The organism is Aminobacter carboxidus, from assembly GCF_014863355.1.
Classification (GTDB): domain Bacteria; phylum Pseudomonadota; class Alphaproteobacteria; order Rhizobiales; family Rhizobiaceae; genus Aminobacter; species Aminobacter carboxidus.
The window spans coordinates 53728-110208 of the sequence record NZ_JACZEP010000008.1; the positions used below are offsets into that span (position 1 = coordinate 53728).

At 63.3% G+C, this 56481-nt stretch carries 51 protein-coding genes (2 of these 51 cut by a window edge); 30 read left to right on the forward strand and 21 right to left on the reverse strand.

Features of this window, described 5'->3' with window-relative positions:
• Positions 1-593, forward strand: the final stretch of a protein-coding gene (gene gltX, locus IHE39_RS22445) for a glutamate--tRNA ligase (protein ID WP_192568027.1). The gene continues 781 nt to the left of window position 1, outside the view; 593 of the gene's 1374 nt are visible here — the last part of the coding sequence; its start codon lies off the left edge, out of view; the stop codon is at positions 591-593.
• On the opposite strand, the gene IHE39_RS22450 is transcribed toward gltX, so the two are convergent.
• From IHE39_RS22450 to IHE39_RS22460, 3 genes are all read right to left on the reverse strand, one after another.
• On the reverse strand, positions 511-1581 hold the full coding sequence (locus IHE39_RS22450) for a DUF2865 domain-containing protein (protein WP_192568028.1): 1071 nt from the start codon (positions 1579-1581) through the stop codon (positions 511-513). The genes gltX and IHE39_RS22450 overlap by 83 nt on opposite strands.
• 82 nt (positions 1582-1663) lie before the next feature.
• Positions 1664-3982, reverse strand: a complete 2319-nt coding sequence (locus tag IHE39_RS22455) for an NADP-dependent malic enzyme (protein ID WP_192568029.1) — start codon at positions 3980-3982, stop codon at positions 1664-1666.
• Between the two features lie 167 nt (positions 3983-4149).
• Entirely contained in the window at positions 4150-4929 is a 780-nt protein-coding gene (locus tag IHE39_RS22460; RefSeq protein ID WP_184767557.1) for an SDR family oxidoreductase, read from the reverse strand.
• Between the two features lie 117 nt (positions 4930-5046).
• Here IHE39_RS22460 and IHE39_RS22465 point away from each other — a divergent pair, with 117 nt between their 5' ends.
• The 3 genes from IHE39_RS22465 (at position 5047) to IHE39_RS22475 (ending at position 7405) form a co-directional block, all read left to right on the forward strand.
• Positions 5047-5868, forward strand: a complete 822-nt coding sequence (locus IHE39_RS22465) for a UDP-2,3-diacylglucosamine diphosphatase (RefSeq protein ID WP_184767558.1) — start codon at positions 5047-5049, stop codon at positions 5866-5868.
• A gap of 14 nt (positions 5869-5882) precedes the next feature.
• Entirely contained in the window at positions 5883-6044 is a 162-nt protein-coding gene (locus tag IHE39_RS22470) for a hypothetical protein (protein ID WP_184767559.1), read from the forward strand.
• Between the two features lie 140 nt (positions 6045-6184).
• Positions 6185-7405 (forward strand): MFS transporter, encoded by a 1221-nt coding sequence (locus IHE39_RS22475; protein ID WP_184767560.1) that lies wholly within the window; start codon positions 6185-6187, stop codon positions 7403-7405.
• Here IHE39_RS22475 and dgcA read toward each other — a convergent pair.
• Positions 7367-8350: an N-acetyl-D-Glu racemase DgcA gene (gene dgcA / locus IHE39_RS22480; RefSeq protein WP_184767561.1), complete on the reverse strand. Its 984-nt coding sequence runs from the start codon at positions 8348-8350 to the stop codon at positions 7367-7369. The two genes, IHE39_RS22475 and dgcA, sit on opposite strands and share 39 nt — an antisense overlap.
• Before the next feature lie 77 nt (positions 8351-8427).
• On the opposite strand from dgcA, the gene IHE39_RS22485 reads away from it, so the two are divergent.
• Genes IHE39_RS22485 through IHE39_RS22500 form a run of 4 tightly spaced genes read left to right on the forward strand, consistent with a single transcriptional unit; the run spans position 8428 to position 12506 of the window.
• Positions 8428-9615, forward strand: coding sequence for an ABC transporter permease (locus IHE39_RS22485; protein WP_184767562.1), 1188 nt, complete (start codon positions 8428-8430; stop codon positions 9613-9615).
• A gap of 1 nt (position 9616) precedes the next feature.
• Positions 9617-10438 carry an ABC transporter ATP-binding protein gene (locus IHE39_RS22490; protein ID WP_192568030.1) on the forward strand — a complete coding sequence of 274 codons (822 nt, stop codon included), beginning with the start codon at positions 9617-9619 and terminating at the stop codon, positions 10436-10438.
• 14 nt (positions 10439-10452) lie between these two features.
• Positions 10453-11826, forward strand: a complete 1374-nt coding sequence (locus tag IHE39_RS22495) for an MlaD family protein (RefSeq protein WP_184767564.1) — start codon at positions 10453-10455, stop codon at positions 11824-11826.
• Positions 11827-11846: 20 nt separating this feature from the next.
• Entirely contained in the window at positions 11847-12506 is a 660-nt protein-coding gene (locus tag IHE39_RS22500) for an ABC-type transport auxiliary lipoprotein family protein (protein ID WP_192568031.1), read from the forward strand.
• A gap of 320 nt (positions 12507-12826) precedes the next feature.
• Here the strand turns inward: IHE39_RS22500 and IHE39_RS22505 are convergent, their stop codons facing one another.
• Positions 12827-19366, reverse strand: a complete 6540-nt coding sequence (locus IHE39_RS22505) for a kinesin (RefSeq protein WP_192568032.1) — start codon at positions 19364-19366, stop codon at positions 12827-12829.
• A gap of 285 nt (positions 19367-19651) precedes the next feature.
• Between IHE39_RS22505 and IHE39_RS22510 the strand changes: the two genes are divergently transcribed.
• The 3 genes from IHE39_RS22510 to IHE39_RS22520 all read left to right on the forward strand — a co-directional run bounded on the left by IHE39_RS22510 (position 19652) and on the right by IHE39_RS22520 (position 21604).
• The gene (locus IHE39_RS22510) at positions 19652-20020 is read left to right on the forward strand and encodes an Hpt domain-containing protein (protein ID WP_192568033.1); all 369 of its coding nucleotides are present in this window, start codon (positions 19652-19654) and stop codon (positions 20018-20020) included.
• A 150-nt stretch (positions 20021-20170) separates the two neighbouring features.
• Positions 20171-20491 (forward strand): 2Fe-2S iron-sulfur cluster-binding protein, encoded by a 321-nt coding sequence (locus IHE39_RS22515; RefSeq protein ID WP_192568034.1) that lies wholly within the window; start codon positions 20171-20173, stop codon positions 20489-20491.
• A gap of 84 nt (positions 20492-20575) precedes the next feature.
• Positions 20576-21604: an NAD(P)/FAD-dependent oxidoreductase gene (locus IHE39_RS22520; protein ID WP_192568035.1), complete on the forward strand. Its 1029-nt coding sequence runs from the start codon at positions 20576-20578 to the stop codon at positions 21602-21604.
• Between the two features lie 20 nt (positions 21605-21624).
• On the opposite strand, the gene IHE39_RS22525 is transcribed toward IHE39_RS22520, so the two are convergent.
• The gene (locus IHE39_RS22525) at positions 21625-22239 is read right to left on the reverse strand and encodes a DUF922 domain-containing Zn-dependent protease (RefSeq protein WP_192568036.1); all 615 of its coding nucleotides are present in this window, start codon (positions 22237-22239) and stop codon (positions 21625-21627) included.
• A gap of 152 nt (positions 22240-22391) precedes the next feature.
• Here IHE39_RS22525 and folP point away from each other — a divergent pair, with 152 nt between their 5' ends.
• From folP to folK, 3 genes are read left to right on the forward strand one after another with little or no spacing between them, the layout of a single operon-like run.
• A complete protein-coding gene (folP, locus tag IHE39_RS22530) occupies positions 22392-23240 on the forward strand; it encodes a dihydropteroate synthase (protein ID WP_192568037.1) in 849 nt (282 codons plus the stop codon).
• Between the two features lie 5 nt (positions 23241-23245).
• On the forward strand, positions 23246-23605 hold the full coding sequence (gene folB, locus IHE39_RS22535; protein WP_184767572.1) for a dihydroneopterin aldolase: 360 nt from the start codon (positions 23246-23248) through the stop codon (positions 23603-23605).
• The gene (folK, locus tag IHE39_RS22540) at positions 23589-24113 is read left to right on the forward strand and encodes a 2-amino-4-hydroxy-6-hydroxymethyldihydropteridine diphosphokinase (RefSeq protein ID WP_434781333.1); all 525 of its coding nucleotides are present in this window, start codon (positions 23589-23591) and stop codon (positions 24111-24113) included. Before folB ends, folK begins: the two co-directional genes overlap by 17 nt.
• Positions 24114-24122: 9 nt before the next feature.
• On the opposite strand, the gene IHE39_RS22545 is transcribed toward folK, so the two are convergent.
• Both IHE39_RS22545 and IHE39_RS22550 read right to left on the reverse strand, forming a co-directional pair.
• Positions 24123-24776: a hypothetical protein gene (locus IHE39_RS22545; RefSeq protein ID WP_184767573.1), complete on the reverse strand. Its 654-nt coding sequence runs from the start codon at positions 24774-24776 to the stop codon at positions 24123-24125.
• Positions 24773-25072, reverse strand: coding sequence for a DUF3572 domain-containing protein (locus IHE39_RS22550; RefSeq protein ID WP_184767574.1), 300 nt, complete (start codon positions 25070-25072; stop codon positions 24773-24775). The genes IHE39_RS22545 and IHE39_RS22550 overlap by 4 nt, the downstream gene beginning before the upstream one ends.
• 213 nt (positions 25073-25285) lie before the next feature.
• Here IHE39_RS22550 and IHE39_RS22555 point away from each other — a divergent pair, with 213 nt between their 5' ends.
• Both IHE39_RS22555 and IHE39_RS22560 read left to right on the forward strand, forming a co-directional pair.
• Positions 25286-25657, forward strand: coding sequence for a response regulator (locus IHE39_RS22555; RefSeq protein ID WP_108607955.1), 372 nt, complete (start codon positions 25286-25288; stop codon positions 25655-25657).
• A gap of 30 nt (positions 25658-25687) precedes the next feature.
• Positions 25688-27061, forward strand: coding sequence for a PleD family two-component system response regulator (locus IHE39_RS22560; protein WP_192568038.1), 1374 nt, complete (start codon positions 25688-25690; stop codon positions 27059-27061).
• Positions 27062-27493: 432 nt separating this feature from the next.
• Here the strand turns inward: IHE39_RS22560 and rpmG are convergent, their stop codons facing one another.
• The 10 genes from rpmG to IHE39_RS22610 all read right to left on the reverse strand — a co-directional run bounded on the left by rpmG (position 27494) and on the right by IHE39_RS22610 (position 39618).
• Positions 27494-27661 (reverse strand): 50S ribosomal protein L33, encoded by a 168-nt coding sequence (gene rpmG, locus IHE39_RS22565; protein WP_019173400.1) that lies wholly within the window; start codon positions 27659-27661, stop codon positions 27494-27496.
• 117 nt (positions 27662-27778) lie between these two features.
• Positions 27779-28960 carry an MFS transporter gene (locus IHE39_RS22570; protein ID WP_184767576.1) on the reverse strand — a complete coding sequence of 394 codons (1182 nt, stop codon included), beginning with the start codon at positions 28958-28960 and terminating at the stop codon, positions 27779-27781.
• A gap of 7 nt (positions 28961-28967) precedes the next feature.
• Positions 28968-29708, reverse strand: coding sequence for an NUDIX hydrolase (locus IHE39_RS22575; RefSeq protein WP_192568039.1), 741 nt, complete (start codon positions 29706-29708; stop codon positions 28968-28970).
• Positions 29709-29781: 73 nt separating this feature from the next.
• Positions 29782-30219 (reverse strand): DUF983 domain-containing protein, encoded by a 438-nt coding sequence (locus tag IHE39_RS22580; RefSeq protein ID WP_192568040.1) that lies wholly within the window; start codon positions 30217-30219, stop codon positions 29782-29784.
• 2 nt (positions 30220-30221) lie between these two features.
• Positions 30222-32537 (reverse strand): ribonuclease R, encoded by a 2316-nt coding sequence (rnr, locus tag IHE39_RS22585; protein WP_192568041.1) that lies wholly within the window; start codon positions 32535-32537, stop codon positions 30222-30224.
• A gap of 6 nt (positions 32538-32543) precedes the next feature.
• On the reverse strand, positions 32544-35150 hold the full coding sequence (gene topA, locus IHE39_RS22590; RefSeq protein ID WP_184767580.1) for a type I DNA topoisomerase: 2607 nt from the start codon (positions 35148-35150) through the stop codon (positions 32544-32546).
• A 449-nt stretch (positions 35151-35599) separates the two neighbouring features.
• Positions 35600-36733 (reverse strand): DNA-processing protein DprA, encoded by a 1134-nt coding sequence (gene dprA / locus IHE39_RS22595; protein WP_192568042.1) that lies wholly within the window; start codon positions 36731-36733, stop codon positions 35600-35602.
• Positions 36730-37341 (reverse strand): glycerol-3-phosphate 1-O-acyltransferase PlsY, encoded by a 612-nt coding sequence (gene plsY, locus IHE39_RS22600; protein ID WP_192568043.1) that lies wholly within the window; start codon positions 37339-37341, stop codon positions 36730-36732. The genes dprA and plsY overlap by 4 nt, the downstream gene beginning before the upstream one ends.
• 28 nt (positions 37342-37369) lie before the next feature.
• Positions 37370-38656 carry a dihydroorotase gene (locus IHE39_RS22605; protein WP_184767583.1) on the reverse strand — a complete coding sequence of 429 codons (1287 nt, stop codon included), beginning with the start codon at positions 38654-38656 and terminating at the stop codon, positions 37370-37372.
• Complete coding sequence (locus IHE39_RS22610) at positions 38653-39618, reverse strand: aspartate carbamoyltransferase catalytic subunit (RefSeq protein ID WP_192568044.1); 966 nt, start codon at positions 39616-39618, stop codon at positions 38653-38655. The genes IHE39_RS22605 and IHE39_RS22610 overlap by 4 nt, the downstream gene beginning before the upstream one ends.
• A 184-nt stretch (positions 39619-39802) precedes the next feature.
• On the opposite strand from IHE39_RS22610, the gene IHE39_RS22615 reads away from it, so the two are divergent.
• Complete coding sequence (locus IHE39_RS22615; protein ID WP_192568045.1) at positions 39803-41431, forward strand: acyl-CoA dehydrogenase family protein; 1629 nt, start codon at positions 39803-39805, stop codon at positions 41429-41431.
• A gap of 193 nt (positions 41432-41624) precedes the next feature.
• Complete coding sequence (locus IHE39_RS22620) at positions 41625-41960, forward strand: DUF6105 family protein (protein ID WP_192568046.1); 336 nt, start codon at positions 41625-41627, stop codon at positions 41958-41960.
• Here the strand turns inward: IHE39_RS22620 and ruvX are convergent.
• A complete protein-coding gene (gene ruvX / locus IHE39_RS22625) occupies positions 41899-42384 on the reverse strand; it encodes a Holliday junction resolvase RuvX (protein ID WP_184767587.1) in 486 nt (161 codons plus the stop codon). The two genes, IHE39_RS22620 and ruvX, sit on opposite strands and share 62 nt — an antisense overlap.
• A gap of 146 nt (positions 42385-42530) precedes the next feature.
• Between ruvX and IHE39_RS22630 the strand changes: the two genes are divergently transcribed.
• The 5 genes from IHE39_RS22630 (at position 42531) to IHE39_RS22650 (ending at position 46516) form a co-directional block, all read left to right on the forward strand.
• Positions 42531-43238 (forward strand): metal-dependent hydrolase, encoded by a 708-nt coding sequence (locus IHE39_RS22630; RefSeq protein WP_192568047.1) that lies wholly within the window; start codon positions 42531-42533, stop codon positions 43236-43238.
• A 33-nt stretch (positions 43239-43271) separates the two neighbouring features.
• Entirely contained in the window at positions 43272-43688 is a 417-nt protein-coding gene (locus IHE39_RS22635) for a hypothetical protein (RefSeq protein ID WP_192568048.1), read from the forward strand.
• An 83-nt stretch (positions 43689-43771) separates the two neighbouring features.
• Positions 43772-44059 carry an Asp-tRNA(Asn)/Glu-tRNA(Gln) amidotransferase subunit GatC gene (gatC, locus tag IHE39_RS22640; RefSeq protein ID WP_055977116.1) on the forward strand — a complete coding sequence of 96 codons (288 nt, stop codon included), beginning with the start codon at positions 43772-43774 and terminating at the stop codon, positions 44057-44059.
• Positions 44060-44128: 69 nt separating this feature from the next.
• Positions 44129-45694, forward strand: a complete 1566-nt coding sequence (locus IHE39_RS22645; RefSeq protein WP_192568049.1) for an amidase — start codon at positions 44129-44131, stop codon at positions 45692-45694.
• Between the two features lie 24 nt (positions 45695-45718).
• Complete coding sequence (locus tag IHE39_RS22650; protein ID WP_192568050.1) at positions 45719-46516, forward strand: YdcF family protein; 798 nt, start codon at positions 45719-45721, stop codon at positions 46514-46516.
• Here the strand turns inward: IHE39_RS22650 and IHE39_RS22655 are convergent.
• Positions 46465-47202 carry a DUF599 domain-containing protein gene (locus IHE39_RS22655; RefSeq protein ID WP_192568084.1) on the reverse strand — a complete coding sequence of 246 codons (738 nt, stop codon included), beginning with the start codon at positions 47200-47202 and terminating at the stop codon, positions 46465-46467. The two genes, IHE39_RS22650 and IHE39_RS22655, sit on opposite strands and share 52 nt — an antisense overlap.
• A gap of 638 nt (positions 47203-47840) precedes the next feature.
• On the opposite strand from IHE39_RS22655, the gene IHE39_RS22660 reads away from it, so the two are divergent.
• The 4 genes from IHE39_RS22660 to IHE39_RS22675 all read left to right on the forward strand — a co-directional run bounded on the left by IHE39_RS22660 (position 47841) and on the right by IHE39_RS22675 (position 51260).
• Positions 47841-49244 carry an L-serine ammonia-lyase gene (locus IHE39_RS22660; protein WP_184767593.1) on the forward strand — a complete coding sequence of 468 codons (1404 nt, stop codon included), beginning with the start codon at positions 47841-47843 and terminating at the stop codon, positions 49242-49244.
• 88 nt (positions 49245-49332) lie between these two features.
• Positions 49333-49770 (forward strand): DUF1489 family protein, encoded by a 438-nt coding sequence (locus tag IHE39_RS22665; protein ID WP_192568051.1) that lies wholly within the window; start codon positions 49333-49335, stop codon positions 49768-49770.
• Positions 49771-49836: 66 nt separating this feature from the next.
• Positions 49837-50568 carry a vWA domain-containing protein gene (locus tag IHE39_RS22670; RefSeq protein WP_184767595.1) on the forward strand — a complete coding sequence of 244 codons (732 nt, stop codon included), beginning with the start codon at positions 49837-49839 and terminating at the stop codon, positions 50566-50568.
• Positions 50565-51260: a DnaJ domain-containing protein gene (locus IHE39_RS22675; RefSeq protein WP_192568052.1), complete on the forward strand. Its 696-nt coding sequence runs from the start codon at positions 50565-50567 to the stop codon at positions 51258-51260. Before IHE39_RS22670 ends, IHE39_RS22675 begins: the two co-directional genes overlap by 4 nt.
• A gap of 42 nt (positions 51261-51302) precedes the next feature.
• On the opposite strand, the gene IHE39_RS22680 is transcribed toward IHE39_RS22675, so the two are convergent.
• Positions 51303-52742, reverse strand: coding sequence for a D-alanyl-D-alanine carboxypeptidase (locus IHE39_RS22680; RefSeq protein WP_210327662.1), 1440 nt, complete (start codon positions 52740-52742; stop codon positions 51303-51305).
• 329 nt (positions 52743-53071) lie between these two features.
• On the opposite strand from IHE39_RS22680, the gene IHE39_RS22685 reads away from it, so the two are divergent.
• The 3 genes from IHE39_RS22685 to clpA form a co-directional block, all read left to right on the forward strand.
• Positions 53072-53401: a phasin family protein gene (locus IHE39_RS22685; RefSeq protein ID WP_109576093.1), complete on the forward strand. Its 330-nt coding sequence runs from the start codon at positions 53072-53074 to the stop codon at positions 53399-53401.
• 273 nt (positions 53402-53674) lie between these two features.
• Positions 53675-54004, forward strand: coding sequence for an ATP-dependent Clp protease adapter ClpS (gene clpS, locus IHE39_RS22690; protein WP_184767885.1), 330 nt, complete (start codon positions 53675-53677; stop codon positions 54002-54004).
• An 8-nt stretch (positions 54005-54012) separates the two neighbouring features.
• Positions 54013-56481 carry the 5' portion of an ATP-dependent Clp protease ATP-binding subunit ClpA gene (gene clpA, locus IHE39_RS22695; protein ID WP_184767599.1) on the forward strand. The gene runs 3 nt beyond the window's last position, so the window shows 2469 of its 2472 coding nt (coding positions 1-2469); its start codon is at positions 54013-54015; its stop codon lies off the right edge, out of view.

Below are 56481 nucleotides of genomic sequence, written 5' to 3' on the forward strand. Positions count from 1 at the left end.
AGAGCCTGCGCGATGGCGGCATCGAACCGATGTCGGTTGCCTCGCTCGCCGTGCTTGTCGGCACGTCGGAGAATGTCACGGCGGTGCCGAGCCTTGGCGACCTTGCCGAAAAGTTCGATCCGGCCGCGACCTCGAAGTCGGCCGCGAAGTTCGATCCCGACGAGCTTTTGGTGCTCAATCGCGCGCTGCTGCACCACATGTCGTTCGACGAAGTGCGCGACCGCCTGATGGTGCTCGGCGTCAGTGGCGAGCATGCCGAGGCATTCTGGATGGCTGTGCGTGGCAATCTCGACAGGCTGTCGGATGCCGTGTCGTGGTGGCGTATCCTGCGCGAAGGGCCACAGCCGGCCGCCGAGATCGCCGATGAGGATCGCGAGTTCGTCGGCCAGGCGCTTGACCTGCTGCCCGAAGAGCCATGGGACGGCAATGTCTGGAAGGATTGGACAGCCAAGGTGAAGAAGGCGACCGGCCGCAAGGGCAAGGCGCTGTTCATGCCGCTGCGGCTCGCGCTCACCGGGCTGGAGTCTGGCCCGGAGCTCGCAGATCTATTGCCGCTTGTGGGTCGGGAAGGAACGTTGGCCCGACGGCCCTGACCTTGCGGTTGGGGTCAGGCGCCGGACGAGGTGCTACAGGCACGGACCGTTCTTCCGCCGGCTTGGCCTGCGGGGCGCTCGGCACCGGGCGCCCTTCGCCGGCGATAACGGAAAAATTCCTGTTCAGGCTGACATTGCAGCCGCAGGCCGGCACGCGCGGCAAGTCGACGCGCTTATAGCGGTAGGCGGTCGCGAGATTGCGGTAGGGCTGGCCGGAGCGGGCGGAAACCATGCTCTCCTGCGGCTGGCCGGCATTGAGGTGATAAAACAGCTCGATCTCGGTCCCCGGACAACTCGCCGCGCAGTTCTTCTCGTCACGCTGGAAATCCGACAGGTCGGCGGCGTTCGACATCGGAAAGAAGTAGCCGTCGCAGGTGCGTACGCACAAGGTGCGGTATTCGCCGGCACCTTGTTGCTGGCCGCGGCCGACGACGATGTGTTGCGGGTAGCTCTCGTTGAAGCTCAGGGTGGTCGTCTCCCCGCCACGAATGATGGTCGCGCCGCGCTGGTCCTGTGACGGATCGCTGCCCATGGCTTCTTCCGTTTCATCGATTAGATCGTTGCAGCCCGCGAATTGCATTGCGTCGAGAATGCGGATGCGCTCGCGCCTGGCGTTCCTGTTCGGCCGCGCGGACTGGCCGGCGAGCTCGCCGAGATTGTCCTCCATCGCAGCGATCTTGGCATTCAATGCGGCGCACTGGGCGATGATGTCGGGCGAGATCGCCCTGTTACAGCCGAGATCCGAAGCCCTGATGCGGGCAAGGTCGATCTGGTCCTGCTGGGTGTCGGCCGCGGCGGAAAATTCGTCCGGCTGGGCAAAGCTACCGGACCCCTGCGCGGGCAAGCTTGCCAGTTCGGCCTCGAGTTCCAGGCACTCGGCCGAAGCGGCGAAAGACGATCCGGTCGCCAGTATCGACAAGGCAACGGCAAGCAGCCAGGTAATGCCTGGCTGGCTTCTCGAGATTATGCGTCTGCCGCGCCCGAACATGCCGATTCCGCAAGGATAGACTCAACCCTAGCGCCAGCGAGGTTAACCGTTTGTTGGGAAACGGCTAACCCTGCGCTTATGCTCAGCCTATCGCGTGTGCGCGCTGGGACGCCTCGACGACCGCGAGCGCCGTCATGTTGACGATGCCGCGCGAGGTGACCGACGGTGTCAGGATGTGGGCCGGCTGGGCGGTGCCGAGCAGGATCGGACCGACATGCAGCGCGTCCATCATCGTCTTGACGGTGGTCAGCGCGATGTTGGCGGCGTCAAGATTGGGGAAGACCAAAAGGTTGGCTTCGCCCTTCAACGTCGAGTGCGGATAGACGCGCTGGCGCAGCACTTCCGAAAGTGCGGAATCGCCATGCATTTCGCCATCGCTGGCGAGTTCCGGCGCAATGCGCTTGAGGATCGCGGCAGCCTCACGCATTTTCTGCGCGCTTTGCGAGTCGCGGGAGCCGAAGTTCGAATGCGACAGCAAGGCCGCCTTGGGTTCGATGCCGAAGCGGCGGATCTCGTCGGCCGCCAGCATCGTCATCTCGGCGATCTCTTCGGCGGTCGGATCGACGGTCACGTAGGTGTCGGTGAAGAACAGCACGCCGCGCTGCGAGATCAGCATCGACAGGGCGGACAAATCACGGTCCTTGACCCCGTCACGGGCGCCGACGATCAGCGTGACGTTGCGCAAATGGCGTTCGAAACGGCCCTCCAGCCCGCAGATCATCGCATCGGCGTCGCCGCGCTTGAGGGCGATGGCCGCGATGACAGTGTTGTTGGTGCGCACCATGGTGCGCGCCGCCTCGGGCGTGATGCCCTGGCGGCCGCCAAGGTCGATCAGGTGGTCGACATAGTGGCGGTAACGCGGATCATCCTCGGGATTGATGACCTCGAAATCGATGCCCGGGCGGATGCGCAGGCCATAACGCTTGAGCCTGACTTCAATGACATGCGGACGGCCGATCAGGATCGGCTTGGCGAGGCCTTCCTCGAGCACCACCTGGGCGGCGCGCAGCACACGCTCGTCTTCGCCGTCGGCGTAGATGACGCGCTTGGACGCCGCCTGCTTGGCGTTGGAGAAGATCGGCTTCATCACCAGGCCGGAGCGGAAGACGAAGCGGCTGAGCTTTTCGACATAGGCTGTGAAGTCGGCGATCGGGCGGGTCGCGACGCCGGTCTCGCAGGCGGCCTTGGCAACGGCCGGCGCGATCCTCAGGATCAGCCGGGGGTCGAAGGGCGAGGGGATCAGGAAGTCGGGGCCGAAGGTCGGCGTCTCGCCGGAATAGGCGCGTGCCGCGACATCGGATGGCTCCTCGCGGGCGAGGGCGGCGATGGCACGGACGGCGGCCATTTTCATCTCTTCGTTGATGGCGCGCGCGCCGCAGTCGAGGGCGCCGCGGAAGATGTAGGGGAAGCACAGGACGTTGTTGACCTGGTTCGGGAAGTCCGAGCGTCCGGTGCAGATCATCGCGTCGGGACGGGCAGCGCGCGCGAGCTCGGGCATGATTTCAGGGTTTGGGTTGGCCAGCGCCAGGATCAGCGGCTTGTCCGCCATCTCGGACAGCAGCTCCGGCTTCAACACGCCGGCTGCCGACAGGCCGAGGAAGACGTCGGCGCCGCCGATGACATCGGCCAGAACGCGCGCGTTGGTGTCCTTGACGTAAGGGTCCTTCCAGCGGTCCATTTCCTCGACACGGCCCTTGTGGGCGACGCCGAAGCGGTCGGTGACCCAGATGTTTTCAAACTTCGCGCCGAGCGATACCAAGAGGTTGAGGCAGGCGAGGGCGGCGGCGCCGGCACCTGAGGTGACGATCTTGACGTCATCGATCTTCTTGCCGGCAAGTTCCAGGCCGTTGAGAACCGCTGCCGCGACGATGATCGCGGTGCCGTGCTGGTCGTCATGGAAGACCGGGATGCGCATCTTGGCCTTGAGCTGTTCCTCGACCTCGAAGCACTCGGGCGCCTTGATGTCTTCGAGGTTGATGCCGCCGAAAGTCGGCTCAAGTGCCGCGATGGTGCTGACCATCTGCTCGATCTCGGGCGCGTCGATCTCGATGTCGAAGACGTCGATGCCGGCGAACTTCTTGAACAGGACGGCCTTGCCTTCCATCACCGGCTTGGATGCCAGCGGGCCGATATTGCCGAGGCCGAGCACGGCGGTGCCGTTGGAAATCACCGCGACCAGATTGGCGCGTCCGGTGTAGTCGGCGGCGGTTTCGGGGTCGTCCTTGATGGCCAGGCAGGGGGCTGCGACGCCTGGCGAATAAGCCAGCGCCAGGTCGCGCTGGTTGCCGAGCGGCTTGGTTGCCTGGATTTCGAGCTTACCGGGAACCGGGTGCTTGTGGAAAAAGAGCGCGGCCTGGTCGAGGTCGGAGAGCGCTTCCTTCTTCTTGTCGTTCCCGGCCATCTATCGCTCCTTGCAGAATCCGCATCAAAGGCCGTTATTAGCACGCCAACGGCATTTTTGGAGGTGTCAACGGCCAGATAGCGGTTGAATCAGTTTCAAGCACTGGAACGGCAATCATTCCAGATGCTTGACGCCGATTGCTGATATTGCGGACCAAGCGGGTCCGGTCAGAAGGAGCTGACGTAGAGCCCGCCGTCGACGGGAATGTTCTGGCCGGTCAGGTAGCCAGCGTGAACCGAACACAGGAAAGCGCAGATCTGGCCGAATTCTTCCGGCGTGCCGAGCCGGCCAGCAGGGATTTCAGCACTCAGGCGGGCACGCCGTGCCGCACCCTGTTCGGGATCCTCGACGCTGCCAGGTTCATGCGGGCCACGCAGGCGATCGGTGTCGAGCTTGCCGGGCAGCATGTTGTTGATGGTGACGTTGCGATTGGCGACGGTTCGCGCCACGCCGGCGAGGAATGCGGTGAGCCCGGCGCGGGCGCCCGACGACAGGTCGAGCCCTGCTATCGGCGTATAGACCGACAGCGAGGTGATGTTGACGACGCGGCCGAAGCCACGCTCGGCCATGCCGTCGAGCACCGCTTTGATCAGCTCGATCGGCGTGACCATGTTGTTGGTGACGCCTTCGAGGATCTTGGCGCGGTCGAGTTCGCGGAAATCGCGATAGGGGGGACCGCCATTGTTGTTGACGAGGATGTCGGGAGACGGGCAGGCGGCGAGCAGCGCCTTCTGGACCTCGGGATTGGAAACGTCGCCGGCGATCTCCGTGACCTTGACACCGAATCGCTGGCGGATTTCGTCCGCCGTGCGGCTGAGGGCTGCGGCGTCGCGACCGTTGAGGAACAGCTCGCAGCCTGCCTCGGCCAGTGCGATGGCGCAGCCCTTGCCGAGGCCGCGGCTCGACGCACAGACAATTGCCTTCTTCCCGCTGATGCCGAGATCCATGATGCGTCTCCTGTAGGTGATGGTTCACCCTAGGACCGTCGGCAGGTGACTGCAACCGTCATACGGCTGTTGCATGAATCTGGGCATAGCCAGCGCGACAGCAACGGGTGAAATGCCATGTCCGGCACCAGCACACGCAGTTTCCGAACGCTATTCATCTCCGATGTCCATCTGGGCTCGAAGGGTGCGAAGGCCGACTACCTGATCGACTTCCTGCGCCATCATGAGGCTGAGAGCATCTATCTGGTCGGCGACATCGTCGACGGCTGGCGCCTGCGCCGGTCCTGGCACTGGCCGCAGACGCACAACGACGTCGTCCAGAAGCTGCTGCGCCAGGCGCGCAAGGGCACTGCCATTACCTACATCGCCGGCAACCACGACGAGTTCGCCCGGATGTTCCAGGGTGTGCATTTCGGTGGCATCGTCGTTGCCGACCGTGCCATCCACGAAGCGGCAGATGGCAAGCGCTTCCTGGTCATCCATGGCGATCAGTTCGACGCGGTGGTGCAGAATGCGCGCTGGCTCGCTTATCTTGGCGACTTCGCCTATGACGCGGCCATGGCGACGAACCGGCTGGTGGCGCGCTTCCGCCGCACCTTCGGCATGCCCTATTGGTCGTTTTCGTCCTGGGCCAAGGTCAAGGTCAAGAAGGCCGTCAACTTCATCGGCGCCTTCCAGGACGTGCTGACCGAGGAAGCGCGGCGCTCGGAAGTGGACGGCGTCATCTGCGGCCACATCCATCATCCGGTGATCGAGAATTTCGACGGCATCCAATACATCAACACCGGCGACTGGGTCGAAAACTGCACGGCTGTAGCCGAAGATTTCGATGGCAGCTTCGTCATCCTGCGCTGGCCGCATGTGCTGGCCGGCAAGCTGATCAACGAACCGTTCGTGCCGATGGTGGTCGACCAGCGTGTCGACAAGGCAGCCGCCTGAACGGAACGGTATCGATGGGCAGCTTCAAATATGCCTCGCGTCCCTGGCGGGACGGACCTGGCCATGCAGCGATTGCCGTGCCGCGCGTTGCCGAGACGCTGCACAGGCGGGCGCGGCGGCTCGGCGCGCAGCACCTTCCCATGGAAACGCAAGCGACGCCGCGCCTTGGCCGATAGGCCTCGAGGGATTGGCCCAAGCTTTGGCTGCCTTTTACGCTGTCCCGCTGGCTTTCGTGGCGCAGCCACCCATGGTAATGGATCAGGCAAATCGGTGAGGCTTGTATGGTTCGGGTCGCGCCCGGACACCCTTACCCACCATGACATTGCCTCCACTCACGCCAGAACAGCAGGTCAAGCCGCGACGCTTTGAGTTGCGAATCTCCCTGCTTTTCGCGGCCCTTTTCGTGCCGATGGGCGTGCATCTGCCGTATTTTCCGCTGTGGCTGGAAGCCAAGGGGTTCGACCCCGAGCAGATCTCCATCGTTTTGTCGGCGCCGATGTTCCTGCGCGTCATCACCACGCCTTTGATCGCCGCCATGGCCGATCGGGCAAGGGATCGCGCCAACGTCTTCATTTTCCTGGCCGCGTCGTCCTTGCTGTTGTCGCTCGGCTATTTCCTCGATCCGACCTACCTCATCGTCCTGGCCGTCTCGCTGGCGCTGGCGGTGGTGTGGACGCCACATTCGCCGATCGCCGATTCCCTCGCGCTATCGGGTGTCCGCCGCTTCGGCTCCGACTATGCGGCGATGCGCATCTGGGGGTCGATCGCCTTTCTCGCCGGCAGCCTTGGGGCGGGGTTCATCCTGTCGCTGACCGGTGCGGACGCAGTGCCGGCGATCATTTCGATCGGCCTGCTCGGCTGCTTCCTGATGTCGTTCATCTCGCCGCGCCTTGGTCGACCGCGCAAGGCTTCGCCACTCGCGGCGACTGACATGCAGGCCGCCCCGAAGCTGTTCAATCGCTACTTCCTGCTGATGGCCGGTGGCACCGGCGTGATCATCGGCAGCCACGGCTTCCTTTATGGCTTCGTATCGATCTACTGGAAATCGCTGGGCATCAACGAAACGGTGGTCGGGCTGTTGTGGAGCTGGGGCGTGGCGGCCGAAATCGTCATGTTCATGTTCTTCACCCGGCTGTTCGGCTCGAGGTCGACAGCACTGGTGCTCGTGCTGGCCGGTGCGGGCGCTATCGTTCGGTGGATCGCATATCCGTTGATCTGGCCGCTTGGCCTGGGGGTAGCAGGCTTCTTTGCAGTTCAAAGCCTTCACGCGGTGTCGACAGCACTGGTGCTGATCGGCGTGCAGAAGCTCATCGCCGAGTCGGTTCCGGAAGAGCACACCGGTGCTGCACAGGGCGTCGCCTACTTCGCCAACGGCATGTCGATGGCGATCGTGACTTTGCTGTCGGGTCCGCTCTACCAACGGTTTGGCGTCGACGGCTTCTATTTCATGGCAGCGGTGGCTGCTTGCGCCATTGTGCTTGTGGTGCTGGCGTCCCGCTCAGCCCCAAAGCTCGGGCAGGGGCGGCGACACCATTGAACCCTCGTAGACAAGCCCCGGCGAGCGGTCACGCGCCAGCAGCAGCGGGCCGTCGAGGTCGACGAATTCGGCCCCCTGGGCAAGCAGTACCGCCGGCGCCATGGCGAGCGAGGTGCCGACCATGCAGCCGACCATCAGCTGGAATCCAAGCGCGCGAGCCTGGTCGCGCAGTTCGAGTGCCGCCGTCAGGCCTCCCGACTTGTCGAGCTTGATGTTGACGGCGTCGTAGCGGCCCTTGAGCGCGGCGAGATCGGCGGCGACGTGGACGCTCTCGTCGGCGCAGATCGGCACCGGATGCGGGATGCGGCCGAGGATCTGGTCGGCGCCGGCGGGCAGCGGCTGTTCGATCAGCGCGATGCCGAGCTGGGCGGCGGCGGCAAGGTTCTCGGCGATGTTGGCATCGGTCCAGCCTTCGTTGGCGTCGAGGATGATGCGGCTGTCGGGGGCGGCTTCAGTCACGGCGCGGATGCGGGCGATGTCGTTGTCGCCGCCGATCTTGACCTTGAGCAGCGGCCGCGCCGCATTGGCGCGTGCCTGGGCTGCCATCGCCTCGGGTTCGCCGAGTGACAGGGTGTAGGCAGTCTCAAGCGCTAGTGGCGCCGATATGCCGAGCCTGTCCTTGACCGGCACGCCGCTCAACTTCGCTTCCAGGTCCCACAGCGCACAATCGACGGCATTGCGCGCCGCACCCGCCGACATCAGCGTCAGCAGATCGATGCGCGAAGCCCCATCCTCGATGGCGCGGCGCGCGTGTTTGATCGCCTCGGCCACACCAGCCATGGTCTCGCCATAGCGCTTGTAGGGCACGCACTCGCCACGTCCGATGACGCCTGATTCGGCGATTTCACAGGTGATGACCTCGGCCTCGGTCTTGGAACCGCGGGAGATGGTGAACGTTCCGGCGATGGGAAAACGCTCGTCAACGACCGAAAGGACACGCCTCATGAAAATCTGCTCCATTCAACTGCTTGGCATGGCTGCGAAAATCGACATGCCGCAGCCGACACGTTAAGTAGTGTGCCATGTTGACCATCGGCAAACGGGAAGCAAGCGGCGGGGCAGCCGACGGCCGAGATCACCGACCACAGGTTGCTGTGGCGGAGCGCGAAGGCGTGCTCGCCTGTGTGTTCACCGGTATCTGGACCACCCGTACCGTTGCCTTCGTCGATGCCGAAATGCGCAAGATCGAAGCCCGCGACGGCTTCAAGACGCTGGCGCTCGACCTCAGCGGCATCGAGAAGATGGACACCGCCGGCGCCTGGGTCATCGACAGGCTCGTAAACGCCAATGAGAAGAAGGGCGTCGAGGTGAGGATGGAAGGCCGCAGCGAGGTGGCCAAGATCCTGCTCGGCGCAGTCGGCGAGGCCGTCCGGCGCGAAGGCGAATCTGCTCCCGCTGGACCGCCCAACATCATCATGCGCATGCTTGAGGCTGTCGGTCGCCGCGTCTATGAGATGCGCGACGATTTCCTGGCCTCGATGAACATCCTCGGCGCGACAATTCGCGGCGCCCAGATGAAGCTTGGCCGCGGTCATGCGGTCAACCCTGCCGCGATCTTCAACCAGATCGACCGCATGGGCGTCGGCGCCATTCCCGTCGTCGTGCTGATGTCGGCGATCGTCGGCGCCATCGTTGCCCAGCAGGGCGCCTATCAGCTTGCCTATTTCGGCGCCGACATCTTCGTTGTCGACCTGGTCGGTGTGCTGGTGCTGCGCGAACTCGGCGTGCTGATGACCGCGATCATGATCGCCGGCCGCTCCGGCAGCGCCATCACCGCCGAAATCGGCTCGATGAAGATGCGCGAAGAGGTCGACGCGCTGACGGTGATCGGGCTCAATCCCATCGGCGTGCTGGTCTTTCCCAGGCTCGTGGCCCTGGTGATTGCGCTGCCGTGCCTCACCATCATTGCCAACTTCGCCGCCCTTGGCGGTGGAATTCTTGCAGCCTGGCTTTATTCCGACATTCCGCCGGCTGCCTTCATCGATCGCCTGCGCCTGGCGATCGACCTCAGCACCATCTCCGCGGGCCTGATCAAGGCGCCGTTCATGGCGCTGATCATCGGCACTATCGCCTCCGTCGAGGGCATGAAGGTCGGCGGCAGCGCTGAATCGCTTGGTCTCCATGTCACCGCGTCGGTGGTCAAGGCGATCTTCGTCGTCATCATCCTTGATGGCCTGTTTGCCATGTTCTACGCAGCGATCAACTTCTGACATGGCAAGCCGGACAAAGACCATTCAATTGGAAAGCCGCGGCGCGGAAACGCGCGGCGAGGTGGTGCTTTCGGTGCGCGACCTGACGGTGGCCTTTGGCGACAAGGTCATTCTCGAAGATCTCGACCTGGACATCAGGCGCGGCGAGATTCTCGGCTTCGTCGGCGCTTCGGGCGCCGGCAAGTCGGTGCTGTTGCGCACGGTCCTTGGCCTGATCCGCAAGCAATCCGGCACGATCGAGCTGTTCGGCGTCGATCTCGAGCAGGCCAGCGAGGAAGAGCGGCTCAGGATCGACATGCGGCTCGGCATGCTGTTTCAGCATGGTGCGTTGTTTTCGGCGCTGACGGTCATGGAGAACGTGCAGGTGCCCATGCGTGAGTATCTCGACCTGCCGAAGCAGCTGATGGACGAACTTGCCATGCTCAAGATCGAGTTGGTCGGCCTGCCGCCGGACGCGGCGCGCAAATTTCCCTCCGAGCTTTCCGGCGGCATGATCAAGCGCGCGGCACTGGCGCGAGCGCTGGCGCTCGACCCCGATATCGTCTTCCTCGACGAGCCGACATCGGGTCTCGACCCGATCGGTGCCGCCGAGTTCGACGAACTGGTCGGCAAGATGCGCGATACGATGGGACTGACCGTCTACATGGTCACCCACGATCTCGACAGCCTGTTTTCGGTCTGTGACCGGGTCGCGGTGCTGGGTAACAAGAAGGTGCTCGTCGAAGGCACGATCGAAGACATGCTGAAGAGTGAAGAGCCGTGGGTAAGGTCGTATTTCCGCGGAAAACGTGCGCGGCAGCTTGATCTTGCCGCAAGGGCATAGAATGGAATGATGTGATGGAGACCAGGGCCAACTACGTCATTGTCGGCATCTTCACGCTGTTCGCCATTCTGGCCGCCTTTGCGTTCGTCTACTGGACAGCGGCAATCGGTGAACGTGGCGAGACGGCGACGTTGCGTGTGCGCATTCCCGGCTCTGCCTCGGGCCTGGCCAGGGGTAGTTTTGTTTTGTTCAACGGCGTCAAGGTCGGCGATGTCAGGCGGGTCTATCTCGACGTTACCAATCCTCAGGTGGCGATTGCAGACGCCGAGATCGACAAGCTGACGCCGATCACGCAGTCGACACAGGCGGACATCGGCCTGGCCGGCCTCACAGGCCAGGCCAACATCGAGCTCAAGGGTGCCAGCATCAAGGAACCCAATTTGCTCGATCAGGCCGAGGCGGAGGGCAAGATCGCCGAGATCGTCGCCAATCCATCCGCGGTGACCAACCTGCTCCAGACCGCGCAGGACATCTTCAAGCGCGCCGACGCCGTACTGAACAATCTTGAAGGCTTCACCAACGACGTCCGTGGACCGCTCACCGAGACCGTCGGCAACGCCCAGAAATTCTCCGAGTCGCTGGCGCGCAATGCCGATGGCGTCGACAAGTTCCTGGCAAGCGTCAGCACGCTTTCCGAGCAACTGTCGGCGGTTTCGGGCAAGCTTGACGGTACGATCGAGGCGGCGGAAGGCCTGCTCAAGTCGGTCGACCGCGACAAGGTCAAGAACATCGTCGCCAGCGTGGACACCTTCACCAAGAACCTCAGCGCCCAGAGCGACCAGCTCGACGGCATCGTCAAGGGCGTCAACACCGCCGTCGCTTCGATCAATGATTTCGCCCAGAAGACCCAGCAGACGCTTTCCAAGGTCGACGGCGTGCTCGAAGGCGTCGATGCCGAAGGCGTACGCGAATCGCTCGACAACATCCGCAAGGCCAGCGAAAACGCCAACAAGGCAGCAGCCGACGTCGCCAAGGTCACTGACAAGTTTGGCAACCGCGCCGACGACATCGACCAGATGATCTCGGACGCCAAGCAACTGACGTCACGCCTCAATCAGGCGTCGGTGCGCGTCGATGGCGTCATGGCCAAGGTCGACAAGCTGCTCGGTTCGGGCGAGGCGGAGGGCGTCATGTCCGATGCCAGCGCGACGTTGAAATCATTCAAGCAGGTAGCCGATACGCTGAATTCGCGGCTCACGACCATCATGGACGGACTGTCGCGCTTTTCCGGACAGGGGCTGCGCGATGTCGACGCGCTGGTGCAGGACTCCCGGCGCTCGATCGGCCGCATCGAGCAGGCGATTTCCGACCTGGAGCGCAATCCGCAACGCATCATCACCGGTGGCGAGGGAAGCGTACGCGAATTCGATGGACGGGTGCGTCGTTGACATCGCCGGCACGCCACACCATGACAGTAGATGAGGGTGGTTCGCGCACGGCGCGAGAGAGTCTTGTCCGGGGACAACACGTGAAGGCTGCTAGATCTACTTTGCTGCTGACCGCAGTGGCGCTTGCGCTGTCCGGCTGCACCTCCTTGTTCGTCAGCACGCCGCCGCCGCTCGACACCTACGAACTGAGCGCGCCAGCGGTCGACGGCCGCAACGGCCCAAGCCGCCGCCAGATACTCATTGCCGAACCTTCGGCGCTCAAGTCGCTCGACGGCCAGAGCATCGTCATCAAGCCGTCACCCGGTTCGATCCAGTTCCTCAAGGGCGCGCAGTGGTCGGACAGGCTGCCGCGCATCGTCCAGGCACGGCTTGCCGAGACCTTCCAGCGCGCCGGTGGCTACATCGGCGTCGGCAAGCCGGGCGAGGGCCTTGCGATCGACTACCAGGTCATCGTCGAGCTGCGCAGTTTCGAGATCAAGGTCGGCGCTAGCGAGCGCGCCGAGGTCGAGTTGTTCGTCAGGCTCCTCAACGACCGCAATGGCCAGGTGCGCGCCTCGCGCGTCTTCACGACCAGCGCGCCGGTTTCCGGCAGCGGCAACGATGCCTATGCGGCGGCCCTCGATGGGGCGTTCGGCCAGGCAGCGACCGAAATCGTCAAATGGACCGAGACGCTGATCTGACAGGTCAGTAGGGAATGGGGCAGTAGGGCAGTATGCCCTGAACTCCGAACGCCGCTCGCCCTGCAAGGGCCATTGGCTGCCTGGCTCGGCTCGCACTTTTGCCTGCCCGCTGGCGGGATCGTGGTACTGGCCACGAGACTTAGACACCTTCCAAGATTGCCCGGTTGCGCTCTCGTACTTTCGCCGTCCATTGGCGTCGAAGCGGGGCCCTTGTGCGCGACCCCAAGAGCATCGCAATCCGTGGACGCAGACAGCAAAAAAGGCAGCAGGTGGCTACCTGCTGCCTTATCTACTTGTTGCCCTACGGGCCGCGGTCAGCCTTACTTCAGGCGGCCTGCCGCGTGCGCCAGCATGGTGTAGACCTTGCCGGTATCAGAGGTCAGGTAGGTTTTGGTCATGATGCTGTCGCGGTCATTGCGCGAGACGTCCTTCAGAAGCTTCTCGAAATCGTCGCAATAGCGGTCGACGGCCGAGCGGAACTCGCCATCCGACTGATACTTGCGGCGAATCTCGTCGAAGGTCTGCTGACCTTTCAGCGTGTAGAGCCGGCGGGTGAAGACATCGCGCTCGCCGCGGCGATAGCGATCCCAGAGCTCGATCGAGGCGTCATGGTCGATGGCGCGCGCGATGTCGACCGACAGCGAGTTGAGCGACTCAACGACATGCAACGGCGAACGCTGGGCCTGCACGACGCGCGGTTCGGCCTGACCCGTGCGGGCCGGCTGTTCCTCACGTGAAGCGCCGGTCAACAGGTCGCGGACCCAGCCGCCCTGCTGTTGGCCGCCACGGCTGGCCTGTTCACGCGCCGGCTGCTGCGGCGCTGCCGGGGCCGGGCGTTCTATGTCGAGCGTGCCGCGCAAGGACGTGCCGGCGAGCGGTGCCGGAGCTGGGCGCTCGGGCTGGGGTGCCGCCGGACGGCGAGGCGGCTGTGCCTGTGGAGCACGCAGCGAGGCGTCAGAGACGTCGACGCCGCGGCCCGACTTGGCAACGATCGCAGACAACTCCTTGAGTGCGTTGATCTGTTCTGAAACCGCGCGGCGGATGGCCGTTGTCGATTCCTTGGCCTCTTCTGGCATGTCGAGCACGCCCTTCTTGAGCTCGGCACGGGTGCTTTCGAGCTCGGACTTGATCGAGCCAGCTGTGCGGCGCATGTCTTCGGTGGCGTCGGCGAAGCGCTTGGTCGCGGTCTCGACGACGTCGGAGATCGCCGCGCGAATCTTGTCCGCCGAGGCCAATGTCTTGCCTTCGGCGTTTTCCAGCGTCTGGCCGACGAGGTGCTCGAACGACTGCATGACGCGTTCGAGGTCTTCGGACTTCTTGACCAGGCCAACCGCGAGGTCCTCCAGCGACGACTGGCGCTCGAGCGTGTGCTCGAGGTTGCTCTGCGCCGAGGACAGCAGGTTGGAAGCGCTCGACAGCAGGCGGCTGTGTTCGTCGAATTTGGTGGCGATGGAGGCCACTTCGCGCAGCGTCGTCGATGACAGGTCGGTCAGGCGGTTGGTGTTGGAGTCGACCAGGCGGGCAGCGCTCGAGAAGGTCTGAGCAGCCTTCTCGGTGGTGTTGGCGAAGTTGGAGGTGCTGCTGGTCAAGCGCTCGTCGACATTGGCAAGGTTTGCGGTCGCCTGGTCGATGAGGTTGCCGAGCTGCGCGCTCGACGTGGTCATGCGGCCGATCAGGTCGGCGACGCTTTCGGCGAGCGTCGAACGTGCGCCGTCGACGGCAGACAGGGTCTCCGCTGTGCGGCTGGCAAGCGCGTCGACGAGAGCGGCGTTCTCCGAACGCAGCTTTTCGGTGGCACGCGCGGTTGCTTCTTCCATCGAGCGGTGCAGCTCGGTGCCGCTTTCGGCGAAGCGGTCGACCAACGGACGCGCCGTCTCGTCGAGGATCTTGGCGATCTCGTTCGAGCGTTCGGTCAGCATTGCGTTGAGTTCACGCGTGTTGGAGCCGATGGTGCGGGCGGCTTCGTTGGTGCTCTGGCCGATATGCTGGCCGACGGCGGTGAAGGTCTCGGCGATCACATTGGCGCGGGCGACAAGCTGTGCCTCCGCCTGCGAAACCTGCTCGGAGAGCCTCTGGCCCATCGATTCCGCACCGTATGCGAGACGGTTTTCGGCGCTCGACAGATGTTCGCCGATGCGAGCGGCAACGCCCTCGGCGCCGGCAGCCAGGCGCTCATCGACATTGGCCAGCGTCTCTTCGATGGCGCGGGCGCGGGCATCGAGATCGGCCGAGGTGCGATGGGCGCGGGCAACGACGCGCTGTTCGGTTTCGTTGAAGGCGCTGGCAATCAGTGCCGCATGCTCGCCGATGCCCGAAGTGCTCTCGGTGACGCGGGCCGCAAGCTGCCTGCCGGCTTCGTCGAAGGCCTGGCCGATTTCCGAAGCGCGGCCGAGCAGTGCCTCGGAGGTCTGGTCGACGCGCGCGGCGATGCGGCCATCGGCTTCCTCGAAGGCGCGGCTGATTTCGGCAGCGCGGCCCATAAGAGTTTCCGATGTCTGGTCGACGCGGGCGGCGATCCTGCCGTCGGCTTCCTCGAAGGTCCGGCCGATTTCGGCGGCGCGGCCGGCGAGCGTGTCTGCTGTCTGGGCTGCACGTGCGGCAAGGCGTTCGTCGGCTTCCTCGAAGTTGCGGACGATCTCGCCGGCACGGCTGCCGAGCGTTGCCGAGCTGTCGGCGACGCGGGCCGCGATGCGTTCGTCGGCTGCATCAAAGATGCGGCTGAGTTCGCCGGCTCGGCTGCCGAGCGAATCCGCGCCTTCGGCGATGCGGGCGGCGAGCTTTTCGTCGGCGGTATCGAAGATGCGGCCGAGTTCGGAGGCGCGGGCGGCAAGGGCGTCGGCGGATTCGCCGATGCGCATGCCCAAGCGTTCGTCGGCGGTGTCGAAGTTGCGCAGGATGTCGCCGGCGCGGGCCGACAATGCGTCCGCGGTTTCGATGGCGCGGGCGATGAGCGAGCGGTCGGCGGCGTCGAAGGTGTTGGCGATCTCGCCTGCCTTGGCCGACAGCGTGTCGGCGGTCTCTTCGGCACGCGCCAGCAGCGCGTTCGACGTCTCGTCGGCGCGAGCGGCGAGGCGACGGTCGGCTTCTTCGAAGGCACGCGAAATGTCTTCAGCACGGGCGAGCAGGGCGCTCGACGTCTGCTCGGCGCGCTCGGCAATGACGCGGTCGGCGTCGCTGAAGGCCTTGCCTGCCTCTTCATTGAGGGCTGCAGTCACTTCCATGACCTTTTCGCGCAAGGCGCCGGCAACGAAGACGGCACTCTTCTCAAGCACGCCGCGGACATTGTCGACACCCAGCGACAGCGCGCGTTCCATCGTGCCGGTGCGCTCTTCGATCACGCCGGTCTGGCGGCGGAAGGTTTCCTCGATCTTTTCGATGTCACCAGCAATCGCGTCGGAGATGTCGACACGGCGCGCGGCGATCTGGTCGATGTGACCCGAGATGGCGAGGTCGATGTCGCGGCGGGCTTCGCTGAGCTTGCCGAGATCCTCGTCGAGCGCACGGGCCATCGTTTCGCGGCCTTCGGCGAGCTTGCCGACGTGGCCGGCAACGATATTGTCGATGCTCGCACGGCTGTCGTTCAGCATGGCGAGGTCGGCTTCGAGCGCCTTAGTCAGCGTGTCGCGGCCGGCGGCCAGCTTGTCGACCTGGCCGAGCATCATGCCGTCGATCTTGGCGAGGTCGGCTTCGAGAGCGCGGCGCAGGATGTCGCGGCCTTCGGCCAGCTTCTCGACCTGACCGGCGACGAGACCGTCAATGCCCGAGCGGCTTTCAGCCAGCTTGGCGAGGTCGTCTTCGAGTGCCATGGACAAGGTGCTGCGCTCTGCGACCAGACGCTCGGCGTGGCTCGAAACGAGGCCCTTGACGCTGTCGAGGTCGGCTTCGAGCGAACGAGCCAGCATAGCGCGGTCTTCGGCGAGCTTTTCCGACTGCGATCCGATGGTGCTGCGAATGGCGTTGAGATCGGCCTCGAGGGCGCGCTTGAGGATGTCGCGGCCTTCGGCCAGCTTCTCGACCTGGCCAGCAACGAGACCGTCGATGCCCGAGCGGCTTTCGGCCAGCTTGGCGAGATCGTCTTCCAGTGCCTTGGACAAGGTGCCACGCTCGGCGACCAGGCGCTCGGCATGGCTCGACACCAGGCCCTTGACGCTGTCGAGGTCCGCCTCGAGCGAACGCGACAGCATGGCGCGGTCCTCGGCAAGCTTTTCCGATTGCGAGGTGATCGTGTTGTGGATCGCGTTGAGATCGGATTCGAGGGCGCGCTTGAGGATGTCGCGGCCTTCGGCCAGCTTCTCGACCTGTCCGGCGACGAGGCCGTCGATGCCAGAGCGGCTTTCGGCCAGCTTGGCTAGGTCGTCTTCCAATGCCTTGGACAAGGTGCTGCGCTCGGCGACCAGACGCTCGGCATGGCTCGACACCAGGCCCTTGACGTTGTCGAGGTCGCTTTCAAGCGCACGCTTGAGGATGTCACGGCCTTCGGCCAGTTTCTCGACCTGGCCGGCAACGAGGCCATCGATGCTTGCGCGGCTGTCGGCCAGCTTTGCAAGGTCGGTTTCCAGCGTCTTCGAAAGCAGGGTGCGTTCGCCGGCAAGCTTCTCGGCATGGCCTTCGATCAGGCCATGGACGTTGGCGATGTCGGTTTCCAGGCTGCGCGACAGCTCGGCGCGGTCGGACGCGATCTTGGACGAATGGCCGTCGACCAGTGCCTTGATGCCGGCGAGGTCGGTTTCGAGCGCATTGGCAAGGATGGCACGGCCTTCGGCGATTTTTTCGACCTGACCGGCGACGAGCCCATCGATGCTGGTGCGGCTATCGGCGAGCTTGCCGAGATCGGCTTCCAGCGCACGCGAAAGAATGTTGCGGCCTTCGGCAAGTTTACCGACGTGGCCGGCGACCATTTCATCAATGTTCGTACGGGCTTGAACGAGTTTTTCGGAGTCTTCAACGAGCGCCTTGGCAAGCTGTTCGCGGCCCTGGGCGAGCTGCCGGAACTGGCCACTGAGCGTATCGTCGATCGCCTGGCGCGACTGGTCGAGCTTGCGCATGTCGTCGTCGAGAGCGCGCGTGATGAGGCTGCGGCCTTCAGCGAGCTTCTGCACCTGGAAGCCAACGGCAGCCTCGATGCTGGCGCGGCCCTCGGCAAACTTGCTGAGGTCGTCGCGAAGGGCTGCGGCCATGCGGTCGCGGGCCTCGGACAGCTTGGTGGTGTGGTCTTCCACTGCCTGCTCGATACCGACGCGGGCCTCGGAGAGGCGCTGGATGTCGCCGTCGAAGGCGCGCGATACCTGGTGGCGGGCGGCTTCCATGCGGCCGGCGAAATCGCTGGCGCGCGATTCGAGCATCGTCGAGGTCGAGGTGATGATGTCGGCGAGATCGGTGCCGATCTGGGTCTTGCCCTGGTCGATCATTGCCGACAGTGAGTCGCGGCCCTGAACGAAGGTAGTGGCGATTTCGCGGGCGCGTTCGACCAGCGTCTCGTTGATCTGGCGGGCGCGGGCTTCGAGCGCCGCATTGAGCTTGGCGGTGCCGGTGTCGAGCGCTTCGGCGCGGGTCTGGAATTCCCCGATCAATGCCTGGCCGCGTTCGGCCAGCGTGCGTTCGATGCCATGCAGGCTGGCTTCGAACTCGGAGTTGATCGTCTTGGCCGCGCCGCCGAGCAGCGAAACCATGCCCGAGGTGCGGTTGTCGAGCAGGTCGGTCAGCGAGCGGGTCACCTCGTCGGTGCTCTGCGTCAGCTTGGCGATGCGCGTGTCTAGCAGGCTGGCGAAGGCTTCGCCCGAGGTCGACAGACGGTCGCTGAGCGAATCCATGCGGTTGTCGATCGCCTCGAACAGACCCATGCCGCCTTCGTTGATGCGGTCGATGAGCGTGTCGCCGGAATTGGTGATCGTCATCGACAGCTTGGTCGAGGCATTGAGGATGCTGTCGCGGATGATGTCGCTGGCCGAGCCGAGCTCGTCGCGCAGCGTCTCATGGGCGCCGGAGATCGAGGCGCGGACGCGCTCCGCATGCGAGACAACGGCCTCGCGCTCGCTGCCGAGGCCATCGACCAGTGAACGGATGCGGGCGGCGTTTTCCGAATAGGAGCGCTCGATCTGATTGACTTCGGTGTGGACGAGCGTTTCGAGCTCGACAGCGCGAGCCAACGTGCGCTCGATGCCTTCGCCCATGGCAGCCACTTCGCGGCGCACGGCCTGGCCGACCATCATGACGCGGTCCTGCGCCATGTTTTCGGGCTCGGCGAGGCGGAAGGCGACTTCGGTCATCGACTGCGCGGCAATGCGCATTTCCTGGGCGCGGCGGATCATCGCGGCAAAAGCCCAGAACAGCGCGATCGGCACGATGGTGGCGACGACGAGCATCAGCAGGCCGGGACGCGCCAAGGCGTCGTCGAACGAGCGGATGGTCCAAATGCTGGGGGTGACGATACGGTCGGCGAGGGCAACGGCGCCGGCTAGCCAGGCAACCGAAACAAGCCCGACCATCCAGTAGATGGTGCTGGACGCCCGGCGGTTGAGGCTGTGCAGCAGCGATTTGTAATCCTTGGCGCGATCGTCGTTCGCCGGCTTGAAGCCTTCGGGCTGCAGCGGGCGGGTCTCGACGGGGCGCAACTGGGTCGGCGGCTCGGCGACGCGTGCCACCGAAGCGGGCTCGGTTTTCGGAGCAGCAGGCTTTTGCTTGCGGCCTTCGCGTGCCAATTCCTCGGCTGCCTGCGAAATCTGTGCTTCGAGGTCGTCCATCGATGCGGCCATGTCGAGGCCGCCGTCATCGGCGCCGCTCAAGTCGAGGTCGAGCGCCTGCTCGAGCTCCTTGGCTACGTCGAGATCGAGGTTCTTTGTCGGAGTGGATTTCTTCGCCATGCCTTCGCTACCCTGTACTAAAGACGCGGAATCTCTGGACTTTTTGTCCTATTTTTGACCGCGTCCGAGGCTCAATATGGACCGCCCGTATCGTAGTGACACAAACGGGTAAAGAAAACATGCATTCGCCCCGATACGTAAAAGTTTAAATATAAGGTTAACACTGCAGTGATTATTGGCCCCGATCCCGCAGGGTTCCGGGCTTTGGCAGGTTAACGGGTTATCCACATGGAGACCTTAGGTTACCAACCCAAGGGCGAGTGGCGGGGCATGGGCTAAATGGTAATGCGCGAGATCGGTTCGATGGCTTTCGGCATGCCGGGTGGCGAATCTTCGGTATCGGTCCATGGCCGTCCCATCGACCTAGAACATCTTTCCCGGCAGACGATCGGCGACCGCGATGTCGAGCGTGAAGTGCTCGATATGTTTGTCCATCAGGCGCTTTCGGTTCGCGATGCGATTGCCGGGGCAGATCTCGCCGAGCGCCTCATGCTGTGCCACGCGCTGAAGGGTTCGGCGCGCGGCGTCGGTGCATTTCCCATCGCCGATTGCGTTGCGGCGATTGAAACGGACCCGGACAATGCCACCCTGATCGTGCGGCTAACCCGCCTGATCGACGAGGCACGCGACTTCATTGCCTCGATCAGCCGCTAATGCGCCTGGTCCCTTTTGGGGGCGTTCAATGGCCGCAGTAACATTTATCAGCTGCTCATTGTAAATCCGACAGTCGGCGGCGCTATCGCACGACAGTTGACACGCACGGTGGAGTGATTATCTGCCGGGAGACCTATTTCGGGAACGAGCATGACCAAGCTGACCTATATCGCCCATGATGGCACGCGTTTCGAAGTCGAGGCCGAAAACGGCTCGACGGTGATGGAGAACGCGATCCGCAACGCCGTGCCAGGCATCGAGGCGGAATGTGGCGGCGCCTGTGCCTGCGCGACCTGCCATGTCTATGTCGACGACGCCTGGACCTCGGTCGTTGGCGAGCCCGAGGCGATGGAAGAAGACATGCTCGACTTTGCCTACGAGGTCAGGCCGACGTCGCGCCTTTCGTGCCAGATCAAGGTTCGCGGCGAACTTGATGGCCTGGTCGTCTCCATTCCCGAGCGCCAGGGCTAAGACGCTCCGGCCAATGCCTCGCTTGGCATGACACCTGTTGTCATGCACATTCCCTGAGATGCGTGCGTGAGCGGCGAGGTGGCCTTGAGCGACATCACCACAACCGACGTCCTGATCATCGGTGCCGGACCGATCGGCCTTTTTGCGGTGTTCGAGCTCGGCCTGTTCGACATGCGCTGCCAGCTGATCGACATTCTCGACAGGCCCGGCGGTCAATGCGCCGAACTTTATCCGGAAAAGCCGATCTACGACATTCCCGGTTATCCGGTGATCGGCGCGCAGGAACTCGTCGATAAGCTTTTGCAGCAGATCGCGCCGTTCAAGCCCGGCTTCACCTTCAACCGGATGGTGACTGGACTGGAGCGCCTGGAGAGCGGCGGCTTCCGCGTCGCTACCGACGAGAACGAGGTGTTCGACGCCAAGGTGGTGGTGATTGCCGCCGGCGGCGGTTCGTTCCAGCCCAAGCGGCCCCCGATCCCCGGCATCGAAGAATACGAAGCGTCGAGCGTCCGTTACGCCGTGCGGCGCATCGAGGATTTTCGCGGCCATGACGTGGTGATTGTCGGTGGCGGCGATTCCGCGCTCGACTGGACGCTCAACCTCCAGCCCGTCGCCAGACGCGTCACCCTGATCCATCGCCGGCCGGAGTTCCGTGCGGCACCCGACAATGTCAACAAGATGCATGCGCTACGCGACGCCGGGGCGATCGATCTGGTGATCGGCCAGGTTTCGGGCCTTTCAGGCGAGGGCGGTGAGTTGCGTTCGATCACGGTCAAGGGATCGGAAGGCGACGTCGAGGTTTCGTGCACGCGGCTGCTGCCGTTCTTCGGCCTGACCATGAAGCTCGGGCCGGTGGCCGAATGGGGGCTCAATCTTCATGAGAACCAGATCCCGGTCGACACCGAGAAGTTCGAAAGCTCGGAGCCAGGCATTTTCGCCATCGGCGACATCAACTGGTATCCGGGCAAGCTCAAGCTGATCCTGTCGGGCTTTCATGAAGCCGCGCTGATGGCGCAGGCGGCCAAGCACATCATCAGCCCCAAGGAGCGCATCGTGTTTCAGTACACGACGTCGTCGACGAGCCTGCACAAGAAGCTTGGCGTTGCGGACTGATCTCTAGAAGAGCCTGCTGCTCAGTTCTTGAGTTTGCCGGCGTCGATGCGCTCCAGCCGGTAGCGCAGCAGCCTGACGATCCGGCTTTCGAAGTTGATGCCTTCGATGCGGTCGAATTCTTCCTGTGCCCGGTCATGGGCATTGAGGATGCGGTTGCTCGTCGCCTTGGCCTTGGATGCTGCGACGTCGCAGCTCTTCTGCTTGCCGATCGCCTTCAGCGCCTGTTCCAGCTCGCGGGCGTGGTTCTTGGCAATGACGACGTGGCTTTCCTCGTGGCGCTTGATGTCGGAGGACAGCGTGTTCCAGATCAGCTTGACGTCCTGAGCTGCCTTGCCGTTCTGGCGCCAGCGCGGCAGGATCACCTTGGCCTTGACGGTGACCTGAGCCGAGACGATGGCGCAACCACCTTTGACTTCGGCGTAGCCGATGCGGCTGGTGAACTCCATTTGCGTCGCGCCCGGATGCCTGCCGCCGGTGCTCTTGACCTCGGGGCCACGCGTCATCAGCTGCTGCTCGATCTCGTCGAGCGTTTTGCCGGTAATGGTGAAATAGCTGTAGGATTTGGACACCGTTGCCGCCTGAACGGGTAGGCAAATGCCTCCAGCGAGTAGGGCGGCCAGGAAGAGTTGCTTCATTAGTTGCCTCTTGGCCTACCTTGCGTTAGGGGCGTTGGCGGCGCAACGGAAATCGGATCGTGCCGCTGAAATGACCGTGCAGCGAGTTGAAGCCGCAAGCGTTGATATTTCGTGACGTGGTCTGTGCTCTGGAGTTCTTTTGTGGCGACGGCATGACCGGCAAACGATGGCAACTGGCGCATGGGCGCCATCTCGACCTCGGCGACAGGGCGCTTGTGATGGGCATCCTCAACGTCACGCCCGACAGCTTTTCCGACGGCGGTGCGTTCGATGCGCCCGAGCGCGCGCTGGAACAGGCACGTCGCATGGTTGCCGAAGGTGCTGTGATCGTCGATGTTGGTGGTGAATCGACGAGGCCCGGCGCCGCGCCGGTTTCTTCAGCCGAAGAGCAGGATCGCGTGCTTCCAATCATCGCAGCGCTCGCCCGTTCAGGCGATGCGTTGATTTCAGTCGACACCTACCGCGAAGACACGGCCCGGCTTGCCGTTGCCGCCGGCGCACACATCGTCAACGATGTCTGGGGCGCCCAGCGCGAGCCCGGCATAGCCAGGGTCGCCGCTGAGACCGGGGCAGGGCTGGTGCTCATGCATACCGGCCGCGAACGCGAAAAGCTGCCCGACGTCATCGACGACCAGCTTCTGTTCCTGCGACGCTCGCTGGAGATCGCCCGCCAGGCCGGTGTCCAGGACGCGCAGATCATGCTCGACCCGGGCTTTGGCTTTGCCAAGGACGCCGACGAAAACCTGGAGCTGATGGCGCGGTTTTCGGAACTCGCACAGCTCAGCTATCCGCTGCTTGCGGGCACCTCGCGCAAGCGCTTCGTCGGCCATGTCACCGGGCGCGAAGCTGCCGACCGCGACGCCGGAACGGCGGCGACGAGCGTCATATTACGCCTGCAGGGCGCGAATGTATTTCGCGTCCATGATGTCGCAATCAACGTGGACGCGCTGGCATTCGCAGATGCTATGCTGGCGCGACAGACCAACCTGCCGGGACGCTGACCCAGATGTACCTTATCCGTATGAAAAACTGCGCCTTCTTCGCCCGGCATGGTCTGTTCGACGAAGAAGAGACGCTGGGCCAGCGCTTTTATGTCGATGCCGAACTGACAGTCGACCCATCGCTCCCCCTTGAGGACGATTCGATGGACAGCACCGTCGACTACGGCGTTGCCTTCCAGGTCATCGAGTCGATCATCACCGGCCAGCGACGCTTCCTGATCGAGGCGTTGGCGCAGGAATGCGGCCGGGCGCTCGCTGCGCGTTTCCCTCAGATCAAGCGTGCCGAAATCACGGTTCGCAAGCCGAATGCGCCGGTGCCTGGCGTCCTGGACTACGTAGAGGTGACCGTTGTCTGGCCAGGTTGAGGAGCGCGGCTTTCTCAGCCTCGGCGGCAATCTGGGCGATCCGGCGAAGTCGATGGCGTCGGCGCTGCATATGCTCGACAGCTCCGGCAGCACGCGCGTCGTCGCGGTCTCGTCGCTGCATCGCACGCCGCCCTGGGGCAAGGTCGATCAGCCCGATTTCCTGAACGTCACCGCCGAGGTCGCCACCACGCTTGCGCCGCTTGAACTGCTGGAGCTTTGCCTCGAGCTGGAGCGCCGGCTCAAGCGCGTGCGCATCGAACGCTGGGGCCCGCGCCTGATCGACATCGACGTGCTTTTGCTGGGCAACAGCAATGTCAGCGATGTCGGGCTTGAGATACCGCACCCGCGCATGCTCGACCGGGCCTTTGTCATGGTGCCGTTGGCCGAAATCGCACCAGAGCTGGTGCTGGCCGGCAAGTCGGCGGCTGAATGGGCCGCTGAACTGGACAGCGCCGGCATCGAAAGGCTTGATTCCGGCCGCGACTGGTGGCGCGACCTGGGCGAATAGTCTGCAAGGCTAGAGGCCGAGGGCTGTTGCGATCTTCGGTCGGGCCTCAGTCCAATCGTCGGTGATCACGATGCCATCCGGCATGGGCGGCAGAAACGCGCGCATCTCACGGTAGGACATCAGGTTGAACAGGTGCGCGTCGGCGACCGCGTCGCGCACCGAAACCAGATTGTGCGGAATGTCGTCGACAAAGGCGACTGGCCGGCTGGTTTCGCCTCGAAGCAGCCGCAGCGCCGGACCCTTCGCCCGTTCGGTGGTCAGCAGCGGATAAGGAAAGCCGAGCGCATCGAGATGCCGGCGCCTGATGTCGCGGTGGCGGTGCGGCATTGCCGTCAGCAAAACCACTTCAGCACCTAAGGCGAGGCCGGCCACGGCGTCCGCGGCTCCCAGCGCTGCGGTTTGCCACTCAGCCTGGGCGTGGAAAAAGCCGTCGAGCAATGCGGAAACGGCTTCCTGTTCCAGCGGTATCTGGGTCTTCAGGTCGACGACGTTGCCGGTCAGCTTGAACGACGTGGCCAGGAAGGTTAGCCCCTGCGCGTCGAGGAAGCGCATGAACGGTACCATGAATTCGAGCAGTACCTCGTCGACGTCGAGCACCAGCAACGGCCTGCTGTCGCGGGCCAGTTCGGCGATCTGGCGTGCTGTTTCGGGATCTTCGCTCATGCGGAACGCTCGTGATCGTCATTGCCCAGGGGCAGGGCGCGAAGCGCGCTGCCGATTTCGCCCGGCGCGATGCCTGATTCTTGCGAGAATCGCAGCAGCGTTGGCTCATGGGCGAGAATGAAGTTCAACACGCCTGCCAGAAAGCCCGGCTCCTGTGCGGCGCGGCGGATCTGGTGCGCTTCGATGCCTGATATGGCCAGGAAACGCGGCAGAAGTTCGGGGTCGGAGGCTACGAACGCGAGCGCCTGGACAGCCAGTGCTTCAGCGCTTTCCTGCGATAGCTGGTTCTTCTGCATCTGACATTCGCCCCGATCGACCTGTGTCGGGAGTAGCGGCAAGCCGCCATCGGGGCAACCGCTAAAGCGGCCGCGCAACCATCCGTGATTTGGCGGGGATGTTTTACGTTTCGTAATGTTCTTGAGTTAAAGTGGGATTCGGGGTTGGTGTGCGCATCCAGCGCGCAACAGGATTGCCGCGGACCTGTGGCGGGCAATCGGGACGGAATTTCTATGGCCAAGAAGGTGATGATCGTCGAGGACAATGAGCTCAATATGAAGCTCTTTCGCGACCTCATCGAGGCAAGCGGTTACGAGACCGTGCGCACGCGCAACGGTCTTGAGGCGCTTGATCTTGCCCGCAAGCACCGGCCGGACCTCATCTTGATGGATATTCAGCTGCCCGAGGTTTCAGGCCTCGAGGTCACCAAATGGCTGAAGGAGGATGACGACCTCCACACCATTCCCGTCATCGCCGTTACCGCTTTCGCCATGAAGGGCGACGAAGAGCGGATCAGGCAGGGCGGTTGCGAAGCCTACATCTCCAAGCCGATCTCGGTGCCGCGCTTCATCGAGACGATCAAATCCTATCTGGGCGATGCCTGATGCGCTCGCCGGCTCGCTCGAGGGACTAGCATGACCGCGCGCATCCTCGTCGTTGACGACATACCGGCCAATGTAAAGCTGCTCGAAGTCAGGCTCCTCGCCGAATATTTCGAGGTGCTGACTGCCTTCAACGGACCCGACGCCATCGCGGCCTGCGAGGACGGCAAGGTCGATGTCGTGCTGCTCGACGTGATGATGCCCGGCATGGACGGTTTCGAAGTCTGCCGCCGCCTGAAAGCCGATCCTGCCACCGCCCATATCCCGGTCGTCATGGTCACGGCACTCGACCACGTCACCGATCGCGTACGTGGGCTTGACGTTGGCGCGGATGATTTCCTGACCAAGCCGGTCAACGACCTTCAGCTGATCACCCGCGTTAAAAGCCTCGTCCGTCTCAAGGTCCTGACCGACGAGCTGAGGCTGCGCGCCGCGACGACGCACAGCATCGGCGTCGACGAGCTTATGGCGCGATCCGACCTGCTGCAGGGCAAGCTGCCGAAGGTCCTGCTCATTGACGAACAGACGTCTTCCGCGGCCCATCTCTGCGCGCTGCTGGACGGTGCGGCCGACGTGCAGATAGCTGCCGATCCGCAGTCGGGGCTCTTCAACGCGGCCGAAGGCGCCTATGAGTGCATCATCGTGTCGACAGGGTTCTCCGCGTTCGATCCGCTCAGGTTGTGCTCGCAGCTCAGGTCGCTCGACCGCACGCGCTCGCTGCCGATCGTGCTGCTCGTCAACAAGGAAGAGGACGACCTCACCGTTCGCGGTCTCGAACTCGGCATCAACGATTACCTGGTGCGGCCGCTCGACCGGCAGGAGCTGATCGCGCGCCTGCGCACCCAGGTCCGCCGCAAGCGCTACAATGACGAGCTCAGGCAGAGCGTCAGCCAGACCATCGAGATGGCGGTGACGGACGGGCTGACGGGGCTGCACAATCGTCGCTACCTCGACAGCCACCTGCCGCGGCTCGTCGAGCGCGCCGCGGCCCGCCGGCGGCCACTGTCGCTGATGATCACCGACCTCGACCGCTTCAAGCGCATCAACGACACGTTCGGCCATGACGGCGGCGACGAGGTCCTGCGCGAATTCGCACGGCGCGTGAAGAAGAGCGTGCGTGGCATTGATCTCGCTTGCCGATTCGGCGGCGAGGAATTTGTCATCGTGATGCCTGATACCGAGGGCGCGCTGGCCGAGATCGTTGCCGAACGCATTCGCTCCGAAATCGCCAGGACGCCATTCAAGGTCGGCGGTTCCGAGCAGGGCGTGTCGGTGACGGTTAGCGTCGGCGTCTCGGCGCTGGTCATGGAAGGCGACACGGTTGCCAGGCTGATGAAGCGCGCGGATCTTGCCCTGTACGACGCAAAAACCCGTGGCCGCAATCGCGTGGTCGCACGGGCGGCCTGAGCCGAATAACGGCTTCGCGGCCAAGCCCGTTAAGCTCAATCGTTTACCTTAACCCGAGCGATTCGCGAGCTGTGGTTAAGAAAGTGTTGATTTTCAAGCGATCTTGCGCGACTGTGAGGTTGAGAAGAAGGACGGGCGCCGGCACGAGGAGCACAGGCCGGATAGCCCAATTCATACCCCATGATGCTCAGGTCCGCCGCATCTCCTGGGTCCGTGGGGTCGGCCGGCCGGCACTGGCACATAGTGGCCTCCTCGTACCGCTGCCAGACGCCGACCGGCCCCCTTTCTCGAAATCATCTCATCATTGCTGGATGTAGGGCAGGCGCTTTTCCGCTTGGCCTTCGCCGCGTCATGCGAGCCGCAACCTCTATTCCGTAACAACGAAAACGCCGCCCAGTGGGCGGCGTTTTGGAATTCCTGTCAGCAACCAGATTACTTGATCTTGGTTTCCTTGAATTCGACGTGCTTCTTCGCAACCGGGTCGTACTTGCGGAACGACAGCTTTTCCGTCTTCGTGCGGCTGTTCTTGCTCGTCACGTAGAAGAAACCGGTGTCGGCGGTCGACAGAAGCTTGATCTTGATGTTTGCAGCCTTGGCCATGATTCTCGTCCGTTAATTGTCTGGAGTTGCACCCGCCTCAGGACGGGAAAACAACCCGGACGCGGAAAACCTGCGGGACACATAAAGAACGCACCCGGAAAGTCAAGCCTTGGCGCGTTATCGGCTCGATTTCGCGGCAATACGGCCCAGTCCGATGGCGATGTAGCCGCCGAAGAACACCGCCAGCGCCCAGCCGAATCCGTTGGGGCCGAAGATATCCATGAAGATGCCGATGACCTGCGGACCCAGGATCATGCCGACGCCGTAGCAGAAGATGAAGGCGGCGTTGGCCGAGGCCAGGTCGCGGCCCGACAGCTGCGCGCCAAGATGTGCCAGGCCGACGGTGTAGAGCGCCGCCACCACGCCACCCCAGACAAACAGCATGCCTGCCATCAGGTGCCAGTTGACCGTCAGAAGCGGCATTGCCAGCGTTCCGCCCAGACCGACAAGGGCGCAGATGAGCAACAGGATGCGGCGATCGCCGATGCGATCGCTCAGCATGCCTATGGGGATCTGCAGCAGGAAATTGCCGAGACCGATCATGGTGAGCAGCAGCGCTGCCTCGCCCTCGGTGTAGCCGATACGCTGGCCATAGATCGGAAACAGCGCAAAGCCGCCTGTCTCCACGGCGCCGAAGACGAGCACGGCGGCGGTCGCTGTCGGCACGATCCAGATGTAGCGGAAGAAGCCACCCTTGCCGCCTTCGGAGACGATTTTGGGGCTCTCGCTGCGTGCCAAAAGCACAGGAATGGCGGCGATCATGACGAACGCGAAGGTCAGTCCGAACGGCAGGAAGCCAGTGCTGCCGATCTGCGAGAACAGCCACGGGCCAGCGGCGAAACCGAGCGACAGCACAGTGGCGTAGATGCCGAGGACCAGGCCACGCCGATGTGGCGGGGCACAGGTGCTGATCCAGAATTCCGACAGGATGAACAGCACCGTCAGGGCGAAATGCAGCACGGCCCGCAGCGGAAACCACATCCAGAAGGATTGGGCGAAATAGAAGCCGACAAAAGCCACCGCTCCGGCGAGAATCATCACGAGCATCGTCCAGACGACGCCAAACCGCATGGCGATCGGCGTCGCGAGCGGAGCCGCGGCGATCGAGGCGATGCCGGCGACGGCCGTGTTGAGACCGATCATCGATGACGAATAGCCGCGCGATTCGAGAATCACGCTCAACAGCGGTATGCCGAGGCCAATGGCGATGCCGACGACGCTGATCGAGGCGATGGCCGCTGAAATCGAGCGCCAGTGCACCCGTTCGAGGTTTTCAGCCTCCTGAATGGTATCGGTCATGCAATGCCTACAGGATATCGCGGCGGAAGCGTTGGGCGAACATGCGGTAGAACGGCACTTCGCCACCCGGCTCAAGCCCGGGGTCTACCGACAGCCGCTGTCTGAGGTCGCCAAGCACCGACTGCGTGATCGCGGGGATGTCGGCCTTCATCGCCTCGGCCAAAGGCAGCCAGACCAGCTCCTCGAGCTCGTTGGTCGGACCGCCCTCAGGCAGTTCGACCACAACGTCGCTGCGCCAGGCCGACAGGAAGCGGGTGTCGAAGCGCCTGACACGACCGGGAGGGGTCACGGCGCGTGCGATGAAGCGCAGGCATCCCAGCGTCGGCGCCACGCCGTGTTCGGCGAAACCTTGCCAGTCGGCCTTGGTGGTAGCAAACGGGCCGCGCCGGCCAATCAGCAAGCCTGCTTCCTCATAGGTTTCGCGAATCGCTGAAAGGGCAATCGCCCGGGCACGCGCGACGCTGACGCGGCCGGTTCCGGCGCGCAGCTTGTCCTGTTCGTCGGGATGAAGCTCGTCGGCCACTTTGATCCGGCTGTCGGCCGGGTCGGTGCGGCCACCGGGAAAGACGAATTTACCAGGCATGAAGGCATGCTTCATGTGGCGCCGGCCCATCAGCACCAGCACATCATCGCCCTTGCGGTCGAGCAGGATCAGCGTCGCCGCGTCGCGCGGACGCAATGGCGCTCCGCTCTTTACCATTTCCCGGGCTTCGAGCCTGTCGAGTTCTGCTTTGCTAATGCCATCCATCGCGGCTGTCCTAACGGAATGTCGGAGTGGACGGAAGCACTTGCTTGCCCTTGGGCATTGCGCCAGCGCCGGTTCAGGCCTCTGGATGCGTCTCGAAGGCGTCTTCTTCGCCGCTGAAGCCGTGCATGTAGAGTGCCCACTGCATGCCAACCACCGCACCCTTCATCGGGCGCAGCAAGGCGAGTGCAGAAATGATCGTCAAGGGCACCCAGATCAAGAGATGCTGCCACAGAGCGAGGGTGCTGGTGGCCTCGACGCCCATGAAGGCGCCGACGACGATGTGGCCGACAATGACCACCACCAGATAGGCGGGCAGGTCGTCGGCACGGTGGTGGAGGATCTCTTCGTGGCAGATCTCGCAGCTGTCGACGGTCTTGACGAAAGAGGCGAAGAGCTTGCCCTGGCCGCAGTTCGGGCATTTGCAGAACAGGCCGCGCTTGATCGCCGGCCACACCGGGCGCGGTTCACGGACCACCTGCTGGTGGTCGCCGCCGAATACCTGTTCTTCCATCGTCATCTCCTGCCGCGCGGACCCCGCCGTGGCTGGGAGGCGCGAGCACGCGTTCTTTGCCCCTTGGTCTTGTGGAAGGACCGCTTGGAACCGGGCAGGGGCTTCGGTTCGGTCAGCATCTCGAAGCGCATCGCGCCGGCCAGCGGCGCGATCTCGACCAGCTTGACCTCGACGCGGTCGGCGAGCTGGTAGCCCTTGCCGGAGCGTTCACCGAACAGGGCGCGGGCGGCTTCGTCGAAGTGGTAATAATCGTCACCCAAAGATGACACGGGGATGAAACCATCCGCGCCGTATTGCGGCAATTGGACAAATAGTCCCGCCTTGACCACACCAGAGATGCGCGCATCGAATGTTTCGTCGACACGCTCGGCCAAAAAGCCGGCAACCAGCCTGTCAACAGTCTCGCGCTCGGCCGCCATGGCGCGGCGTTCGGTCTGCGAGATCAGGCCGGCGATTTCCTCCAGCCGCGCTTCCTCTGCCGGCGTCAATCCACCGGCGCCCAAGCCCAGCGAGCCGATCAGCGCGCGATGCACGATGAGGTCGGCGTAGCGGCGGATCGGCGAGGTGAAATGCGCGTAGCGGCGCAGGTTGAGGCCGAAATGGCCGATGTTGTCGGGGTTGTATTCGGCCTGGCTCTGCGAGCGCAGCACCACTTCGTTGACCAGCTGTTCGTTGTCTTCGCCGCGCACGCGCTCGAGGATGCCGTTGAACTGCGCCGGCCGCATCTCGGCGCCGCGCGCCAGCGACAGGCCGATTGTCTGCAGGAATTCGCGCAACGATTCCTGCTTGGCAAGCGAGGGGCCGTCATGGATGCGGTAGACGAGCTTCTGCTTCTTGTTTTCCAGCGTCTCGGCAGCGGCGACGTTCGCCTGGATCATGAATTCCTCGATCAGCTTGTGAGCATCGAGGCGATCGGGAACGATGACGCGGTCGACCATACCATCAGGCTTGAGCAGGATCTTGCGTTCCGGCAGATCGAGTTCGAGCGGCTGGCGGCTGTCACGGCCGCGCTTGAGCGCGTCATAAGCGGCCCAAAGCGGCTTGAGGATGGTCTCCAGGATCGGCCCGGTCTTGTCGTCCGGCACCCCGTCGATGGCGGCCTGCGCCTGCGGATAGGCAAGGCGGGCCGACGACCGCATCATGATGCGGTGGAAGGCGTGCCTGACCTTGCGGCCTTCGGCTGAGAAGGTCATACGCACTGCAAGAGCCGGCCGGTCGACACCTTCGCGCAGCGAGCACAGGTCGTTGGAGATGCGTTCGGGCAGCATCGGCACGACGCGGTCGGGGAAATAGACCGAGTTGCCGCGCTTCAGTGCCTCGTGGTCGAGTGCGGTGCCCGGACGGACATAGGCAGCGACGTCGGCAATGGCGACGGTGACGATGAAGCCGCCCGGATTTTTCTCGTCGGTGTCGGCAACGGCGTAGACCGCATCGTCGTGGTCCTTGGCGTCGGCCGGGTCAATGGTGACCAGCGGCAGCTCGCGCCAGTCCTCGCGCTTGCCGTCGAGCGTTGCCGGCTTGACTGCCTCCGCCTCGGCGATCACATCTGTAGGGAAGATGTGGGGAATGTCGTGGGCATGGATGGCGATCATCGAGACCGCCTTCTCATTGGTCAGCGAGCCCAGAACCGAGACCACCTTGGCGCGCGGCAGCCCGTAGCGGCTGGCGCGTTCTGGCACGACTTCGACGAGATCGCCATCCTTGGCGCCGTTCTGGTAGTCCTTTTCGATCACCAGCTCGGGCTGGCGGCGTTCGACTGGCTCGATGCGGAAAGTGCCATCCTTGAGGATGCGGAAGATGCCGAGCGCGGTGTCGCTGCGCTTTTCGAATATCTTCATCACGCGCGCGGTGTAGGCCGGCTCGTTGTCGTCGACATGATCCTCGACGGCGAAGGTCTTGGCCAGCACGCGGTCGCCGACGCCAGGCGTTGGCCCATTGCCGCCGCGCGACAGCTTGATGGCAACGATCGCACCATCTGGTTGCTCGGAGGCGCGGGCGAGAAGCGTGCCTTCGGCGTCGCGGCCGAAAATGTCGAGCACGGCGACATGCGGCAGTGCGCCGGCGCGCGTCAGGCGCTTGCGGCTCTTCTCAAGCAGGCCCTCGTCCTGCAACTCGCGCAGCAGGTGCTTGAGCCAGATACGATCGTCGTTCTTGAGCGCAAAGGCCTTGGCGATGTCGCGCTTGCCGCTGCGGTCGGGATTCTCCGCGATATAGCGCAGGATCTCGTCCCGCGACGGGCGGTAGACGTCCTTGCCTCGGACCTCGTCGCTTGCGGCGCGTCTGGTGCCGGCATTTCGTCCGGAAATCTTTCGCGCCACGGTCGCTCAGTCCTTCTTCTTGGCCTTGCTGGTGGCCGCTTTCTTGGTGGCCGGCTTCTTCGCTGCACTTCGGGCAGGCTTCTTGGCGCCGCCGCCTTTCGCCTCTTTTTCAGCGATCAGCGCAACTGCTGCTTCCATGGTGATCGTGGCCGGATCGGTACCCTTCGGCAAGGTAGCATTGACCTTGCCGAAATTGACATATGCGCCGTACTTGCCGTCGCGCACGGTAACGTTGCCGCCCCCTGCGGGGTGCTCGCCGAGATCCTTCAACGCTGCCGGGGTGCCGCCGCCCCGCCCGCCCTTGCCCTTAGCCTGCTTTTCGGCAAGCACTGTCACGGCGCGGTTAAGGCCGATCGAGAACACGTCCTCGATGGTTTCAAGGTTGGCATAGGCGCCGTCATGCAGCACGAACGGGCCATAGCGGCCAAGCCCGGCCGAGATCATCTTGCCCGATTCAGGGTGCTGGCCGACATCGCGTGGCAGCGCGAGCAGTGCGAGCGCCTTTTCGTGATCGATGGATGATGCCGCCCAGCCCTTGGGCAGGCTGGATCGCTTTGCGTCCTTGCCGTCGCCGCGCTGGATGTAGGGACCGAAGCGGCCGCTGCGCAGCGTGATCTCTTCATTGGTGTAGGGATCGCTGCCCAGAACCTTGGTGCCGTCTTCGAGACCGCCATTGTCGCCATTCGCGCCGGGGCCGTCGAGCTGTCGGGTGAAGCCGCATTCGGGATAGTTGGAGCAGCCGACGAAGGCGCCATACTTGCCGAGCTTGAGCGACAGGTTGCCGTTGCCGCATTTCGGGCAGATGCGCGGATTCGATCCGTCCTCGCGTTCGGGGAAGACCAGGGGCGCGAGTTCCTCGTTCAGGGCGTCGAGGACGTTGGTGACGCGCAGTTCCTTGATCTCGTCGACTGCGTGGGAGAAGTCCTTCCAGAAATCGTTCAGCACGTCGCGCCAGGCAAGCTTGCCGTCGGAGACTTCGTCGAGCTTCTCCTCGAGCGAGGCGGTGAAGTCATATTCGACATAGTGCCGGAAGAAGCTCTCCATGAAGGCGGTGACCAACCGGCCCTTCGCCTGGGGAACAAGCTTGCGGTTTTCGATCTTCACATAATCACGGTCTTCAAGCGTCTTCAGCGTCGCGACATAGGTCGAAGGGCGGCCGATGCCGAGCTCTTCCATCTTCTTGATGAAGCTGGCTTCGGAGTAGCGGGGTGGCGGCTCGGTGGTGTGATGGGTTGCGTTGACCTGTTCGCGCTTCAGCGTCTCATCGGCGCGGATCTCGGGCAGGCGGCGGCTTTCCTCGTCTTCCGAGTCCTCTTCCTTCTGCTCGGTGTAGGCGGCGATGAAGCCGTCGAAACGGGTGACGGAACCGACAGCGCGTAGGCCGGCGGTCCTGGCTCCGTTGCGCGCCTCGATCTCGACGGTGGTGCGCTCGATTTCGGCCGGCTGCATCTGGGAGGCGATCGCGCGCTTCCAGATCATTTCGTATAGACGGGCCTGGTCGGCATCGAGAAACTTGCGCATCTCGGCCGGCGTGCGGTTGAAGTCAGTCGGACGAATGGCTTCGTGCGCTTCCTGGGCGTTCTTGGCCTTGGTCGTGTACTGGCGCGGCTTTTCGGGCAGATACCTGGCGCCGAATTCCTTGACGATGGCGTCGCGTGCGGCCTCGATGGCTTCGGGTGCCATCTGCACGCCGTCGGTACGCATATAGGTGATCAGACCGGCCATCTCGCCGCCGATCTCCATTCCCTCGTAGAGGCGCTGGGCTACCTGCATGGTGCGGCTGGCCGAGAAGCTGAGGCGCGACGAGGCGGCCTGCTGCAAGGTCGAGGTGGTGAAGGGCGCGCTCGGGTTGCGCCGGGTCGGCTTGGCTTCGACGGACAGCGTCTTGAAGCTCGCGCCATCGAGCATCGTCTTGATGTCGTCGGCCATCGCCTGCGAGGAGATGTCGAGTTTCTGCAGCTTCTTGCCATCGAAAGCGGTCAGCCTGGCTTCGAAGCTTTCGGCGCGCGGCGTGCCGAGCGTCGCTGCGATCTGCCAGTATTCCTCACGCACGAAGCGTTCGATCTCGGCCTCGCGGTCGCAGACAAAGCGCAACGCCACCGACTGGACGCGGCCAGCCGAACGGGCGCCGGGCAGCTTGCGCCACAACACCGGAGACAGGGTGAAGCCAACGAGATAGTCGAGCGCGCGGCGCGCCAGATAGGCGTCGACCAGCGGCGGGTCGATCTCGCGCGGATTGGCGATGGCTTCGAGCACGGCCTGCTTGGTGATCGAGTTGAAGGCGACGCGCTTGATCGTCTTGTCCTTCAGCACCCGCTTTTGCTTGAGCACTTCAAGGACGTGCCATGCGATGGCTTCACCTTCACGATCCGGATCGGTTGCGAGGATCAGGCCATCGGCTTCCTTGACCGCCTTGGCGATGTCGTTCAGCCGCTTCGCCGATGCGGTGTCGACAGCCCAGGACATGGCAAAATCGTCTTCCGGCTTCACCGAGCCATCCTTGGCCGGCAAATCGCGGACATGGCCGAACGAGGCGAGAACCTTGTAGTTCCGGCCCAGGTACTTGTTGATGCTTTTCACCTTGTTCGGTGACTCGACGACAACGACGTCCATATGTGGCTGATTTTCCAGTGAAGCGCCAAAACAACGGCTGAGGGCGCGTGGCGAAGATTTTCAATTCGCTCGTCACATGGCCGCGCTTTTCGGTCCGGTCAAGGGGAAGGGGGCAAAAACGACGATGAAGAACCGGATTGCAGCCTAGGGTATATTAATTTGCGCTATTGCAATTTCTAGTAGATTTGCTGCGTTTCCACCATTGCCGGTTGAGCCAGATTTTGGTGCCGAAATCGGCACCGGATCATACGACGCAACGTAGGGCGGCACAGGACCACACTTAAGGACAAGCCGGCGCCTGCACGAAGGCGGGCCGAAACGTTGGACTATATACAATCGATGCTCGGCCAGTTCCGGATCATGGCCAACGCCGAACGTTGCGGCATGCTCGCCTCCCGATAGAGATGGCCTATGTCGAGGCTGGCGACGTCATCCGTGGTGAGCGGCCTTCAAAGATCGGGCTCAACAAGCGAAACACCTCCGCCTGAATGGCGTTCGAGCCGGCCGGCAAGGTCGAGCTCGAGCAGGATCATGAAAATCTGCGCCGGGTGAAGGCTGGTGTGGCGGATCAGTTCGTCGATCTCGACGGGAGCCGGCCCCAGAGCCTCGATGACCCGGGCGCGATCGCTGTCGACCGTCGGCGGCGTTGCGTTGAAATCAGGCGGCTCTTGGAGCCGGGCCGGGACAAATGGCTGGCCGCCAACCAGCGGCGCCAGCGCTTCCAGCACGTCGGCTGCTTCCGTCACCAATGTCGCGCCATCCTTGAGCAGGCCGTTGGTGCCGGCGGCGCGTGGATCGAGCGGCGAGCCGGGCACGGCGAAGACCAGGCGCCCCATCTCGCCGGCGAGCCGCGCGCTGATCAGCGAGCCAGAGCGTTGTGCTGCTTCGACGACGACAAGCCCGAGCGCCAGGCCGGCGACAATGCGATTGCGGCGTGGAAAGTCCTGGGCGCGCGGCTCCCAACCGAACGGCATTTCGGAGACGATGGCGCCGCGTTCGGCAATCTCGTCGCAGAGGCCGGCATTTTCGGATGGATAGGGGCGATTGATGCCGCCGGCCAAAACACCGACCGTACCTGTACCGAGGCTTCCCTGATGCGCGGCGGTATCGATGCCGCGGGCCAGCCCCGAAATCACGGCATAGCCGTTGCGGCCGAGTTCCGATGCCAGTGTGCGGGCCATCTTGATCCCGGCAAGCGAGGCGTTGCGCGCGCCGACGATGGCCACCGGTGGCAAGCCGAAGACTGCGGTTGTGCCTTTGACCGCGAGCAGCGGCGGCGGATTGTCCATGCGCTTGAGCGTCTGGGGGTAGTCGCGTTCGCCAAGCGCGACGAAGCGCGCGCCACATTTGTGCGCCAACTCGATTTCAGCCTCGGCCTCCGCCACCGAAGGCACACGAACCAGACGGCTGGCGCCACCAGCCATCATGATCTCGGGCAGCATCTCGATTGCGGTTTCGGCTGAGCCGAAGCGGTTGATCAGGTCGCGAAAACTTGCGGGGCCGACGTTGGGCGTACGGATCAGGCGTAGCCAATGAATCCGCTGCCGGTCGCTGAGATGCGGCCCGGCTGCGGGTTGGGTCATCCCTTGGACCCGATCCGCGACTCGGTGCCTGCGAGCAGGCGCGAAATGTTGGCGCGGTGCCGGATGAAGACGATCACGCTCATCAGCGCAAGCAGGCCGGCCGCCTTGGGCATGTCGATCAAATAAAGCGCGATCGGCACCAACGCCGCAGCGGTCAGCGCTGCCAGCGACGAATAGCGGCTGACAAAGGCGACCAGCAGCCAGGTCACCGCAAAGACCAGCGCACCGAGGCTGGATAGGCCAAACAGCACGCCGAGATAGGTGGCGACGCCCTTGCCGCCCTTGAAGCCGAGCCAGATCGGATAGAGGTGGCCGATGAAGGCGCCGAAACCGGCGGCAATGGCGGCATCGTGGCTCCAGCGCGCCGCGATGACGACGGCGACAGTACCCTTGAGGGCGTCGAGCAGCAGCGTTGCGGCCGCAAGCTTCTTGTTGCCGGTGCGCAGCACGTTGGTTGCGCCGATGTTGCCAGAGCCGATCTTGCGCACGTCGCCGAGGCCGGCCGCGCGCGTCAGCAGCAGGCCAAATGGAATCGAACCGAGGAGATAGCCGAATACGGCGGCCGCGATGAGCACGTGTATAGCCGTCGGAAAAATGTCATCCGGCATCAAGGTATTTCTTCTCCCCCGTGGCCCGTCAGGCCGAGAACACTGTGCGTCCGCCGACCAAGGTTTTCAAGACCTTGCCTTGCAGCCTCGCCCCTTCGAAACAGGTGTTCTTGGAGCGCGAGCGGATATCTGCCTCGCGCACCAGCCACGGCTCGCCGAGGTCGACAAGCGCCAGGTCCGCGAGGGCGCCGGGCTTCAGCGTGCCGCCGGGCAGGCCAAACAGCTTCGCCGGCGCTGTCGAAAGCGCTTCAACAATGCGCAGCAATGGCACTTCGTCGTTGTGGTATAGGCGCAACGCAACAGCCAGCAATGTCTCCAACCCGATTGCGCCGACGGCGGCATCGGCGAAGGGCAGGCGCTTGGTGTCGACATCCTGCGGGTCGTGCGAGGAAACGATCAGGTCGATGGTGCCGTCCTTCAGCGCCTCGATCATGGCGACCCGGTCTTCCTCGGCGCGCAACGGCGGCGCGAGGCGGAAGAAGGTGCGGTATTCGCCGACGTCGTTTTCGTTGAGCGACAGGCTGTTGATCGATACGCCCGAGGTGACCTTGGCGCCATCGGCCTTGGCGCGCGAAACGGCATTTGCCGCCATTGCGGTCGAGATTTTCGCCGCATGATAGTTGCCGCGCGTCAGCCGGGCGAGTGCCAGGTCGCGTTCGAGCGGGATGGTCTCGGCCTCGCGCGGAATGCCCGAGAGCCCGAGCCAGCTGGCGTAAAGGCCTTCATTCATCACGCCCGACGAGGCGAGGTCGGCGTCTTGGGTCTCGTGCGCGATCACGGCGTCGAAGTCGCGCGCGTAGGTCAGCGCCCGGCGCATCACCATCGAGCTGGCGATCGTGTGGCGTCCGTCGGTGAAGGCGACAGCGCCGGCTTCGCATAGCAGGCCGAACTCGGTCATCTCGTGGCCGTCGAGGCCCTTGGTGATGGCCGCTGCCGGGAAGATGTTGACCGACGCCGTCTCTTTGGCCGTGCGCAGCACGAACTCGACAAGTGCTACATTGTCGATCACCGGGTCGGTGTCGGGCATCATGACGACTGATGTGACACCACCAGCTGCAGCTGCGACGCTTGCCGAGGCAATCGTCTCGCGGTGTTCGCCGCCCGGCTCGCCGATGAAGACGCGGCCGTCGATCAGGCCGGGAATGATGGCCTTGCCGGTGCAGTCGACAACTTCGGCGCCACCGGGAATGCCCTGGTTGAGCGCGTCGGCGCCGGCGGCAACGATCTTCTTGCCGTCGACGATGACGGTCCCGGTCTCATCGATGCCGCGCGAGGGGTCGACGATGCGGGCGCGCTGGAAAACCGTGATGCTCATGCGTTGTGTCCATCGCGATTGCGGCGCGGGTCGAGCAGCGCTTCCATCACCGCCATGCGCACGGCGACGCCCATTTCCACCTGTTCCTGAATGACGCTCTGCGGGCCGTCGGCAATCTCGGAGGCGATCTCGACGCCGCGGTTCATCGGGCCCGGGTGCATCACCAGCGCGTCGGGCTTGGCGGCCTTCAGTTTTTCGGCGTCGAGCCCGTAGTAGCGGAAATACTCGCGCACCGACGGCACGAAGGCGCCAGCCATGCGCTCACGCTGCAGGCGCAACATCATGACGACGTCGGCGTCCTTCAGGCCCTCGACCATCGATTGCGTCACCTCGACGCCCATCTGGGCGATGCCCGAAGGCAGCAGCGTGGAGGGTGCGACGACCTTGACGCGGGCGCCGAGCGCATTGAGCAGCAAGATGTTGGAGCGGGCGACGCGCGAATGCAGGATGTCGCCGCAGATCGCCACCGTCAGGTGGGCAATGCGGCCCTTGGCGCGGCGGATGGTCAGCGCGTCGAGCAGCGCCTGCGTCGGATGCTCATGGGCGCCGTCACCGGCATTGACCACCGAGCAGCCGACCTTTTGCGCCAGCAGTGCCGCGGCACCCGCCGACTGGTGGCGAATAATCAGGATGTCGGGCCGCATCGCGTTCAGCGTCATCGCCGTGTCGATCAAGGTCTCGCCCTTCTTCACCGAAGAGGATGCAACCGACATGTTCATGACATCAGCGCCGAGGCGTTTGCCGGCGAGCTCGAAGGACGACTGCGTGCGCGTCGAGGCTTCGTAAAACAGGTTGATCTGGGTTCTACCGCGCAGCGTCGACGTCTTCTTCTCTGACTGACGCGAAATCGACACGGCCGCGTCGGCGCGGTCGAGCAGCAATTCGATATCAAACGGAGAAAGGTCGCGGATGCCAAGAAGATGGCGATGCGGGTAGGGCGGCAGGGACGATAGGTCTGTCATCTCAAGGCGCTGCTATAGGCTGTGCTTAAGTGACCCGCAAGCCGGCATTTCATCGATGAAAGTTCTCCCACGGGATTTTCGTCGCTTCCAAGCTGGGCCATAAGCTATCGATAAGCATTTCGGTTATAAAGCCGGCCATGGCTGCGGATTCGTGCCCGTCGCCCACACCGATGAAGGACAAGGCGTGACGCAGGACGTGCCGAACCAGCCCCCTCCGCTGACGGGCAGCAATGCCTGGCGCGGCGATCCGCTGCTGATCCAGATCGCGGAGAGCTTTTCCGACCCGGTGCGCCGCGACCTCGACGGGCTCGGCCGCTTCGTGCTGAATCAAGAGGCGCAGGATCTGGCGCGGCTCGCCAACAGCGAGGTGCCGAAGCTCAAGACCTATGATCGCCAGGGCCGGCGCATCGACCAGGTCGAGTTCCATCCTGCCTATCACGCGCTGATGCGCCGCTCGATTTCAGGCGGTCTGCATTCTTCCGTCTGGGAGAACGGCGGAACCGAGACAGGTCGACGCCACCAGGTTCGGGCGGCGCGCTTCTATCTCACCGCGCAACTTGAATGCGGCCACCTATGCCCGATCACCATGACCAATGCTTCGCTTGCTGCATTGATGGCGAGCCCGAAGCTGTTTCGCGAGTGGGCGCCGCGCGTCACCACGCGCAAATACGACCAGGCGCAAAAGCCGCCGGTCGAAAAGGCCGGCCTTACGCTTGGCATGGGCATGACCGAGAAGCAGGGCGGCACCGACCTGCGCGCCAATACCACCAAGGCCGAACGGGCCGGAGGCAGCTTCTACCGGCTCACCGGCCATAAATGGTTCATGTCGGCGCCGATGTCGGACGCCTTCCTGATGCTGGCGCAGGCGCCCGAGGGACTGTCCTGTTTCCTCGTTCCACGCATCCTGAGCGACGGCTCGGCCAACGGGCTGCAGTTCCAGCGCCTCAAGGACAAGCTTGGTAACCGCTCCAACGCCTCATCGGAAGTCGAGGTCCAGGGAGCCATTGGCGATCTGGTCGGCGAAGCCGGCGGCGGCATCAAGACGATCATGGACATGGTGACGCTGACGCGGCTCGACTGCGCGGTGGCCTCGTCGGCGATCATGCGGGCGGGCCTCGCGGAAGCAGTCCACCACACGCGCCACCGCCAGGTTTTCGGCGCCAACCTTGTCGACCAGCCCCTGATGCAGCGGGTGCTGGCCGACATGGCACTCGATGTCGCCGGCGCGACCGCGCTTGCTTTCCGGCTGGCGCGTTCCTTCGACGAGGCCGCATCGGACCGCGGTGAGGCGGCATTTGCCCGCGCCATGACGCCTGTCGTCAAATACTGGGTCTGCAAGATCGCGCCGGCATTGCTCTACGAGGCGATGGAGTGCCTGGGCGGCAACGGCTATGTCGAGGAAGCGCCGCTGGCCCGCTATTATCGCGAGGCGCCGGTCAATGCGATCTGGGAAGGTTCGGGCAACGTCATGGCGCTCGATGTGCTGCGCGTGCTGCAACGGGCGCCAGGCCTGTTCGAGGATGTGCTGGCAACGCTTGAGCGCGACCTCGGTCCCGGCGGGCGCAGCGTGCTCGGCGTGCTCCGCGCAGCGATGCAGGTCGCGAGTTCCGACGAAGGCTCGGCGCGCATTCTCACCGAGCAACTCGCCATTTCAGCGGCAGCGGCCGAGCTGCGGCGTATGGGGGCAGGTCGCATTGCCGACGCGTTCATCGAGACACGACTCGCCGGCCAGTGGCGCGGCACGTACGGCATGCTCGACGCCCGGCACGATTCGCGGCTGATCATCGACACGCTCTATCCACAGGTCGGCTGACACAATCCGGGTCAGTCGCCGTCTCATTTCCGGACGGCCCCGCAAATATTAACCTTATCAAATGGTTTACGTTGCGCGCTGCCGACGCAGGGGCCACTGTCTTTTGCAAAGAAGCAGGAATCCCGATGCACGTCTTTTCGAACCTATTCCAGGGCACGGAAGCTGCCAGGCCGTCGGCTACGGGCAGCGTCTGATGCGCTATGTTTTCGCCGTTTGGGCTGCGCCGCTGGTCCTGTTTTGGGGCTGGTACTTCCTGTCGATCAACGATCTCAATTTCGGCTACCCGATCCTGAGCCGCGGCCTGAACCTGGCAATCTTCGACCTCTATGGTGAAATTCTGGGTGTCGACCCGCTCAAGATTCCTTGGATGATCGCCAAGGCCTGCATCTTCGACACATTCATCCTGCTCGGCATCTGGGCGTTCCGCCGCCGCAAGCTGATTGCCGAGAAGGTCAGGGGTTGGCAGTCTAATCCTCGTACGGAGATGCGTCGAGCGTCTGCAACCGGTCGAGTACACCCTGCAGAATAAAGGCAGCTGCTGCCGAATCGATGCGGCCGTCGCGTTTCTTGCGCGAGACATCCATCTCGATCAGCACGCGTTCGGCGGCAACCGTCGACAGGCGTTCATCCCAGAACAGGAATGGCAAGTCGGTCAGGTTGGCTGCATTGCGCACGAAGGCGCGCGACTTCTGGGCGCGCGGTCCCTCCGATCCATCCATGTTGATCGGCAGGCCGATCACGATCGCACCTGTGTTTTCCTTGGCCAGCATGGCAAGCAGTGCCGCCACGTCGAGTGTGAATTTTTTGCGCATGATGACCTGGCGCGGATGCGAGAATGACAGGCCGCGGTCGGAAACCGCCACACCAATCGTCTTGTCTCCGAGGTCGAGCCCGGCCAGCGTCTTGCCGCCGGCCAACAGCGCGGGCAGTTGTTCAATGGTAACGATTGCCAAGCGGCTTTCCTCTGTGCCCTGGTGGTAGCGTCCGCCTGAATGAGCACGGCATGCCCTAACACCTTGAATCTGCGTATCGGCCTCTTTGAAAGGGGCTTTGTGCGTTCTATCCTTTGGACAACGAAATTACGAGGAGTGCCGAAACGATGAAGCTGACCTGGTATGGACATTCGGCCTTCCGTATTGAAGTCGCTGGCGCCACGATCCTGATCGATCCGTTCCTGACCGGTAATCCCTCATGGGGCAAGACTTGGGAGGAGGCCGCCGAAGGCGTCACCCATGTTCTTTTGACGCACGGCCATGACGACCATATCGGCGATGCGGCTGCCATACTGAAGAAGACCGGTGCCATGCTCGTCGCCAATTTCGAGATCTGCATGTATCTCGTCGGCCAGGGTGTCAGCGACGAGCAGATCAATCCCGGCAATATCGGCGGCACCGTCGATTGCGGCAGCTTCACCACCACCTTTGTTGCGGCGCTGCATTCGTCTTCGGTCAGCCGGCCGGACGGTAGCAACGTCTATCTCGGCAATCCCGGCGGCCTGGTGCTGCATTTCGCCGAGGAGCGCACGCTCTATCATATGGGCGACACCGACATCTTCTCAGACATGGCGTTGATCAACGAACTGCACGAGCCGGCGATCGGCCTTGTGCCCGTCGGCGACCGCTTCACCATGGGTGGTGCTGTGGCAGCACTTGCCTGCCGGCGTTTCTTCAAGTTCGAAACCGTTGTGCCATGCCACTTCGCCAGTTTCCCGATCATCGACCAGACGGCGGACCAGTTCGTCGCAGGCCTCGAAGGCTCTGGCGTCGAGGTCGTGTTGCCGCAGGTTGGCGTGGCGGTCGATGTTTGAGCGCAGCGGCAAAGCCGCAGGATGGGGTTTGACATGAAGACTTGGCGAATTCTTGCAGTGTTTTTGCTGGCGGCGTTCGGCACATCGGCCCAGGCCGAGGACTTCATCAAGGGCGTCTATCTTCAGTCCGAGGAACTCTGCGCCCAGGCAAAGAAGGATTCGCTGCAGTCGGTCATCGACGCCGGCGGCCTGCTCCTGTCGCAGGACGGTATCGAAAGCGTCGAATACAATTGCGAGTTTCTCAACGTGACCAAGGCAATGCGTTCGCCGGCATGGGCGGTGACCGCCCTGTGCCAGGAACCCGGACATCTGTTCCCCGACACGCTTTCCGTCCTTCAGCTGAACTCGACGCAGATTGAACTCGTCTCGGTGCGCCAGGTCGATCCCGAAAGCGGCCAAACCGACAATGGCGGCACCTATGTGCTGTGCGATGGCGTCGCCATGCCATGAGCACGATCAATCGATGTTGCACCGCGCGCGCCGCGCCGTTATAGCCCGACCTGACCAATTTACCGGCTTTCCGGAGTATTTCGATGTCCGTTGATCTCAAGACCGTCAAGCGCGTCGCGCATCTCGCCCGCATCGCCGTCAGCGAGGATGATGCCCAGCGCATGACCGGCGAATTGAACGCCATTCTTGGCTTCGTCGAGCAGCTCAACGAAGTCGATGTCTCAGGCGTCGAGCCGATGACGTCGGTCACGCCGATGGAGATGAAGAAGCGCGTCGACGCCGTGACCGACGGCAACAAGGCCGCCGACATCGTGGCCAACGCGCCGGCGACCGACGAGAATTTCTTCCTTGTGCCGAAAGTGGTGGAATAGGCCTTGCCGGCCGGTCCATTGTCTCATCAAAAGCAGCTTTCGGCTGCCTGACCTCGAAGTGAATTCGCCATGACCGACCTGACCAGACTGACGATTGCCGAAGCGCGCGAGAAGCTGCGTGGCAAGGAGATCACCGCTACGGAGCTGACCGACGCCTATGTTTCGGCGATCGATCAGGCAAATGCGACCTTCAACGCCTATGTCGCGACCACGCCCGACAAGGCGCGCGAGATGGCCAAGGCGTCCGACGCCAGGCTGGCCAAAGGCGAGGGTGGTGCGCTCGAGGGTATCCCGCTCGGCATCAAGGATCTGTTCGCCACCGAAGGCGTGCATACCCAGGCCTGCAGCCATGTGCTTGACGGCTTCGAACCACGTTACGAATCGACGGTTACGGCCAATCTGTGGGCCGACGGCGCCGTCATGCTCGGCAAGCTCAACATGGATGAGTTCGCCATGGGCTCGTCGAACGAGACCTCCTATTATGGTCCAGTGATCAACCCGTGGCGGCGGTCGCGCACCGAGACGGTGGTGATGCCGACAACCCATCAGGGCGATGGCGGCTTCGTTGCCGCCGGTGGCGCAAGGACGGCGCGCACCTACGACAACATGCAGCTGGTGCCAGGCGGTTCGTCAGGTGGATCTGCCGCGGCGGTTTCGGCCTTCCTGTGCGCCGGTGCGACTGCTACCGACACCGGCGGCTCGATCCGCCAGCCTGCCGCCTTCACCGGCACCGTTGGCATCAAGCCGACCTATGGCCGCGTCTCGCGCTGGGGCACGGTAGCCTTCGCCTCGTCGCTCGACCAGGCTGGTCCGATTGCGCGCGACGTGCGCGACGCTGCGATCCTGCTCAAGTCGATGGCTTCGGTCGACGCCAAGGACACGACCTCGGTCGACCTGCCGGTGCCCGATTACGAGGCGGCGATCGGCAAGTCGGTCAAGGGCATGAAGATCGGCATTCCCAAGGAATACCGCGTCGACGGGATGCCCGAGGACATTGAAGCGCTGTGGCAGAAAGGCATTGCCTGGCTCAGGGACGCCGGTGCCGAGATCGTCGACATCTCGCTGCCGCACACGAAATACGCGCTGCCGGCCTATTACATCGTGGCGCCCGCCGAGGCGTCCTCGAACCTCGCCCGTTATGATGGCGTCCGCTACGGCTTGCGCGTGCCCGGCAAAGACATCATCGAGATGTACGAGAACACCCGCGCCGCCGGCTTCGGCCGCGAGGTCAAGCGCCGCATCATGATCGGCACCTATGTGCTGTCGGCCGGCTATTACGACGCTTATTACCTGCAGGCGCAGAAGGTACGTACGCTGATCAAGCGCGACTTCGAGCTGGCCTTCGCCGCCGGCGTCGACGTCATCCTGACGCCGGCAACACCGTCCGCCGCCTTCGGCGTCGCCGACGAGGACATGGCCGCAGATCCGGTCAAAATGTACCTCAACGACATCTTCACGGTGACGGTGAACATGGCCGGCCTGCCTGGTATCGCGGTTCCCGCCGGTCTCGACGGCAACGGCCTGCCGCTTGGCCTGCAGCTGATCGGGCGCCCGTTCGACGAAGAGACGCTGTTCCAGACCGCGCATGTCATTGAGCAGGCAGCGGGCCGTTTCCAGCCGGAGAAATGGTGGTAGGCGCACAGCGCCTGCCCAGGTCGTATGTTCTTCTATCTCTCCAAGATCTTCTGGTTTTTCGCCCAGCCGCTCAACTTCGCGATCTTCCTGCTTGCGGCCGGGCTCGTTGCCAGCTTCTTCAGGCGCCGGCGGTTCTTCCGCATGGCGACCTTCGCCGCACTGATGATCCTGGCCTTCGCGACCTGGACCTCGCTCGGCTCGCTGATGCTCAACCCACTGGAAGAGCGCTTCCAGCGGCCGCCGCAGCCGGCCAAGGTCGACGGTATTGTCGTGCTCGGTGGTGGTTTCGAGGGCGCGATCAACCTGGCGCGGGGCGGCTACGAGCTCAACAGCGGCGGCGACCGCTTCGTCGAGACCGCGATCCTTGCCCGACGCTATCCCAATGCCCGCATCGTCGTGTCGGGAGGCAGTGGAGCACTGACGCTCGAAGGCGAGGGTGATGCCGATACCGCACCTCGTTTGCTGGAAGCGCTCGGCGTCGCGCGCGGACGCCTCGTCCTCGAAAACCGCTCGCGCAACACCTACGAAAATGCGCTGTTATCCAAGGAGCTGGTGACGCCGAAAGCAGGCGAAACCTGGCTGCTGGTTACCTCGGCGTTCCACATGCCGCGTTCGATGGCGCTGTTTGCCAAAGCTGGTTTCGAGGTGATCGCCTGGCCGGTCGACTACCGCACCTCAGGCGAAGAAGGCGTCGGTCTGTTCACCGACAATCCCGCCGATTCGCTGCAGAACACCACGATGGCCATGCGCGAATGGATCGGCCTGTTGGCTTATTGGCTGTCGGGCCGGATCGACGATCCGTTCCCCGGCCCGGAATCCTGAACCAGCACCGCCTTGCGCGCTTCGGAAAAGAACTGGCGCCTGATCAGTACGGCAAGCAGCACCACCGTCGTGACGAAAAAGACGCGCGGGTCGACGAACCAGCCGAGATAGCCGATCGAAAAGAAGACGCCACGCAAGCCGGCGTTGAAATGCTTGCCCGCCAGTTGGTTCATCCGCGTCGCGCGCATGACCGCGACGTCGATCGCCGCGTTCGGTTCACTGCCGGGGCCAACTTGTGGGACGGCGCCGATCAGGATCGAGCAGTAGTTGAACAGCCGGTAGGCCCAGCCGAACTTGAAGAACGAGTAGGCCAGGATGACGATCAGGCCGATGACCTTGATTTCAAACAGCGGCCGCGCCGTCGCACCCGCCAGCGGCACATCGCTGAGAATGGCCAGTACCCGGTCCGAGGCGCCGAGCAGCGCGAAGCAGCCGCCGACAGCGATCAGCGAGCTCGAGGCGAAAAAGGCGGTGCCTTGCTGCAGTCCAGTCATGATCGAAGTGTCGACGATCCTGACTTCGCGCCGCGCCATCGTTGCCATCCAGGCGGCGCGCTGGGCGTTCATTGCCCGGGTCAGCGATATGCGCGTAACGATATGGCCCTCCGCACCAAGGGCGTGAAACACCCATCCGGCGAGGAAGAACGCCAGTGCCGCGATGTCGAGGCTGCTCAAAGGGCCGGTCATGGAAACGGAATCGCTGATCATCGGCAGCAAGCTAACATGGCCGCCGCATGTATTTCGAGGCAATGTACCTGCCACGGCAGCGTCATAGGTGTTTATGAAGCGTGAACGGTTAATTTGGCATAAGTGCCTGATTTGATTAAAAATGGATTGATGGATGCATGGCTGCCATGCAGATTTCGCCATGCTTTGGCCATTTTTTGCAATTGCGAAGGCGCGCGCAAAGGCGTATCCAGCTGGCAACTCGGACACGCGCATGGCGGACCCACCGCCTGCTGACCGAACCACAAGGATTTTGCGACACATCATGGATGACGGCGTTCAGAAATCCTGCTGGGGCCTTACGGCCAAGGCAGTGATTGGCTTTGCAGGTTTTCTCCTAATCGCCTGGCTGGTAAGCGGCGCGCAAACGGCGGCAGTCGTCGCTGCCGGCTAACCAAGCAAACATGTTCGAATTGGATACGAAAAGCGCGGCCGAGCCGCGCTTTTCTGCGTTGTGGCCTTGCGAAAATCCGTAGTTTTCTCAAATGTCGCGCGCTGAGCACACCACGTCGGATAGCGCCTAGCCGCAGACGTGAAAAGGGCGGAATGATCGTATACATATACGCGACATCTGCCGCCGCCGTCGCAGGGAGTGAGATTTGTTTCTTTCGGTATTCGACCTGTTCAAAATCGGCATTGGTCCGTCGAGTTCGCACACGATGGGGCCGATGACGGCGGCCGCGCGTTTCCTCGACGAGATTCTTACCGGCGACTGGCCGCGCCCGGCAGGCGCCAAGGTCGACCGCGTCGGTGCGAGCCTGCATGGTTCGCTCGCCTATACTGGGGTCGGTCATGGCACCGACCGCGCCGTCATGCTCGGCCTCTACGGCCTGACCCCTGTCACCGTCGACCCTGATCAGACCGACGGCATTGTCGAACAGATCTCGCGCGACAAACAGGTTTCGCCGGAAGGTCATCCGTCCTACCGCTTCGATCCGGGCATCGATCTTGTCCTCGACAAGAAGACGCCGCTGCTCGGCCACGCCAATGGCATGGCATTCTACGCCTATGACGCCGGCGAGCGGCTGCTGCTCAAGCGCATCTACTATTCGATTGGCGGCGGTTTCGTCGTTTCCGAAGAAGAGCTGCAGCGCATGAAGGCTAAGACCGTGGCACCGGCCACAGGCAAGCGCGTGCCGTATCCGTTTGCCAATGCGGTCGAAATGCTGGCCATGGCATCGAGGAGCGGGCTTTCCATCGCCGAGATGAAGCGCGCCAACGAAGAAATCCACATGCAGCGCGTCGATCTCGACGCCGGGCTCGATGCGGTCTGGGAGGCGATGAGCCGCTGCATCGACCGTGGCCTGTCGCAGGATGGCATCATGCCGGGCGGGCTCAAGGTGCGCCGCCGCGCCCGCCAGCTGCATGACAAGCTGCAGGAGCAGTGGAGCCAGAACAGACCCAACCCACTGCTCGCCAACGACTGGCTGTCGATCTACGCCATGGCCGTCAACGAGGAGAACGCCGCCGGCGGCCGTGTCGTCACGGCACCGACAAACGGCGCGGCAGGCACGCTGCCTGCCGTCTTGCGCTACTGGCTGCATTTCCATGTCGAGGCCGACAAGGACAGTATCCGCGACTTCCTGCTGACCGCCGCCGCCGTCGGTGGCATCATCAAGACCAACGCATCGATCTCGGGTGCCGAAGTTGGCTGCCAGGGCGAGGTCGGTTCGGCTTCGGCGATGGCAGCCGCAGGCCTGTGCGCGGTCATGGGCGGCACGCCCGAGCAGGTCGAAAATGCGGCAGAGATCGCGCTCGAGCATCATCTCGGCATGACCTGCGATCCGGTCGGCGGTCTCGTCCAGGTGCCGTGCATCGAGCGCAATGCGCTTGGCGCGGTCAAGGCGGTCACCGCGGCATCGCTCGCCATCAAGGGCGACGGCAAGCACTTCGTGCCGCTCGACGCCGCCATCGAGACCATGCGCCAGACCGGCATGGACATGAGCGAGAAATACAAGGAAACCAGCCTCGGCGGTCTCGCGGTCAACGTCGTCGAGTGCTGAGATGTCCGACAGGCTGGCCCAACGGCCTGCCTGTGCAAAACCGCAACCGGCGTTGAATGCGCCGGCTTGAGACGCTAGTTTTCAGGCCATGTCACTGAACATGCTAAAGCTCTGCGTCGGTTGCGACAGCGTCGAGGACCTCGAGGAATGGATTGCTTTCCGCCTCGATGAACGCCGCCGCGCCGGCGAACCGGTGGAACAATTCCATACCACCCGCATGGTGCCGAGCCGGGGCGACGAGTTGACCGCTGGCGGCTCGCTGTACTGGGTGATCAAGGGCAACGTGCAGTGCCGTCAGCGCCTGCTGGAAATCCGGCCTTTCACCGATTCGGAAGGCATCGGCCGTTGCCATCTGATCCTTGACCCCACGGTCGTGCGCACCGACTGGCAGCCGCGCCGGGCCTTCCAGGGTTGGCGCTACCTCAAGATTGCAGATGCGCCTGCCGATCTGGGCCAGGGCAATGCGGCATTTGCCGAGATGCCACCAAAACTGCGTCTTGAGCTTGCCGAACTCGGCCTGCTCTGATCCAGCGACCGCGGCTCACAACGTCGGGCTTGCAAGCTGACGCGTGCCGCCACATCTTCTTTGCTGATGAGCGACGAAAGCAAGCCCCCGGTTCCGTCCGCCAATCGCCCGCCGGCCGAGCGCCGTTCGGACTCTGCCGCGATTGACGCATTCGTTCGCCAGGCACGCGCGCTGGCCACCGGCAAGGCCAATGGCCGGCTGGTGCTGGCGCTCGACGCGACGATGAGCAGGCAGCCAACCTGGGACCTCGCCTGCGAGCTGCAGGGCCAGATGTTCGATGCCGTCGGCAAGACCGGCAGGCTGAACGTGCAACTCGTCTATTTTCGCGGGCTTGGCGAATGCCGGGCGTCGAAGTTCGTTGCCGAAACCGGATCGCTCAAGCAGTTGATGACGTCGATCCAGTGTCGCAGCGGTCAGACGCAAATCGGCAAGGTGCTGGCGCATGCGCTCAAGGAAACAGCCACCGCCAAGGTCGACGCACTGGTCTATATTGGCGATGCGATGGAAGAAAACATCGACGAACTGGCCGAGAAGGCCGGCAAGCTCGGTTTGCTGGGGGTTCCGGCCTTCGTCTTTCAGGAAGGGCATGATGCCGATGCCGAGCGCGCCTTCAAGGAGATCGCGCGGCTCACGAAGGGCGCCTGGTTCCGCTTTGACCGCAAGGCCGCTACGACCTTGTCGCAACTGCTGTCGGCGGTGGCGATCTTTGCAACAGGCGGCATCAAGGCGCTGGAGGCGAGGGGCCGGCCGGAGGACATTTTGATGATCGAGCATCTCAGGGGCGGCAAGGCACCATGACAGTCTTCGCCGTCATAGCCGCGATACTGATCTTTTCGGGCCTGGCGCTTACCGCATTCCTGCGCACCGATGCGACCCAGCTTGCGCGTGCGCTGAAAATGGCGGGCCCGTTCGTTCTGGCATTGGTGGGCGTGGTCTTGTTGCTGCTGGGCCGGGCAGCTGTCGGCGGCGGCCTGATCTCGGCGGCGCTGGCCTGGTATGCAGCAAGCAGGAAGGGGATGTCTGCCCGTCGAACGCCGGGGCGGCGTTCGACCGTACGGACCGCGGCGCTCGAAATGGAACTCGATCACGACACTGGTGGCCTGCAGGGATTTGTCCTGGCTGGCCACCAGGAAGGCAAGTCGCTGGCCTCACTCGGCCTGACCGAACTGAAGGCACTCTACCAGGAGCTTTCCGGCGATCCGGAAAGCCGCCAGCTACTTGAGACCTATCTTGACGGCCGTTTTCCCGTTTGGCGAGAAGACGCGCAACCTGACCGAAACGACGGGCAGCGTGTTGCGCCAGGTTCTGGCGCCATGACTAAGGAGGAGGCCTACAAGGTCCTTGGTCTTGAAGCGGGGGCCGCCGCGGCGGATGTCCGCAAGGCGCATCGACGACTGATTCAGCGCCTGCATCCCGATCTCGGAGGCTCGTCTTTCCTCGCGGCGAGGATCAACGAAGCCAAGGACGTCCTTCTCTCCGATCATCACTAGACTCTCCTTCGACACGGTACTTTCCAGGAGGTTGAGGTGTGCCTACTGCGCGATGGCGTAGCAGGCGATCTTCTTCTTCTTCAGCGCGTTGCAGGCATTCCAGGCAGAGTCCTTGGAATCGAAGCCGGCAAAGCGGGCACGGAAGTAGGTCACACCGCCCTTTTCAAAGGGCATGGTGTAGGCGGAGGCATCGGCCAGAACCGTCGGAACCTTCTTGGCGGTCTTGTCGAGGATGGCACGCGCCTCACCGTCGCTCGGCGAAGACGCGACCTGGATGGCCCAACCTGATGGAACCGACGCGGTCTTCATCTGGTCGAGAGCCTGGACGGCAGGGGCGGGCTGTTCGGCGTAAGCCTGCTCGACACCAGCCGGTTCGCTCGGGGCACGATCCTTGGCCTTGCGGATCTGGAACGGGATCTTGCCGCCAAACCGTTCTGTCGCAGCCATGGCGATCTTCGGCTGAGCTGCAGCGGTGATGGTCGGCTTCGGCGCAGGCACGGCAGCTGCCACGACTTCCTCGACGCTCTCAACAGCCTCGTCCTGCGAAGCATCGGCGACCTCGACCAGATCGGCCTCGGGGCGCATGTCGGGGGTTGGCGCGTTGCGCTTGGGCAACTGGGCTTTTGCCACTGCGACGGCCGGCATCGGGGTATCGGTCTTGGCGATCAGGTCGCCACCGCCACGCCTGGAGGCCTGCGGCATGTAGGTCTTGATCAGTTGCGCCATCTGGTTGTCGCGGCTGGCGCCGCTGGTGCCGCCGAGAACCACGGCGACGATGCGGCGATTGCCGTCCTGCACCGAAGACACCAGATTGAATCCCGAAGCGCGGGTGTAGCCGGTCTTGATGCCATCGACGCCCTTGATGCGGCCGAGCAGGCGATTGTGATTTGCGATGCGCTGGCGGCCGAAGGCGAAGCTGCGCGTCGAGAAGTAGCTGTAATATTGCGGGAAATGCTCACGCAGCGCGATGCCGAGCTTGGCCATGTCGCGCGCGGTGGTGAACTGGGCGGTGTTGGGCAGGCCGTTGGCATTGCGGAACACAGTGCCTTTCATGCCGAGGCTGCGCGCCTTGGCCGTCATCATGCGGGCGAAGTTTTCCTCGGAGCCGCCGATCATTTCGCCGAGTGCCGTCGAGGCGTCGTTGGCCGAGCGCGTGATGAGCGAAAGGATGGCAGATTCGACGCTGATCGAGCCGCCCGCCTTGACGCCGATCTTGGTCGGCGGTTCGGCAGCCGCGTTCTTGGAGAACACGACCTTGGAATCTTTCTGGATCCGGCCCTTCGAAAGCGCCTCGAAGGTCAGATAAAGCGTCATCATCTTGGTCAGCGACGCCGGATAGCGCCGGGAATCGGCGCTCGACGAGTGAAGCGTCTCGCCGGTGTTCGCATCGATGACGATGGCTGCGTATCTGCTGTCTTTTTTCGCCGCCGAAACAGGGGCGATAGACACCAGGCCGATGGCTGCGGCGAGGGTGAAAACCATGAACGATTTGATGGAGATAGCCGACTTCAGCACTTTACCCGGCAACGCTTGACGCACTGTTACACCCTTGAATTATTGTTGCATGAGGGGCGGCAAAGGTTCCTGCCCCGTATCGATGCACAGTAGGGTCACAGCGTTACCAATCCGTTTATGGTAACCGGCTCGTTCACACTTTTGCTTGGGCTTTAGTCTAACTTTAGCGAATGGGGTCGTCGTTTTCGGCGATGCGGAATGACGTCGGGTCAGTTGACATTTTGTGCGCTGCACAATATCTAGGCTGCATCGCACAATCACATAGCGCAGCGCTCAGAACCCGAAAGGATGCAGCGATGACCCAGACCTATGAAGATTTCAGCAAATACGGCAAGGAATTCGTCGACACCGGCCTGAAGAGCTTCGCTTCGCTCTCCAAGGGCGCGCAGGCGATCGCCACCGAGACCACCGACTACACCAAGAAGAGCTTCGAGACCGGCGCTGCCACCTTCGAAAAGCTGCTCGGCGTGAAGTCGCTCGAAAAGGCCGTCGAAATCCAGACCGACTATGCCAAGCAGGCATATGAAGGTTTTGTCGCCGAGGCTACCAAGCTCGGCGAACTGTATGCCGAACTCGCCAAGGACGCCTACAAGCCGTTTGAGTCGCTCGTCGCCAAGGCGAAGTGATCGACTGATCCCTGATTTCAGGGGGCTGGATCGAAAGATCCGCCAGATAAGACCCGGTTGCGCCCGCGCAGCCGGGTTTTTTGTTTTTCTTTTGCACAAGTGCTTCACGTTTATGGCAATTCGGGCCATGCCGCCCCCGTCACCATATTGTCAGCACGTCAGAAGGGCTTAAAATCCCTCCGATGACACCTACATGACGAAGTGTCGGAATTGATGAAGGGCAGAACCAGATTGACGACCGGCTTGGAAGCCACGAACGACGTCGTGGCGCGGATGCAGAACGGTGACGAGGGAGGCAACGGCCCAGGCCGCGGCACGGCTGTCATCACCCGTACGAAGACCAAGACCAAGCGGCCGAGCCTCTACCGAGTGCTCATCCTCAATGACGACTACACCCCGATGGAGTTCGTCGTGCACGTGCTCGAACGCTTTTTCCAGAAGGACAAGGAGGCCGCTACCCGCATCATGTTGCATGTCCATAATCATGGCGTCGGCGAATGCGGGATCTACACCTTCGAAGTGGCCGAGACCAAAGTGTCCCAGGTCATGGATTTCGCCAGACAGAACCAGCATCCGCTGCAATGCGTGATGGAGAAGAAGTGAGGTATTGAATGCCGGCTTTCTCCCAGGGCCTCGAAAAAGCGCTGCATCAGGCGTTGACGCTCGCCAACGAGCGTCACCACGAATATGCAACCCTCGAACATCTGCTGCTCGCCCTCATCGACGACAATGAGGCAGCGGCGGTCATGCGTGCCTGCAACGTCGATCTCGACGAACTCAAGCAGACAGTGCTGACCTATATCGACACCGAGCTCGACAATCTCGTCACCGGCTACGACGAAGATTCAAAGCCGACCGCCGGTTTCCAGCGCGTCATCCAGCGCGCCGTCATTCACGTCCAGTCGTCCGGCCGCGAGGAAGTGTCCGGTGCCAATGTGCTCGTTGCGATCTTCGCCGAGCGCGAAAGCCACGCCGCCTATTTCCTGCAGGAACAGCAGATGACCCGTTACGACGCGGTCAACTACATCTCGCATGGCATCGCCAAGCGTCCTGGTGCTGCCGAGACCCGCAGCCCGCGCGGCGCCGATGAAGAGCAGCACGGTTCGAACGGCGAGGCGGGCGAAGAGACTGGCAAGGGCAAGAAGCAGCAGGATGCCCTGACCGCCTATTGCGTCAATCTCAATGTCAAGGCCCGCGCCGGCAAGATCGACCCGCTGATCGGGCGCGAGTCCGAGATCAACCGCACCATCCAGGTGCTGTGCCGCCGTTCCAAGAACAACCCGCTCTATGTCGGCGATCCCGGCGTCGGCAAGACGGCTATCGCCGAGGGCCTCGCCAAGCGCATCGTCGAAGGCGACGTGCCGGAAGTGCTCGAGGATGCCACCATCTTCGCGCTCGACATGGGCACGCTGCTGGCCGGCACACGCTATCGCGGTGATTTCGAAGAGCGCCTGAAGCAGGTCGTCAAGGAGCTCGAGGAGTATCCGGGCGCGGTGCTGTTCATCGACGAAATCCACACGGTGATCGGCGCTGGTGCGACGTCGGGTGGGGCAATGGACGCCTCCAACCTGCTCAAGCCGGCGCTGTCTTCGGGTGCGATCCGCTGCATCGGCTCGACCACTTACAAGGAGTTCCGCCAGTTCTTCGAGAAGGACCGGGCGCTCGTCCGCCGTTTCCAGAAGATCGACGTCAACGAGCCGACTGTCGACGATGCCATCGAGATCATGAAGGGCCTCAAGCCCTATTACGAAGAGTTCCACAAGGTGAAGTTCACCAACGAGGCCATCAAGGCCGCGGTGGAGCTGTCGGCTCGCTACATCAACGACCGCAAGCTGCCCGACAAGGCGATCGACGTGATCGACGAGACGGGTGCGTCGCAGATGCTGTTGCCCGAAGGCAAGCGCAAGAAGACGATCGGCATCAAGGAGATCGAAGCGACGATCGCCACCATGGCGCGTATCCCGCCGAAGACTGTCTCCGCCGACGACGAGAAGGTGCTGGCCGGCCTCGAGGTCGAACTGCAGCGCGTCGTCTACGGCCAGGACACGGCGATCACGGCGCTTACCTCGGCGATCAAGCTGGCACGTGCCGGCCTGCGTGAACCGGAGAAGCCGATCGGCTCCTACCTGTTCTCGGGCCCGACCGGCGTCGGCAAGACCGAAGTGGCAAAGCAGCTCGCTTTGTCGCTGGGTGTCGAACTGATCCGCTTCGACATGTCGGAATACATGGAGCGCCATACCGTAAGCCGGCTGATCGGCGCGCCTCCCGGTTATGTCGGCTTCGACCAGGGTGGTCTTTTGACCGACGGCGTCGACCAGCATCCGCATTGCGTGCTGCTGCTCGACGAAGTGGAAAAGGCCCATCCCGACCTGTTCAACATCCTGTTGCAGGTCATGGACCATGGCAAGCTGACCGACCACAACGGCAAGCAGATCGACTTCCGCAATGTCATCCTGATCATGACCACCAATGCGGGCGCGTCGGATGCGCAGCGTGCAGCGATCGGGTTCGGGTCGACCAAACGCGAAGGCGACGATGTCGAGGCGATCAACCGGCTGTTCACGCCGGAGTTCCGCAACCGTCTCGACGCCATCATCCCGTTCGGCTCGCTGCCGGTGCCGGTGGTGCATCAGGTCGTGCAGAAGTTCGTCATGCAGTTGGAAGCGCAGCTTTCCGAGCGTGGCGTGACCTTCGACCTGTCGCCGGATGCCATCGCCTGGCTGGCCGAAAAGGGTTACGACGAACGCATGGGCGCGCGCCCGCTCGGCCGCGTCATCCAGGAGCACATCAAGAAGCCGCTGGCTGACGAAGTGCTGTTCGGCAAGCTCAGGAAGGGCGGCACGGTGCGTGTCACCGTCGAGAAGAAGGAAACCGGCGAATCTGGCCTGAAGCTCGAGACGCTGGCCGACGAAGTGCCGGTGAAGCCGAAGAAGGAAGATCCGGCCGATCGCCCGAAACTCAAGAAGGCGGCCGCCAAGAAGCCGGCGCCCAAGAAGGTTGTGGCGGCAAAGCCGAAGTCCGACCCGAAGGGCAAGGATGGCGGCAAGCGCAGCCTGGTTCCGCAACTGCCCCGCAAGGGC

Excerpts from the sequence above, each read along its gene's own strand:
- IHE39_RS22450 (WP_192568028.1), bottom strand. The coding sequence starts at position 1,581 with ATGTTCGGGCGCGGCAGACGCATAATCTCGAGAAGCCAGCCAGGCATT.
- IHE39_RS22455 (WP_192568029.1), bottom strand. The coding sequence starts at position 3,982 with ATGGCCGGGAACGACAAGAAGAAGGAAGCGCTCTCCGACCTCGACCAG.
- IHE39_RS22460 (WP_184767557.1), bottom strand. The coding sequence starts at position 4,929 with ATGGATCTCGGCATCAGCGGGAAGAAGGCAATTGTCTGTGCGTCGAGC.
- IHE39_RS22465 (WP_184767558.1), top strand. The coding sequence starts at position 5,047 with ATGTCCGGCACCAGCACACGCAGTTTCCGAACGCTATTCATCTCCGAT.
- IHE39_RS22470 (WP_184767559.1), top strand. The coding sequence starts at position 5,883 with ATGGGCAGCTTCAAATATGCCTCGCGTCCCTGGCGGGACGGACCTGGC.
- IHE39_RS22475 (WP_184767560.1), top strand. The coding sequence starts at position 6,185 with ATGACATTGCCTCCACTCACGCCAGAACAGCAGGTCAAGCCGCGACGC.
- dgcA (WP_184767561.1), bottom strand. The coding sequence starts at position 8,350 with ATGAGGCGTGTCCTTTCGGTCGTTGACGAGCGTTTTCCCATCGCCGGA.
- IHE39_RS22485 (WP_184767562.1), top strand. The coding sequence starts at position 8,428 with ATGTTGACCATCGGCAAACGGGAAGCAAGCGGCGGGGCAGCCGACGGC.
- IHE39_RS22490 (WP_192568030.1), top strand. The coding sequence starts at position 9,617 with ATGGCAAGCCGGACAAAGACCATTCAATTGGAAAGCCGCGGCGCGGAA.
- IHE39_RS22495 (WP_184767564.1), top strand. The coding sequence starts at position 10,453 with ATGGAGACCAGGGCCAACTACGTCATTGTCGGCATCTTCACGCTGTTC.
- IHE39_RS22500 (WP_192568031.1), top strand. The coding sequence starts at position 11,847 with ATGACAGTAGATGAGGGTGGTTCGCGCACGGCGCGAGAGAGTCTTGTC.
- IHE39_RS22505 (WP_192568032.1), bottom strand. The coding sequence starts at position 19,366 with ATGGCGAAGAAATCCACTCCGACAAAGAACCTCGATCTCGACGTAGCC.
- IHE39_RS22510 (WP_192568033.1), top strand. The coding sequence starts at position 19,652 with ATGCGCGAGATCGGTTCGATGGCTTTCGGCATGCCGGGTGGCGAATCT.
- IHE39_RS22515 (WP_192568034.1), top strand. The coding sequence starts at position 20,171 with ATGACCAAGCTGACCTATATCGCCCATGATGGCACGCGTTTCGAAGTC.
- IHE39_RS22525 (WP_192568036.1), bottom strand. The coding sequence starts at position 22,239 with ATGAAGCAACTCTTCCTGGCCGCCCTACTCGCTGGAGGCATTTGCCTA.
- folP (WP_192568037.1), top strand. The coding sequence starts at position 22,392 with ATGACCGGCAAACGATGGCAACTGGCGCATGGGCGCCATCTCGACCTC.
- folB (WP_184767572.1), top strand. The coding sequence starts at position 23,246 with ATGTACCTTATCCGTATGAAAAACTGCGCCTTCTTCGCCCGGCATGGT.
- IHE39_RS22545 (WP_184767573.1), bottom strand. The coding sequence starts at position 24,776 with ATGAGCGAAGATCCCGAAACAGCACGCCAGATCGCCGAACTGGCCCGC.
- IHE39_RS22550 (WP_184767574.1), bottom strand. The coding sequence starts at position 25,072 with ATGCAGAAGAACCAGCTATCGCAGGAAAGCGCTGAAGCACTGGCTGTC.
- IHE39_RS22555 (WP_108607955.1), top strand. The coding sequence starts at position 25,286 with ATGGCCAAGAAGGTGATGATCGTCGAGGACAATGAGCTCAATATGAAG.
- IHE39_RS22560 (WP_192568038.1), top strand. The coding sequence starts at position 25,688 with ATGACCGCGCGCATCCTCGTCGTTGACGACATACCGGCCAATGTAAAG.
- rpmG (WP_019173400.1), bottom strand. The coding sequence starts at position 27,661 with ATGGCCAAGGCTGCAAACATCAAGATCAAGCTTCTGTCGACCGCCGAC.
- IHE39_RS22570 (WP_184767576.1), bottom strand. The coding sequence starts at position 28,960 with ATGACCGATACCATTCAGGAGGCTGAAAACCTCGAACGGGTGCACTGG.
- IHE39_RS22575 (WP_192568039.1), bottom strand. The coding sequence starts at position 29,708 with ATGGATGGCATTAGCAAAGCAGAACTCGACAGGCTCGAAGCCCGGGAA.
- IHE39_RS22580 (WP_192568040.1), bottom strand. The coding sequence starts at position 30,219 with ATGGAAGAACAGGTATTCGGCGGCGACCACCAGCAGGTGGTCCGTGAA.
- topA (WP_184767580.1), bottom strand. The coding sequence starts at position 35,150 with ATGGACGTCGTTGTCGTCGAGTCACCGAACAAGGTGAAAAGCATCAAC.
- dprA (WP_192568042.1), bottom strand. The coding sequence starts at position 36,733 with ATGACCCAACCCGCAGCCGGGCCGCATCTCAGCGACCGGCAGCGGATT.
- plsY (WP_192568043.1), bottom strand. The coding sequence starts at position 37,341 with ATGCCGGATGACATTTTTCCGACGGCTATACACGTGCTCATCGCGGCC.
- IHE39_RS22605 (WP_184767583.1), bottom strand. The coding sequence starts at position 38,656 with ATGAGCATCACGGTTTTCCAGCGCGCCCGCATCGTCGACCCCTCGCGC.
- IHE39_RS22610 (WP_192568044.1), bottom strand. The coding sequence starts at position 39,618 with ATGACAGACCTATCGTCCCTGCCGCCCTACCCGCATCGCCATCTTCTT.
- IHE39_RS22620 (WP_192568046.1), top strand. The coding sequence starts at position 41,625 with ATGCGCTATGTTTTCGCCGTTTGGGCTGCGCCGCTGGTCCTGTTTTGG.
- IHE39_RS22630 (WP_192568047.1), top strand. The coding sequence starts at position 42,531 with ATGAAGCTGACCTGGTATGGACATTCGGCCTTCCGTATTGAAGTCGCT.
- IHE39_RS22635 (WP_192568048.1), top strand. The coding sequence starts at position 43,272 with ATGAAGACTTGGCGAATTCTTGCAGTGTTTTTGCTGGCGGCGTTCGGC.
- gatC (WP_055977116.1), top strand. The coding sequence starts at position 43,772 with ATGTCCGTTGATCTCAAGACCGTCAAGCGCGTCGCGCATCTCGCCCGC.
- IHE39_RS22645 (WP_192568049.1), top strand. The coding sequence starts at position 44,129 with ATGACCGACCTGACCAGACTGACGATTGCCGAAGCGCGCGAGAAGCTG.
- IHE39_RS22650 (WP_192568050.1), top strand. The coding sequence starts at position 45,719 with ATGTTCTTCTATCTCTCCAAGATCTTCTGGTTTTTCGCCCAGCCGCTC.
- IHE39_RS22655 (WP_192568084.1), bottom strand. The coding sequence starts at position 47,202 with ATGACCGGCCCTTTGAGCAGCCTCGACATCGCGGCACTGGCGTTCTTC.
- IHE39_RS22665 (WP_192568051.1), top strand. The coding sequence starts at position 49,333 with ATGTCACTGAACATGCTAAAGCTCTGCGTCGGTTGCGACAGCGTCGAG.
- IHE39_RS22670 (WP_184767595.1), top strand. The coding sequence starts at position 49,837 with ATGAGCGACGAAAGCAAGCCCCCGGTTCCGTCCGCCAATCGCCCGCCG.
- IHE39_RS22675 (WP_192568052.1), top strand. The coding sequence starts at position 50,565 with ATGACAGTCTTCGCCGTCATAGCCGCGATACTGATCTTTTCGGGCCTG.
- IHE39_RS22680 (WP_210327662.1), bottom strand. The coding sequence starts at position 52,742 with ATGGTTTTCACCCTCGCCGCAGCCATCGGCCTGGTGTCTATCGCCCCT.
- IHE39_RS22685 (WP_109576093.1), top strand. The coding sequence starts at position 53,072 with ATGACCCAGACCTATGAAGATTTCAGCAAATACGGCAAGGAATTCGTC.
- clpS (WP_184767885.1), top strand. The coding sequence starts at position 53,675 with ATGCAGAACGGTGACGAGGGAGGCAACGGCCCAGGCCGCGGCACGGCT.